Raw genomic sequence first — 56,686 nt, 5'->3', positions numbered from 1 at the left:
GTGAAGCGCCTATGCAGACGTCAGCGGAATTTGTGCACACCTATGGTGCAATCGTCGACGCGCTCACGGCGACGCTCATGAATGCAGAGGCGGGGTTAAACTGGCTGAGCGCAGAACCGCCAGACCTTGAAGACGCCCGGCGGGCCCTCAATGCCATCGCTAATGACAGTAAGCGAGCAGGCGAAATCGTCGTTCGACTTCGAGCGCCATGAAAAGACCCTTCACTGCGATGTCCACTTTGGCCCCGCCGCTAAGGGCAAAGCAGACATCAAACGCGCGGTGATCCGCGGCGTCCCTCTTTAAAGAGTACACGCCCTAGTCCACGTCTTGCGATCGGCAGCCAGATGAACAGCGCACTATCCGAGACAGTTGCCCTTCACCCAGGCCGTCGCGTGGGGTTGACTGCCGCACCCTACGGTTGCTACCAATGGTTTCGATATAAGAGAATGGAGTCTCCCGTGTCGAAATCAGACAATTCCTCCGGCGGGTCGCAAACGGTCGACCGCGCCCTGGTCGTGCTCAAGATCATCGCGTCAGGGAATCGGCCCGTCCTGCTCGAAGAAGTGGCGGCACGTGCTGGTCTACACAAGAGCATTGCCTATCGGCTGCTTCGCTCGCTCGAGAACGCCGGCTTTATCGGCCGTGACCAATCCGTGGGAGGGTATGTTGTCGCCGCAACCTTTCTGTCGCTAAGCGTGCTTTGCGTATCGAGGCTCGACATACGAGGTCGGGCTCGCCCCATGATGGAAAAAATAGCATCCGATCACGGCGAGACGGTATCGCTCCATGTGAGAGTTGGCGAGTCCCGGGTCTGTGTCGACGTGGTCGAGGGGACATACGCGGTTCGTCGGGTCATTCCGATTGGAGAAACGCTGCCGCTTTTCGCCGGTGAGACCGGACGCGCGTTGATGTCCGAACTGTCCGGCCCGGAATTGGATCCCTTGCTGCGAGCCGCGGTCCAAGCGGATCTGGATCCAGTCAAGCTGAAGGCCGACATCGTCCGGACCAGGCAGCAGGGTTATTTCATCGGGATCGGCGTCAGAACGCCGGACGTCGGTTCGATTTCTGTTCCCGTCTATGGATCGGTCGGCATTCTTGGGGCCGTCACGATCTCTGGCCCTGCGAGCCGCTGGGGACGCTCGGCGATGAGGGCTGCTTTGTCCTCGATCCTTTCGAGTGTCGAGAGTGTCACAACCGCACTCGGTGGAATTCCCGCATCAAAACGCGCGAGCGAAACCTGACGGGCATTCAAGCCCAAACAACGAGCAAGCCCAAACAACGAGGAAGAGAAATGATTACACGTATTCCGGCTACCATGTATCGCGGCGGCACTTCGAAAGGGCCGTTGTTCTTGGCGTCGGACCTCCCGAACGATCCCGGTGGCCTCCTCGATAGTATCATGCTCGCAGCGATGGGATCACCGCATCCCCGTCAGATCGATGGGATCGGCGGTGCGGAGTCGCTGACCAGCAAAATTGCTATTGTATCGAAGTCGGCGCGCCCGGACGCAGATGTTGACTACTTTTTTGTTCAGGTGAATCCAAATAGCTCGATCGTCGACTACGCTTCAAACTGCGGAAACATGTTGAGTGCGGTCGGTCCTTTTGCAATTGAAAAAGGCTTGGTCAAAGCGAATCATCCGACGACATCCGTTCGGATCTACAACACGAATACGGAATCGCTGATTGTCGTGGAGCTGCAGACGCCGCGGGGTGAGGTGACGTACGAGGGTGGTGCTGCGATCGACGGCGTGACGGGAACGGCGGCTCCCGTACGGTGCAACTTCGCGAAGACGATCGGTAGCAAGACCAAGAAGCTCCTTCCGACAGATAAAATTCGCGAAGTGATCGACGATGTTGAGGTCACCTTAATCGACGTTGCCGTCCCGTTGATGATCGTGCCCGCCAACGCTGTCGGCAAGCGCGGGAATGAAAGCAAGGCTGAGCTCGACGCCGATAAAAAATTGATTTCGCGCCTGGAATCCATGCGTAACGAAGCTGGGCGGCGAATGGGGTTGGGAGATACGTCCAAGCTGGTCATCCCCAAACCGATTCTTGTTTCTCAACCGACCAAGGGCGGTGTGATCGCATCGCGCGATTTCGTGCCCTACAATTGCCACGCAACGCATTCCGTGACTGGCGCCATGGCACTGTCCACCGCCTGTGTCCTCGCGGGCACGGTTGCTGCAGATTACGCGGTGCTGCCTTCCTCGCCCGTCAAGAATATCGTCATCGAGCACCCGAGCGGTGTAATCGAAGTGGAGACCGAGTCCACGGGGACTGAGCCGGCTAATTTCGAACTCAAGCAAGCCTCCCTGATCAGAACGTGTCGCAAGCTGTTCGAGGGATGGGTTTGCATTCCAAGCCGCGTCTGGGATGGCCGCGCCGGTCTCGAACAAGCGCGGCGTGCAACTGCATAACCAAAGAATCTGCGGGGCGACGGCCAGCGGCGGCTCTGGCTGTCGGTTGAAACGAGAGCGGTAGCTGGGATTACTAGTTCGCTAGCTTCTCTCGAATCGCCGTTCAAGGCCGCGATATGAAAATCCGGGGTCGGTTCCCCGAGTGAGAATAGAGGTAATCTTGTCAAGAGAAGTATCTTTTCGGTCGTTGTCGGCATCCGACACACTAAGCTTGCGCAAACGGGTTCTGCATCCAGAGCGATCGGTGCAGGAACTAGCGTATCCCGCCGACGACAGTGCCGAAGCTTTGCATGTCGGAGCGTTGATCGGGGACAACGTCATTGGGGTAGGGAGCGTATGGCCCTCTCCACTCCCGCAATCCATCTACCAGGACGCCTGGAGGATCGTGGGCATGGCAGTCGATCCAGAATACCATGGCAAGGGAGTCGGATCCGGGATCCTGAACGGGCTTCTGGCTCATGCGGCTTCGAGCAAGTCAAGCCTGGCATGGTGCAACTCCCGCGTTGCTGCCGTTCCGTTCTACGCAAACGGCGGATTCGCGACTACGGGATCAGACGACCTGATGGGGCGTGATCGCATCCGGATGACTTGCCGGATTGATAAGGTGAACAACTCCAAGCTGCTTCCAGTCGAGATCGACGGCATTCTTCGTTACGACACGTCCTCACGTCTCAGTCGAATCGTGGCCTTCAACAACATGGTCCACCTCGGCGGTCTCCTGCCGAATAGGTCGGACGTTTCCGTTGCCGATCAGACCAGAGAGATACTGGAGAAGATCGATGCCCTTCTCAAGAAGGCTGGCAGCAGCAAGTCGCGTCTCCTCTCGGCCATGGTTTGGTTGAAGGATATCGCGGCGGCGCCGGAGATGAATTCTGTTTGGGAAGCGTGGGTCCCTAGAGGTGCCGCACCGGCACGAGCATGCGTCCAGTCGGTCCCCGGTGCGAAGGAGTTCTCGGTCGAAATCGCGATAGTGGCTGCGCAAATCGGGTCCAGCTAAGGCGCTCTGACATGATGGTTGATCGGTCGGTCAGTTCGATGTGGCGTTATGATGTTCTCTCTTCGGTAGGAAGAGAAGGACGGATAACGATGGAAGAGGGATGGACTCCTCTTCTAGATGCGCCACGCACCGCGGCACGGATCGGATGCCGCCGGCTCCTCATCAAGGATGAAAGTCAGAATCCGACGGGGTCATTCAAGGACCGTAGCGCGTCCTACACCATCAGCCACCTTCGGCAAGAGGGGGCAGTAGGGGTCGTCCTTAACAGTACCGGCAATGCGAGTGCGGCTTTCGCAGCTTACGCGGCACGTGCCAGCTTGCCATGCGTGTGCGTGGTTCCGCGCGATGTGCTCTATGCCAACGTTCTGCAAATCCAGCTTGCAGGAGCTGAGCTGGTATTGCTCGACGATTGGACCGATGCGTCCAGGTTGTCGGACGAAATCGCTCAGGTCAGGGGCTTTCAGAATGTATCGGCTAGCCGCACCCCTCACAGGATCATCGGAAAGATGACGATAGGTTATGAAATCGTCGAACAGCTCGACGGACGATTTCCCGACTACGTGGTCTGCCCGACTGGGGGGGGAACCGCACTACTCGCACTAAAGCGGGCATTCGAGGGTATCAAGCTACGCGGAGAGGTGGATGGTGATGTACCGCGTCTTGTTATTAGCCAGTATGAGGGTTGCTCCCCGCTAGTGGAGGCATTTCGATCGGGGCTTAGCAACGTCAAGCCATGGCCCCGGATTGATACGCCGCGTGGTGGAATGCGCACACCAGCTCCCACGATGGCTCCGGCGGTACTGGACGCGATCTCACAAGGCGGCGCTTATGCCATCAACCCAATGCAGGCTAGGAAAGCTGTGCGTGAGATGAGTTCAACCGACGGCGTGTGCCTTGGACTTGAAGCAGGAACGGCTCTTGCCGCCGTCGAACTCGGACTGAAATGGGAAGAGATTGCAGCGGACGCTTGCATCGTAATCATAAACTCGGCCAGCGTTTTAAAATCGGAGTTGGCCGCACCAGACGTTTTCGACCGTACGTCTCTGCAGTGGGAGGAGTAACATGAGAATCAACAGCCTGTCCCTTGGACTAGCTCTCGCCTTCGCTGCTTGTACTGGCGGCGGAGCTTTTGCCGAGGATCTTACCGGCACCTTGAAGAAGATCAAGGACAACGGGGTCATAACGCTTGGAACACGGGAGTCGTCCAAGCCATTCTCCTATATCGACAAGGAGAACAAGACCGTGGGGTTCACGGTAGATCTTTGCAACCGCGTCGTTGACGTTATCCGCAATAAGATCTCCGCCCCTGATCTCAAGATCAAGTACCTGACCACGGCGCCTGCGGCGCGCATCCCGCTCCTCGCGAACGGGACGCTCGACATGGAATGCAGCACGACTTCGATCACGCTGTCTCGAATGCACCAGGTCGCGTTCTCGTCCCCAACCTTCGTTGTGGGCGCGCGAATTCTCACCAAGGTGACATCGGGCGTGTCGAATTGGGAAGACCTGAAGGGCAAGATAATCGGGGTGGCGCAAGGTACGAACGGCGAGAAGACGGTGAAGTCTCTCGTCGAAACGCCGGCGTACAAGGGTACGAAAGTCATCACTTTCGCGGACCATGCAGCGGGCTTGTTGGCAGTCGAGAACGATCGCGTGGACGGCTATGTCACCGACGATATTGTATTGTACGGGATCAAGGCCGGAGCTCGCCAAGAGGCCGAGTTGAAAGTGACTGGTGATCCCCTGACTTTCGAAACCTACGCCATTGTCATTCGTCGAGACGATCCCGATTTCCGACTTGTCGTCGACACCGCGCTTTCCGAAATGTATCGGTCGGGCGAAATAGCAGCGATATACAAGAAGTGGTTCGAGCCGCTCGGTGTTCCCATGAGTGAGGCGAACGTCTTTCTGTATAAGATCGCCGGGTTCATGCCGTAGCCATGAGCTATCGATGGAACTGGGGTATAATTTTCGAGCAGCCGTATCTTTCATGGTTGCTGCAGGGGCTTGGCGTCACCGTCGCACTGTCGTGTCTAGCGTGGGCCATTGCGCTCCCGCTGGGCACATTGGTCGGCTCGCTTCGGACGGGGCCATATCGTGCCATCCGTTTGCTTTGCGCCTGGTACGTCCAGGCGTTTCGCAACGTCCCCCTCATTGTGCAGATGTTTCTATGGTTCTTCGTCTTTCCAGAGGTTGTCCCGAAGGCCGTTGGCTTCTTTCTAAAGCGTCAATTGCCTATCCCGGAGTTCACGATGGGATGCCTCTGTCTTGCCCTCTACACCTCGGCACGAATAGCGGAGATCATACGGTCCGGATTGGAAGCGGCGGGAAATGGGCCGAGGAATGCGGCCCTGGCGTCTGGAATGACCTACTACCAGGCCTATCGCTACGTGCTGTTGCCGATGTCGTTCCGATTGACGATGCCGCCCTTGACCTCCGAGTTTCTGGCAATCTTCAAGAACTCGTCGGTTGCTTTGACGATCGGTGTGCTTGAACTGACCGCTCAGTCGCATCAGGTGGAAAGCTTCACGTTCCAGGGCTTCGAGGCGTTTACGGCCGCGACCGTCCTGTATGCGCTGATCTCGTGGGCCTGTTTGGGCATCGCCGGGGCCGTGAACCGGCAGCTGTCAAACGCCGGCGGCCTGGGAACGGAGGTGGCGATCAAATGAGCTCGTTCGATCTGTCAGTGATTACCCAGAACATTCCTTGGCTCTGGGCCGGTATGCAGCTGACCATCCTGCTGACTTTGCTGGCAGTAGCTGGAGGAATCATCGTTGGCGTTATTCTGGCGTTATGCCGGCTGAGCCCGTGGTGGGCTCTTTCGGCAGCAGCAAAACTGTACGTCAACCTCTTCCGTTCGATCCCCCTCGTTCTCGCGGTGTTCTGGTTCTATTTTCTGGTGCCAATCGTGACCGGACATCCGGTAGGCCCCTTCTACTCGGTCCTGATCGCCTTTGTGTTCTTCGAAGGGGCCTATTTCGCGGAGATAGTTCGATCCGGCATTCAGGGCGTAAGGCGCGGTCAGCTTTCGGCCGCGCTCTCAACGGGGTTATCCCACGTTCAGGCGCTCCGATATGTCGTGATGCCGCAAGCAATACGAAATATGTATCCCGTGCTTGTCACGCGATCGATCATCATCTTCCAGGATACGTCGCTTGCCTTTGTAGTCGGCCTTACCGATTTTCTGACATCTGCCAACATCGTGGCCAATCGCGAGGGTCGGCCAGTGGAGATCTACTGCTTTGTTGCGGTGGTCTATTTCCTTCTCTGTTACGCAGCCGAGGCAGGCCTCAATCTCTCGAAACGAAGGGTTGCCCGATGATAAAGATCGACGGCGTCTGTAAATGGTACGGATCGCATCAAGTTCTAACCGAGTGTAGCGCTTCGATCGCAAGGGGTGAAGTCGTCGTGGTGTGTGGTCCGTCGGGCTCGGGCAAGAGCACGCTGATCAAATGCATCAACGGCCTCGAGAGCTTCCAGAGGGGCGATATCGTTGTTGATCAGGAATCGATCAAATCGCCGAAGACCAAGATCTACAAGCTTAGATCTCGCGTAGGGATGGTGTTTCAGAGCTTCGAACTTTATCCTCACCTGACTTGCATCGAGAACATCACCCTTGCGCCTCAGAAAGTTCTGAAGCGGAGCCGTGACGAGAGCATTGATCGTGCCAAGACGTTGTTAAAGCAGGTCGGCCTCTCGGCGCACGGCGCAAAATACCCTTCCCAGCTTTCTGGAGGGCAACAACAGCGGGTCGCAATTGCCAGGTCGTTGGCCATGGATCCGCTTGTCATGCTGTTCGACGAGCCGACGTCTGCGCTCGACCCTGAAATGATCAACGAAGTCCTGGATGTGATGGTCGACTTGGCCCGATCAGGTATGACGATGGTCGTCGTCACCCATGAGATGGGATTCGCCCAACGTGTGGGCACCCGTGTTCTGTTCATGGACGCTGGAGTGATCGTCGAAGATAGAGCCTGCTCTGAGTTTTTTGACAGGCCAGAGTCTGACAGAGCTCGAGCGTTTCTCTCCAGCATAGTGAGGCGCTAATCATCCTCAGCGCAATGGAGCATCAAGCATGTGATCGGTCGACAGCCGTTCGATAGATACCTTCATTCTGACGATTCGCGGCGCACCAGCGTTGGCCTGACAGCCGCTAGGGCGTCTGACTGACGGAGTCCACCGAGTGAGCATTGGTGACGGTCTTCCGTGAGATAGGCAGAATTTGTCTCGATGAAGTATTCGATGATGCAGGAAAGCCGGGTGCTCGTCCGCCCCTGGACTCGTGGACGTTCACCTCGATTGCAACCAGTCTCGGAGCCCGACACCATCGTATATCTAGACCGCGTTGGATCGTAGATGGATGCTGATGCGCGTGCATGTCGCGCGAGTGCCCTTGGCATTTACTTGTCTAAAGAGTCACTAGGTATCAATTTTGCCACTTTGACCTAGGCAGCGGCATTCTACATAGTTGGCGCGCGTGCCGATGCAGTGCAGGCAAGAAAACTGGGTGCGTCACTGTATTGCGGTATCCCGTGTCGTAGGAGCTTGCGGTACGCGATCTCAACCTTCCGCGTGGCTGATCACTGATTTTGGAATTGCGCAAATGAACGGAAGCCAGAGCTCATCAGTATCGGACGTCGCTTCGTTTGGCCCTTTCCGCCTTTTCGTCACAAGGCGGTTGCTCAAGAAGGGTAACGATCGTTGTAACCTAGGCAGCCGAGCCCTCGACATCCTGATGCTGCTGGTCGAACGGGCTGGTGAGACCGTCACACGAAATGAATTGATAAGCCGCGTCTGGCCCAACACCACTGTTGAGACCGCAAACTTGCGTGTTCATATCGCTGGGCTGCGCAAGGCACTTGAGGATGGACTAGGCGACACTCGCTACATCGCCAACGTTGCCGGTCATGGTTACTGCTTTGTTGCTCCCGTGAGCTGGTCGACGACCTCGGCTGTCGCAACCGTTCCGGCACAACACAGCAATCTGCCGACTCGCCTGGCGAGAATGATCGGCCGCGATGACACGGTCCGCGAGCTATTGGCCCAATTAATTACGTCGCGATTCGTGACGATCGTTGGTTCTGGCGGAATGGGTAAGACGACCACCGCAGTCACGGTCGCCCACTCCATACAGAGCAACTTCGAGGGGCAGGTCTATTTTGTGGATTTGACCGGACTCAACGATGGCAATCTGCTGCCGACAGCAATCGCGTCTGTCCTCGGTTTGGCGGTGCAGGCAAGCTACCCTGTCTCGAGCTTGCTCGCTTTTCTTCGCGACAGGAAGACGCTTATTGTGCTCGACAACTGTGAGCACATGATCGAAGCGGCTGCCATGCTGGCCGAGGGTGTCATCGGCGATACTTCGGAAACCCACATTCTTGCGACCAGCCGAGAGGCGCTACGTGCCGAGGGCGAACACGTGCACCTTCTCCGTGCGCTTGATCATCCTTCACGAGACGAAGGAATCACTGCCGCAGATGCGCTGGCATTTCCTGCAGTTCAGCTCTTCATGGAACGCGCCGCAGCAAGTGGCAATCGCTTCGAACTCAACGATGACGATGCGCCTGTGGTTGCCGGGATATGTCGCCGACTTGATGGCATTCCGCTTGCAATCGAACTTGTTGCAAGCCGAGTAGGTTTTCATGGTGTTCGCGGGACTGCAGACTTACTCGACAATCGCTTCAATCTGCTTTGGCATGGCCGGCGAATGGCACTGCCCCGACATCAAACTCTGAACGCGTTGCTGGACTGGAGTTTCAATCTCTTGTCGGAGCAAGATAGGCGCACTCTATGTAAGCTGGCCATCTTTGTTGGCGTTTTCACCCTTGACGCGGCACGTTTCGTTGCCGTCGACTCAGAGGCAGACCGAGCAAATCTTGCCGGTTCGATCGATAGCCTGGCGGCCAAATCTATGGTGTCAGCGTCTCTTATAGACGGGACAACGTATTACAGACTTATGGGGACCACGCGCGCATACGCCATTGGCAAGCTTTCGGAGCGCGCGGGATTCGGCGATATCGCCGCACGCCATGCGATCTATTTTGCCCAATGTCTGGGAAATGACACGGTCGTCCAGTCGACGTGTGGCGGCCACGACCTCTCCGGATACACCCGCTATCTCGGAGATATCCGCGCAGGGCTCGAATGGGCGTTTTCAGATCACGGCAAACCAGAGATCGGCGTTGAGCTTGCCGCGGCGGCCGCTCCGCTGTTTGTGGGACTTTCTTTGCTGGGTGAATGTCAGAAGTGGTGTGAGCAGGCTCTCGCCGTGATGGGCGCGCCTCATCGCGCTACAAGGCACGAGATGGCTCTCCAGGAAGCGAGAGCGATATCATCCATGTTTTCAACGGGAAACGGCGATCAGGTTCGCGGCGCGATCGAACGAGCGTTGACCTTGGCGCGTGAACTGGGAGACCGAGACAATCAGCTGCGGCTGCTCTTCGGCTTGAACATGTTTTTGACCCGGGTTGGAGATTTTAGCGGCGCGCTTTCCGTCGCAAAAGAAGGAGCCGAGCTTGCAGACGCCGCGGAGGCTCCGATCGGCCGCCTTGTGGCGGACTGGACGCTCGGCGTATCTTATCATCTGTCGGGTGATCAGGCGGCGGCGCAACGCTATTGCGAGGCTGGAATAATCAGAGCCGCAGAACTGGGACGCCACAGCATCACCTGTTTCGGATACGATCAGCGTATTCGCGCACTTGTTGCCCTCGCGCGCGCGCTCTGGCTGCGGGGATTCTCAGATCAGTCGAAGCGAATTGCCAACCAGGCCATTGATGAGAGCGCGGACTGCGATAATCCGATTTCGGTCTGCATCTCCCTGATCTACACGACGTCCATATTTCTATGGTGCGGAGATCTAGTCAGAGCGGACGACCTTGTTACACAGCTCAGCATCTATGCCGAGCGGTACTCATTGGAACCTTACAATGCGGTCGGAGTTGCATTCAAAGGAGAGCTCACTACTCGCCGTGGAGACCAAACGGAAGGACTCTCCTTGCTACGGACTGCCCTGCAGACATTGCACTCCGAACGTCACACGATTCTGGCGACGCGCTTTGCGGGTGTGCTGGCCACGGGGTTACGCAATCTCGGGAAAAACCACGAAGCTATGGCTACCATCAACGGAGCTCTTAAGCAGGCGGCTCAAAGTGGTGCAACCTTCGACCTGCCGGAGCTTCTGCGGATCAAGGGCCAGATACTTGCAGAAGCACCAGCCGCGCGAATTGAAGCCATTGGCTGCCTCAATCGGTCGCTGGCGATCGCGCGCGAGCAGTCCGCACTGGCTTGGGAACTAAGGTCAGCGGGCACGCTTGCACAATTGCAACGCAATACCGATGAAGGGGACCGCGCACGCAAGCAGCTCGCCGCTATCTACGGCCAGTTCACGGAGGGTTTTGAAACGCCAGATCTGCAAAACGCACGAGGGCTTCTCAGCGAATTGGAGTAATCGCGATTTGGCGAGCCGGTGGATTTTCCTACCGGTAGCTCGCCGCCAGCGACGATGCGGACTTCTCTCCTCTGGGCGGCAACCGGTGGGACGGCGGCCTTGCTCAGAGGACATCGCTCGTCTCCGTACTGTGAACCGACTTTCCCGCCCGTTGTCGCAAATAGTCGTGCACGACTTTGCCAAAGCCGAGGGTGAGATCAGCGCGAAGGTGGATTGCCGAAACGACCTCCAGCACAGGTAGGTCGGCGAGCGGCGCCAGAGCGTGAGGCGTCAGTGATAGGGCAGCCGGTCCGGTCCAGGCCCCTTTCAAAATGACGTCCTCGAGGCGATATTCGACGAGCTCGCAAATCCGTGGGCTACCGTCTACATGGGGGATAATCTTCAGTAGGAAGTTAGGCTCTTCGAGCGATGCCTTGGCCTGCTTCAGGTCGAACTCGCGGTGCTTGTATCCCATCGTCCCTGTCGCGACCCGGAGCGGTCCGTAATCGAGAGTACCAACGAGTGTGTCGATCTCGGTTCGTAGCGTCGGGTTCGCCAATTTCTTCGGAAAACCCCAGAGCTCGCGCCCTGCGGCGATTGGCCCCTCGTCGTTGAGGAACATGCAATGGCTGTAGCCACCCTCGCGGCCACGAAAGGTGACGGGAATCACCTGGCCGGTTTCGGTATAGTCGCCGAATCCATTCGAATCGGGCATGCGGATGACCTCGAATTTAACGAGCGGTTGACGCTCATTAAATTCGAGGGGCTCCGGTACCACCGCTCGCAGCTTAGCCGGATCGGTACGATAGGTGATTATCAGATATTCACGATTGATGAAGCGATATGGACCTGGCGGATAAGCCGGGCTCGTCACCGGCATTGCGAAGGCCCGCTCAAGCAGTTCCTTTTCCCGCATTCTCGATGCTCCCTAGCTTTGCTATTCCCGACCGTCGCGCGCGAGATCGAAGGTGAAAACGCCGTCACGATTGCTTGGGCGAGCCAGCACCTCCGGATGCCGGAGCGTGCGTACCGCATCGTGATAACCGGCGCACCAATGGTCCTCCATTGAGAGGCGAGAAAACTCGTAGTCTTTTGAGTGCCCCTCGTAGTTCTTCGCCCGATAGATCAGATGAACGATGTTGTATGCCTTATGACAGGCGGCGTCCTTCAGGATCGTGACTTCGTCTTCATCGCGCAACTCTTCCGGAAGCTTGCTTAATAGACCTGCGAGCGCCCAGCGAATCTGCTGCATTCGTTTGAACTGGTCCGTGTTTGCCCGGGTTCGGCTCGAATACTGAATCTCCTTTTGACGTGTGGCGACCTCTGCCAGGTTGCGGGGCAGGTCGCCGCGGGCGCTCCAGAGATCGACCTGGAAAGCGAGTGTATCTTGGCGGGGTCCGTAGTCGGTGACCCATTGCAGCGGCGTATTCGAGATGAGGCCGCCGTCCCAGTAATATTCACCTTCGATTCGAGCCGCTGGAAAGCCGGGCGGAAGCGAGCCGCTCGCGACCACGTGGTCGGGACCGATGGTGTGCGTCGTATTGTCGAAATAGACGAAATTGCCGGTACGAGCATTAACCGCACCGACGCTCAGCCGCGTCTCACCGGAGTTGATCCGGTCGAAATCCACGAGACGCTCAAGCGTGCTCTTGAGCAGTTTCGTGTCGTAAAGGCTCGTCGCCTCGGGGGTACCGTCCGCATGCAGCCAGGGCGGCGGATGGCGCGGGGCGAAAAAGTTGGCCGCGCCCTGGCACAGAGCGATGGCCGCGCTCATCTGGTTGAAGAGTCCGCGCGCGAAATCGCCTCTCGTCCAGGGGATTCCCATTGTCGCGGCCCAGCTGAGCAGCGGATTGGCGGTGATCTCCCGCCAGAAGGCACGGAGCTTGTCGACCCGCTCGCCGGGAGCATTTCCGGCAATGATCGCAGAGTTGAACGCACCGATCGAAATCCCGGCAAGCCAATCAGGATGCAGGTCGGCCTCGGCGAGCGCTTCATAAACGCCGGCCTGATAGGAGCCGAGTGCCCCGCCACCTTGCAAAAGCAGAGCAATGCACTCGAAAGGTGGACGCTTCGAAAGTCGACGCGACTTGGCACGATGTTCGATCTGTACATTCGCCGATTCTTTGGTTCCGTGCATTATCGTCTCCGGAGCAGCGATGGTAGATAAGGTCGTCGGACGTTCACATGGACCGCGCTGGCACATTGGCAAACAGCGGACCGAATCCTTCGGAGACGGTCAGGTGAGCAATAACCGCGTCACGCAGCTTTGGGTAAGGCATTCCAGCGATCATGGCGGTCTGAATTACAGCCATGACCTCGCCAGCCTCCGAGCCAATCATTGAAAAGCCGAGAATGCGATCGTCCTCTGCGCTGACGAGCACCTTCATGAAGCCGGCAGTCTCATCGGTTGCCGCCGTGCGCAGCACATTGCTCATCGGCAGCTTGGCGATGCGTACAGGCATATCCAGCCGCTCGGCTTCGCGCTCAGACAGGCCAACATGGGCAAGCGGTGGATCAGTGAACATCACATAAGGGATGAGCCGATCATCGGTCCTGCGGGCGCCTCCCGCCATGTTGTCCCTGACGATCCTGAAGTCATCGACCGAGGCATGCGTGAACTGCGGACTACCGCAGCACTCCCCGATCGCCCAGACACCGGGAGCTGTCGTTTCCAGACGTTCGTTAACGCGAATGAAACCCCGAGCATCGAGTTCGACTCCAGGCTCGTCGAGTCCGATAGCCGCCGTGTTAGCAACACGGCCCGTTGCTACAAGCAATTCGCTGCCTTCGATCTTCCGATCGCCGCTTGGCGTGCGCACGGTCACTGCAACCGCATCGCCAGAAAGTCCGTCGACGCTAACCGGCTTGGCGTTCAGCAGCACTCCCACCGCTTCGCGGCTCAGAATCCCACGAATCTCCTCGGAAACGTCTGCATCCTCCCGTCCCATGAGCTGGGGGCCCGGCTCGATAACCGTAACTTGGCTGCCAAACCGGCGGTACGCCTGCGCCATCTCGACACCGACATAGCCGCCTCCAAGCACGATCAGGTGCGACGGCAAATAGTCGAGCTCGAGCGCTTCGATGTGAGTGAGTGGACGGGCTGCTTTGAGGCCGGGGATATCCGGGACGGCCGCGCGGGAGCCAACATTGATAACAATGCTGTCACCTTCCAGCAGGCGAGTGCCACCGTCATTCAGCGCGACTTGGATCGCCTTCGGGCCCACGAAGCGGCCGGTACCCATGAGAAGTTCGACGCCGCTTTGCTTGTAGGCGTTCAAGTGGAATGCGATCTCGCGATCAATCATGTCCTCCTTGCGGCCGTGCACCCTGCCCATGTTCGTTTTGACGGTATCAGTTTGTGTACCAAACTGGGCTGCGTTGCGAACAAGATGAGCGATCCGCGCACTCCACAGCTCGTTCTTCGAGGGAAGGCAGGCAACCGCCGGACATGACCCGCCAATCCAACGACGTTCCACCACGGCGACCTTCTTACCAAAACGACCAAGATGCCACGCAAGCAGCTTTCCGCCCTGGCCACTGCCGAGAACGACAACGTCGAATTGTTCCGTCTGAGACATAGATAGTCCTCTCGAAGTTGTTTCAAAGGTCATCAGGATCAAGGAAGCTGATGCGCCGTTTCTCCTCTCCCAAAGTCCGAAGCGCGGTTGTGCCCCCAGGGCACTCCTTCTACCTGCGGATAGTCGCGCACTCCTCGCAGCTGGACGAGTTTAATCTTGTAAGTCGATGTTAAACGTTGGTCCCGAGAGGCCCCAGGTGATGCCTCGCACAGCAACTAAATGCGGACGACCAAACGAATAGCCTCGTGAGACGCATCGTCATTCGCGACGATTTCGCAAGCTCGCACTTGAGCTCCCAAAGCATGAAAGCGAGCGCTAGCGGCATTCTCCGTCTCGATTGGAACAAATAGAATCATACCCGGCTAACTGAGTTCTCCAGCTTGCCGTCGAGTCGGAAAAAGTTCCGAGCTATGTAGTTGCTGCTCGAAACGTGCTGCCACTGAGTGGCGATCGTACCTGCACAAAAGTGTCGCTAGCCGGCGTCGTCCTACGACACCTGCAGCGAGCGCGTTGACGCTGGATCGTCGCGCCGCAGAGCTGAATAATAGGGAATAAGCGGGGTTTGCGCGAGAATAGGCTAATGACCCATGTTGCGGACAGCGCGCATCCATGGGCGTAGATAAGAGGGAGGCCAGTACCGACTTTGTGCCGACCTATCGCATTCGAAGCACCGCCAACGCGGACAGGTTAAGAAACCGCAGATGTTCGTGATTTCATACGATGTCCTCAACATCCAGCATGAACATGTAGCCGAAGCCGTGAACCGTGCGGATGATCTCGGGCATCTCGGGCGTAGGCCTCAATTTTCGCCGCAGACGCATGATCCGTGTATCGATCGAGCGGTCTGATGAATCTTCATCGACGTTGGCGGCGTGGAGGAGATGTTCGCGGCTCAACACCACTAGCGGTGCGTGGAGAAAAGCAGCCAAAAGCGTGTGCTCACCCTTGCTCAGCCGCACACACGAATCGCCCGACACGACAGCCAGCTGGCGGGTAGATGGATCGAGTTGCCAGTCACCGAACCGGCAATGCCGCGGTTCCGGCAAGCCCGGTGAGGGATCGCGCTCATGCTGACGGACGCGTCGTCTAAGAAGGGCACGAATACGAGCCAGAAACTCTCCCAGCCCGAACGGCTTGGCGATGCAATCATCAGCACCGAGCTCCAACGTTGCCACGCGTAGCGCCTCGCCGGAATACGATGGCACGGTCGCGAGAAGAGGAGAGTTGAACCGGGACCGGATATTGGACAGCAATGTAAGGGTTGCGTTCGGATTGGTAGACAGATCAAGGGTCACGAGGTCACAATCGAATTCGGTAAGATAAGGTATGATATCGGAAGGCTTGTCCGTGGACATCACCACCCCGATCCGTTGCATCTTGAGATACTCTGTTGCTCTCCGTCGATCCTGTGGATCTTGATCGACGATGAGGACCCGAAGCCGAGGAGCGTGATAGTTCTGCATTGGTCGACTGGCTGCAGGCATTGCGAAGTTTGACGTGAGATGTCGGTCAGATTGTAGCGCTTGGGTTCGCAGCCTCACAAGTGAACCTCATCTCGACATTCGGGAGGAGGTGTCCGGACCGGGCTGTGGGATGGAACATTGTTGCGTACTTTCGGTGCATATGAGTGTTCGCGGCGGGCGCTTTAGAATCAGTCACTTGTCCAAGTCGTGATACCAGTGTGAGTTGGCGACGAGGAGGCGTCGATAGCTTTCGAGTTACGCTTGAAACGCAACCGTCAATGCCGATGCCGAGAAGATGACGATCTCGCGATTAAACCCCTTTCCATTCGCCTCGAAGCAGACGAAGCGATTGCAGCAGGTATTCGCTACACGCCTCAGACGTCCATCTCGAGCAATTGGCCTCTGCACTGATGTTATGCGCAGGCCAGCAACATTGCTCCCCGCGACTCTGAACAGAGCCCACGCTTTACTTCGCTGCCATCCGCCGTAACCAAGGACGAAGGTGATCGGCCATCACGCGCTTGTCAATGTCGTGACCTTTTTGCACGACATGTACCGAGCTCAAGTCAAGACCAAAGGCAGAAGCAAGTGCCTGATTGTGGATTTCCGACGAGAGTGGATCGTCCTCACCGCGTATGAATCTCGCGCGGCCCGGCGACAGCTTCGGCGGCGCCGGCGGAGGCAACTCTTCCAAGTCGGCTATTTGCGCTTTTCTTATCCGGATGGATGTAGGCAGCGTTGGGCTCGTGATCGTAACCGATGCGCCCCGTTCGAAGTCTGCGGCGTCCTCCGCGTTGACCTGAGCTGTAACAAATGCTTGAAGCGCCACAGGTAGAACGGATGAAATGCCAAATACACCAACCGTGTCGCGCCCATGCTCCGCCAAGGCGCTCGCAAGATAGGGCATAAGTCCGGCGCCCAGAGACGATCCGACGAGTGCTACGTCCCGCCTGCTTTTCGCCAAACATACCGCGATGGCATCGTGAAGCAATCGCGTGACGCTCACGTCCTTGAAAAGTCCGCTTGACGCGGTCGCCGGCGTCGTTCCATGGGCCGAATAGTTGAATCGGACGCAGCCAAGCCCCGTCTCTACGCACAGATCGGCGACTACCCCGGATCGCGAACCAGCTTCCAACTGATCGGCAAGCAGTCCGCCCAGCATGATAATCGTCGGCAGTGAGGGGTCCTGAGCCTGACGGGCAGACACTTTCAAAAATCCGCCGCCGTGTGGCAGGTCTTCGATTGGCGCGAATGAAGGATCTCTCATCATATGTTGCAACTCGTCTGCCTAGCGCTTGCTCGTAGGTCCCGGCAATCGAGAAGCCGGCGGCATCCTTATCCCGCAGAACCGTTCACCCATGCCTCTGGTCAAATTCCTGACGCGGTTGTTCCCTAAAGGCACACGTATCACCCCGGATAGTCGCGCGGTCTTGGCAACTCGGCCAGTTTTGCTGTCAAATGGCGCAAAAACTTGGGTCGCGAGGAGCTGGCATATCGAGTTCGGATACAACGTTGTTCTCGGAAGACCAAATCAGAGAGCCCCAGTGTGATCTCCGCTTCATCGAGAGTCGAGACAGTTCCGAAACCTCACATTCGTAACCTCACATTTGAGCCTCCAAAGCATAAAGGCGAGTGCCTGCAGCATTCTCTGTTTTGGCCCGCACCCACATGATGGCGCTCATCCGTCATTCAAAGAAGCAGGTCACGAAAATGAAGCAGTTTGATCGCTCTGGCCCGTGTGCGCCGATCCACATGCTCTTGCCTCTGATCGGCTCGGCAATTGCCTTCCTCTCAATGATCTCAGCACTTACCGTCGTGGCCAGTGGGATAACCTAGGCGTGCGCTTGCTCGTCCATTTCTGCCCAAGACCGTTCTGGATTCGGGTTCGGATGCAACGCAACGTCGATTTGGAGCCAAGCGGTGGGTCAACGTCTGGAACCGTTTCTGACCGAAATCCGTCGGTGACGACCATAACTATAAGCAGGATGAGCCGTACGCCGGGATTCGAGAGGATCGTGGATATATGCACATTCTGATCGCCGCAATCGCGGCCGGCGTCACCGGCTTCGCGAACCAGCGCGGAAGCACATGTACCGTGGCTGCTTTGGAAGAAGTTGTTGTTAAAGGGCGTTTCAAGCGGCTGATTGCGCTGTTTGAAGCATCGCTCTGGGCCGCCATGAGCTTTGTTTTGTTGAGTGAGGCACACCTTCTACACGTCGTTCCCCCAGCCTACTCTGTCGGCATCGGGGCAGTGGCAGGGGGCGTGTTGTTCGGCATCGGAGCTTTGGTGAACGGCGCTTGCATTTTTGGCACTGTCGCGCGCATAGGTTCAGGAGAGCTGCGCTATTTGGCCACGCCGCTTGGGTTCTATCTAGGTGGTCTTGCGAGTGCGTGTATTCCAGCACGAGTGCCATTGGACAGTCGATCTCCGCTGATCGCGGCCGCAACGGGGATTGCCATCCTGATCGTTCCACTGATCGTCGCGCGGCTCTACATGCATTTCCGGAACATGCGGCGGACGGGGAGTACTTTGCGCAAGTACCTCTCGTTACCACATGTCGCAACGACCATCATCGGCGTCACGTTCGTGATAGCGTTGGCCTCCCAGCAAGACTGGACCTATTCGGACGCCCTGACCGACTTAGCGCGTGGCATTACATCCGGCGAGGGCCTGAAGGCCATACTAGCCTTTGCGCTTCTTTTGGGCGCTATACTAGGCGGTATCACGGCCGGTCGTTTCAAAATCGTCACGCCCGACCTAGCGAGTTTCCTTCGCTGCCTCGCAGGGGGTGCACTCATGGGTGCCGGGGCGCTGCTGATTCCTGGCGGCAACACCGGATTGGCTCTGGTCGGCTTGCCCTTGCTTCGCCCATACGCCTGGCTGGCCTTCTTATCCATTTGCATTACGATCTACAGCGCCCTTCGTCTGAGTGCTCTCCGCAAAGAACTACTCACGCAAACGCCCTAATATGGCGATCGCCGACCGTCTGTCCGCCGGCACCAATTGCACGCAACGAGGTCACTTTGACGCGTTGTGAAACCGCCTATTCGGATCACCGATCCTCCTCGGGATCCGCCATAGGGGTCCGATCGCAAGTACCATATCTCGTCTCACTCGCTCGAACAGATCGGTACCGGCAGAATGGATCGTCCAATGACGATGAATCGAGATTGCCTGTTAGGAAGCCGACGCGTGACGAGTCGCGAGGAAATTCTCGCACGTCGAACTCAGGCAAATGGCGGACCTTTATCTAGTTTGTGACGATTTTTCTGAAAGACGTCGTCTTGGTTCGTAACCCCGATCACACTCGCCAGTGTAGTGAGCAGCGGAAACTCCGCGTCTGCCGTCAATCCGAGCGGCGTACTATGAGACGAATGAGCATTAATTCGGCTTTACAGAGCATTTGACACATCGTCCCACCTCAATACGGTTGAGCGTCAATATGACGGAGTTTCCAATGTCTCTTCTTTCGGCTTCTTGCGCTGCCGTTGTGCCCGGATTGGCAGAAAGGTCAGCGTACATGCTGGAGGCGTTTCGCGATCCTGACCGCGTTCGCATTCTTTCATCCGTGCGCCGATATCTTGGAAAAACCACTGAACTGCACTCAGGCTTCGGTCTGACTGGCAGCGGTCGGACCTATGCGGCCAGGGAAGGGGGCCGGCCGGCATCCAGCGGCATCAGCAACGACAGAAAATCGAAAGCCGATATCGTCGTTGGTACGACCGGACGAAGCGGCGACGCCATGGTTCGGTGACGCGAAGCCAGCGACATTTTCCGGCACAGTGAACGGCCTCCACTTTCGGTCCGGAGAACGGACTTATCGCTCTTGACATGACATGGTCCGCATACCTCCTCTGACAAGTGAAGGCGCGCTCCATGAGCCAGGTCGTGCTCGTCGGAATGTTGAGGTCCAACGTAGACACTGCCGCTTAGGCGAGCTTCGATTCTACCGAATGGGTTGATCGCTGTATCAGCCGCAAACTGTCGAGGTTTTTCGGCTTTAAGGGTATGCAGCAATGTCGAGGCGCTCAACAGACCGTGATAATCATTCGCTTCACGTCCTTGTCGTCGATCAGGATCCACATGACCGCCGGACAGTGATCGAATATCTCAAGACGCAAGGGATGAGGGCGATGTCCGTCGATAAGCCCTCCGAAATCAGGCATCATCTCAACAACGACGTTTACGACCTCGTGACGCTTGATCTTTCCATGGATCGGAGCAATGGCCTTTCATTGGTATCCGAGATCAGGTCTTGCTTCCATTTGCCCTTGATCGCTACCGCGCCTTCGCATGTTGGCGAGAGCCTGCGTGTCGCGGCATTGGAACTGGGTGCTGATGACTGCATTGCCAAGCCGTTTGGGTTGCTGGAGCTGGCGGCACGCATTCGGGCAGTTCTTCGGCGACGCGACCGTCTGTACGCAGATTCTGGCTCGCGTAGCCAATCAAAGTCCCGGCGTTGCCTGTTTGGCGGCTGGCAACTCGATCGTCGAGCCCGGCGCTTGGGCGTCCCTGACGGATCTTGCGTGCCGCTGACCAAGACCGAATATGCACTTTTGACCGCCTTTCTCGACGAGCCCATGATCGAGTTGTCCCGCGAACATCTGCTCCGGGCGACCCGCCTCCATGAGGATCTGAACGACCGCACGATCGATGTGCAGATCTTGCGCCTACGACAGAAATTAAGGCCTACGCCCGAGGTGCCGGAGATTATCCGCACTATTCGTGGTGTCGGCTACATGTTCATGCTAGCCGTTGAGAATATCGGATGAAATCATCGACTTCCGCCGACAAATTTCGTCGTTCTCCCGGTGTGATCGCGGGACGCTCATGCCATTAGGTTCAATGCGAACGATCGTGCCAAGTGTCCGCCCGTGAATGCTTTGATGACGGACCAGATGTCGGTAAAGGGAATGAGGCGAGCCCACGTTCAAGACACGAACGATGCGGTTGCGCGGGAGGCTTGTCGGTGCGGCTTTAGGCGCCAGCGGACGGCGGCCGGTGTCGTCGCCGCAAAAGCAACCGAGAGGCCTTTGCCTGCTTAACAGTTACCAATGCAATCAATCCTCGTCGCGTTGTGTGATCGAATTGAAATATTGCGTTGCTAGAAGTTGTCGTGGCTCGTTCCACGAACACCACGGCGATGCCGCCGCCGGTTATGAGGCATACAATTCACACCACCAGAGTACGGGATCATCTGATGAACCTGCTGTATTCAATCCGAAGAGATCGTTTCAATGGGGACTCTCATGGGCGGGGAGCTTGCCGACGTCTCGATGGTTGACGCGCATCGACACGCCCGTACTCGCGTTGGCCAAGTCGTAATCTCGGGATTATCACCGGATCGGACGGGCTCTATCTAACAGTTCGCGATCGAGGATCGCGCTCGGGAAGAGACACAGAGCGCCTCTGCTTTTCCTCGATCTGTTGATAGAGGTCGTTACTCCGTCAGTTGGCCTATCCGCATCATTGGGGCCAAGCTGCTTTGGTCCAATCCAATCCCGAATTCAACCTGAACCCCCGACCGAAGTTAGAGCAAGCATCGGCTGTGCCAGCGGTTATACCGTTGAGAGCACGCAACCCTCATCCCTTAACGTTGCAGCAGAGCTGCAAGAGAGGACATTGGAGAGACATATGAACCATCTGTTGCGATTTGTAACCACGTCCCGCGTCCGAGGTCTCCCAGCCCATCTTCGCCCACGATCGGGTGGCAGGTTAGGGATCGCCGTTCTGGGCATATTTGGGTCTCTTCTCTCGCTCGGTGCATCGACAAACGGTGCCACTATCTTGACGGCCGATGGCATCAGGGCAGCGACCTCGACCGTGGACAGTCAGTTCATCAAGAAAAACACGGCAACATCAAACGACTGGCCGACCATCGGTCTCGACTACGCTGAAACGAGGTTCAGCAAGCTCGATCAGATCAACAAGGCGAATGTAAAGAATCTCGGACTGGTCTGGAGCTACGATCTCGAATCGTCGCGCGGTGTCGAAGCAACACCGGTCGTTGTCGACGGCATCATGTACCAGAGCGGGCCCTGGAGCATCGTGTATGCGATCGATGCGCGCACCGGCAAGAAGCTCTGGACCTTCGATCCGCAGGTCGATCGCTCAAAGGGCTATAAGGGCTGCTGCGACGTCGTCAATCGCGGCGTCGCGATCTACAAGGGCAAGGTCTTTGTCGGCGCCTATGACGGCCGGCTGATCGCGCTTGATGCCGCGACCGGCCAGAAAGTGTGGGAGAAGGACACGCTGATCGACCACGATCACTCCTACACCATCACCGGTGCGCCCCGCGCCTTCAACGGCAAGGTCGTGATCGGCCAGGGCGGCGCCGAATATGGTGCGCGCGGCTATGTCACTGCCTACGATACCGAGACCGGCAACCAGGTCTGGCGCTGGTTCACCGTGCCCGGCGATCCCTCAAAGCCGTTTGAAGATTCCTCGATGGAAGCCGCGGCCAAGACGTGGGATCCCGCCGGCAAATACTGGCTCAATGGCGGCGGCGGCACGCCGTGGGATACGATCACCTACGATCCCGAACTGAACATGGTCTATATCGGCACCGGCAACGGTGCGCCGTGGAATCGCAAGATCCGCAGCCCGTCCGGCGGCGATAATCTTTATCTCGCCTCGTTGGTCGCGCTGAACGCCGATACTGGCAAATATATCTGGCACTATCAGGAAACGCCTGGCGATCACTGGGACTACACCTCGACCCAGCCGATGATCCTGGCCGACATCACCATCGATGGCGCGCTGCGCAAGGTGATCCTGCATGCGCCGAAGAACGGCTTCTTCTTCGTCATCGACCGCACCAACGGCAAGTTCATTTCGGCAAAGAACTTCGTCGATGTGAACTGGGCGACCGGCTACGACGCCAATGGTCGGCCAATCGAGGTGCCGGCGGCCCGCGGCGACGAGGCTTACGACGCGGTACCGGGCCCTTATGGCGGGCACAACTGGCACCCGATGTCGTTCAACCCGCAGACCGGCCTCGTCTACCTGCCGGCGCAGAGCGCACCGTTGAATCTCACGCCGGAAAAGAGCTTCCAGCAGAATGCTGCAACGCCCGGCAAGTACGGCAGCGTCACCGGCTGGAATGTTGGCTTCGTCCTGAACGGCTCGAAGGCTCCTACTTTCGGCCGGCTGCTCGCCTGGGATCCGGTGAAGCAGAAGGAAGCCTGGCGGGTCGATTACGCGTCGCCGTGGAATGGCGGCACCCTGACGACGGCGGGCAATCTGGTGTTTCAGGGCACCGCTGACGGCCGGTTCGTGGCTTATGATGCGACCACGGGGCAGACATTGTGGGAGATGCCGACAGGCACGGGTGTCGTTGCCGCTGCCGCGACCTACATGATCGACAAGGTGCAGTACGTGTCAGTTGCAGTCGGCTGGGGCGGCTCCCTCGGCATGTGGGTGCGCGCGGCTGAATTCCGGAATACTGGCAGGGTCTATACGTTCGCGCTCAATGGTAAGGCGAAGATGCCGGAGTTCGTTAAGTATCAAGATCAAGGCTTGGTGCGGGGCGTGAAGTACGAGGCAAAGGACATCGATAAGGGTGTGGCGCTCTACTTTTCGGCATGTGCGACATGCCACGGCGTGCCAGGTGCTGGCCGCGGTGGTAACATTACAAACCTGGGTTATGCCCCGGCCGAAGAGATCGCCAATTTGAAGAACATCGTCTTTGCCGGACCGTTCCGCAACCAAGGAATGCCTGACTTCACTGGAAAGCTGAATGACGAAGACGTTGCGGAGATCCAAGCCTTCATTCAAGGTGCCGCGGACGCTGCGAGGCAGAACAAGTAGCTGTCCTTGAACATACTGCTCGGAAGTACGCGCGGCCCGCATACAGTGGGCCGCGCACCGGTTCGGATTTCTGCTAATTCATGGTCTTTATGCTCGCAGGCGCGGCCAACTGGGAATTGTCGAAGACGAGGCCGATGTTGGATATTACGCGAAACGCAGGGCGGGGCCGATGCCGAGGACTTTCGTCTGGTCCCATCATTCAAAACGATCGCTCGTCTCACGACAATTGAGAGTAATGGGCTGCTCTCGAGGGCCGAGACGGCCATCGCGGCGAGGCGACTAGCAAAATCTTGCGGACATTGACTGCAGCCACGTCGCAGGCGCTCCTTGCGACTTGGAACCGACGGCCTCGACTCCAATGGGCTTCATCTCTCGGATCTGGGTCAGTGACTTTATATCGATTTCTGTTGAGATGCTTAAGCATGGTTGTGGAATTCACGAACATTCAAAGTCACGTAACGAGGTCGTACATTCACTTGGAGATCGTTCTCGACCTTAGGAGTATCTCGATGTCTTTCTTTGACTTCTGCTACGGATGATGCGTGCCATACCCGCGGTTGGAACTGCGGCAAACCCGAGATGCATCATCCCGTACACCCAATAGCAATTAAGGCTGCTGGCGGCTCTTTCGATCTCGTCCGCTCAAGTACTGATCGCGGCCACTGGCTTCAAGACTTGGAAAGGATCTCAGCACGTGAACAACTCGGGCGCAGTGAATTCGCTGTCGTTGTCTCGAAGGAGTATGCTTGCCGCGCTGAGTGGGATCGGAACTATGCCGTTCCTCGGACGACAAGGCCGGACTGAATCCCGGGATGATCCACCGCCATTCCAGACCATGCGATATCAATTCACGCTGATCCGTCCATCTTCGGAGCTGTCGCCGGTCGTTCTGAGCGATTTGAGTGGCAAGGCGACATCATTGGCAGCCATTCCCGGCAAGGTCATGCTGATCAACCTGTGGGCCACTTGGTGCGAGGCATGCCGAATCGACCTACCGATGCTTGAGCGACTTCATGTCGTGATGGGCGACCGAGTCGAAGTTACGGCGGTATCGATGGATACAAACGACCGCGGGAAGGTGAGGGCTTATCTGAATAATCTTTCAATTCATCACTTGGCGATCCTTCTCGATCCCCAAGGACGGCTCGCAAATAGCTCGACAGAACATCCGGCACAGCTCACGACTTACGGTTTCCCGATTACCTACCTAATTGATGCGGCGGGTCGAGTTCAGGGTTATATCGCTGGTGCGGCCGACTGGCTGGCGGATGATGCGCAGCGGCTTCTCGAATATTATTCCTCCAGCTAGAGCATGATCCGAAAAGCGTGCAGCGGTTTTCCGAAAAGATCATGCTCAATCGAACACCCAAAGCGCGATGACGATTCAACAAAATCTCATCGCGCTTTCAGGGCTACGTTAGCTTTGCCCCGTCAGCGACCAAGCTCATGCGGCGGCGCAATATGCCGCGAAGAACCACTTCCGGACTTATGCGCTGCAGCAATTGCATCCGAATTCATCAGCGTGGGTGGCCAGTGTCCAAGGGTGGGGATGCCAAGTCATTTGTGCTGTCGTCGAGTCCGGCGAGAACACGAGCATCCTCAGCATAAGCAGGTGGCAGTTGAGGGGTCGCCGGGTCATTGAACCGTGTTGCCTCGGGCTTGGTGGCCAGCACTGTGTTATACGGGTTGCCGAACACAAACACCTTCGAAGTGCGCCAAATGATCCATTCCAGTTCGACGAATGTGCGCATCTTCAGCCGGTACTTCCACAACAGCAGGTGTTGAATGAAGTTCCAGGTGACGCCCCAGGCCCAGAATGGTAGGCGTCGATAACGAATAGGGTAGAAGCCGAGTTGGCGCATCTTGTAGACGAGAAGATTGGCGCCGACAAAATTGTAGCGCCAGTTTTCGAAGAAGGCGGTGACGCTCAGATAGTCCTCTTCACGGCGACAATGATCAAGCGACCCCGGTGAGCGGATTAACAGGCGACCTCCCGGCTTGAGCATTCGCCAGCATCGCGCGAGCCAAGCATCCAAGTCTTTGGTGTAGCCTATCGACTCGAGCGAATAGATAGCATCAAAACTTTCACTCGGGAGGTCGAGGCTGTCGAAGTCTGTGACGATCACTTGTCCACGCCCCCCAAGTTTCGCAAATTTCCTCCGGCAGATGTCCGCTTGCACGGTTGAATTGGTAACGCAAACAATTTCGATGTTGCGCCGATTGGCGAGGTATTCAGCCGCCGCGCCGGATCCGCACCCCAGATCCAACAGTCGCATCCCGTCCTTCAGCTTCAGAAGAAGGTATTCGGCTTCGTAAGGCCACGAAAACGGCGCTCTGGGGAACACACACGTGCTGTAGTTCGCTTGCTCGTCGCGATACGCGCCGAACACGTCATCATATGTACGTTTCTCATCGTCGTGCTTGAGAAAGTCGTTCGCCTGCGGAGTCCAATCGACCAGTTGGCGCTGTTCGAATTGATTCAGCTGATGGCCGATCTTGCTTGCGTCCTTCGGTTGAGTCACCAGGAGAAAAAGTATGTAATGAAGAAAGCCGTATGCTACGATCAAGGCAATGATGATCGCCGCTACCAACTGAAACATCAGGATAATGTCCAAGCTCGCTCCCTGAACGCTGAGACGTTCTGAACGCGGCGGCATTCTCACCCCGATTAGGGGCCGCGTCCCGACAGCACTATGTGTTACGATCGTACGATTTTATGTGCCTCTTGTGGAGCCCTACGGAGAAGCGGATAGCGGAGCCCGATGGCGGCTAGAAGACAAGGATTTCTGGCGTCCAGGGAGCCGGCGGGCTTGCGCCAGCTCGAGGACCGCTATGAGTCATGTGTGGACGACGCCCGCATTGCAAGAAGAATCTGACGTAGCGGCCGGCGGTCGGGTGCAAGTCATGTGTCCGGCCTGTTTGCGCGGTGCCACGACCGCTGGCCCTGATGTAGTCCGCGGATCGGGTCATCTGCATTGTTCGCGTGCATCAGCATGGGGACGTGCACCATCGGAAATCACAGGCAATCGATGGGGAGGTTCATGGGGGACCAGCAACACTCATGCACTTGTGGATGGCAATGGTCTGCCCGTACGGCTGGCACTGAGCCCCGGGTGAGGCGCATGACAACCGGCCTGCAGGCAAGCTGCTGTCTTGTCTGAGATCCGGGTCAACGCTTGCCGACCGAGGCTACGACCGATTGGATCAGAGAGCTTGCGATGAGGAATGGTGCATGGGCGAACATCCCGCCAAAAGGCAATCGCAATGATGCGATCCGTTCAGCCCCTATCTCTACCGTGCCCGCAACCGGGTCGAATTCAGCCGCATCAAGCAATGCCGCCGGGGCGCGACTCGCTACGACAAGTTTGCAATGAACTACCTTGCTTTCGTCCAGCATCCATCCGGCCTTGGCTGGCCGGGCGCTAATGAGTTCACGCCGCTAGCTCATGAGTTTCGCCATTCCGTCAATTGGTGTTGGAAGGATGAGGCCGATGCGACGACGTTGATGCTCGGATATTGCCTTGGATAGAGGCTCCCCTGAGATGACCGAGCATGTGTTTGATATGCCGGAACATTAGCAGTTGCCCATCCGAGTTGTACCTAACTCCATCGGAGTAGCTCATTCCGAGCCCCGAGACGGAGTATCGCAATGAAAACTATTATGCGCATTGTAGCGATGGGAATTGCAGTGGCTGCCCTCGCAGGCCAAGCACACGCACAGGTCAACGGCGCAGACGGCTGGTTGGCCCTCCAAGAGCCTGGCATGTATGCGTTCTCACATCCAAGAAGTAACCCGGGGACTGGAATCGGTACGTCCGGTGGATATCGCTCTTCGACGGAATCGTACGCCGGAATGGTAACGACTGGTTCGAAACCCGCTCCAAAGCGTGTGGCACGGCGAGTAAATCAACAGCCCAAGTTGGGCCAATAGCCAGTCTGGTGAAACGGTAGCGATCACTCGCGGCGACGTTTGGCGGTCGCATTTGGCCACAAATTCGATCAGCAGATGCAGCCACAAGCCCCTATCAGCGTCTGCCGTCGCGGATACGGCTGATGAAGTTGTCCATTCGGCCTGCGATGACTACGCGTTTCAAGCATCCATGGTGGACCGGAGGCCGAATGGGTCGGTGTTAGACGGATGATTGCCTTGGAGTTGGCTATGGCGCTGATGGCTCACCTCGACCAAGACGGCGGCCGCAACCATTGCATGCTTGGGTCAATGGTCCCTTGCGCAGCTTTGGCGAAGAAGACGTTCATGGACGCGAGCCCGCAAGCGGCTCATTTGCGAATCATGACACGCGCTTCGCGGTCGGAGGTGTCACTATGAAATCTTAGTGTTTATGTGTCTCGCGGCAGCTTTGCTGTTCGGTGCTCGCGCACGCCATTATTCTGCAACGTGAGCGTTCTCTAAAATTGTCTCGGGCTACTTTAGTGCTCGACCAACTGAGCGAGGGAGGCGGTTCTGCCAAGGGAACCTGCATGTGACGCTCGTACCTCGAGATATTGATTGCCCCAGGTCCAAAGCATGCGGACAACGGGTTCAAGAGAGCGACCGAGCTTCGTCAAGGAATATTCTACACGTGGCGGGACCTCCGCATATATCTCGCGATGGATCAGGTTGCTTGCCTCGAGTTCACGGAGCTGCCGCGCGAGCATGCGTTGAGTGATTCGGCGGGAGAGGCGCCGCCTGAGTTCGTTAAAGCGGATCGTATCATCGAGAAGATGATAGAGGATCACTGCCTTCCACTTGCCGTCGATCAGATCAAGCGTCGCCTCAACCGGACACCCGGCCGCACAATCATACGTCTTGCCGTGGAGCTTTTTCATAGTTCACTCCGTGATATCAGAGCACAGATTTGTGCGTAATTTTCTGGGGTTAGAATAGCGCGCAATGTGCCCGGCGAAAAGATCGACGTGGGATGGTGAGCGCTGAATAAGCGGGGCGAGCCGGCAAGGGAAACCCCTTGCAATAACCCTGCGAGCCGCCGCCGGCATCGACCGGCATCGATCCATTCTAAGGGCCTGACGTACGAGCAGCGCGCTGACGTCGCCGACAACATTGGAACCTGTTCCAATGCCCAATGGCATAGATGGGAACCCTCTGTGACGCTCCGGGCCTCCGGTCCGACGAATCCTGCCTGCAGCGCGCTACGCTCGCGCGGCAATTCCACAGAGGCTGGGACGGTCGGCCAGCAATCTTGTGACCGATACATGACGCAGGCAGAGCCAACGAAATTCGGCCGGAGAAGGGAGGCGATGCACCCTCACCGGCCTGGATAGAGGTGAGGCGAAATATCGTCAAGTCACCGCGACGGCATCGGCTGCCGGATAGTCGGTGTAGCCGCGTGCGCCGCCTCCGTAGAAGGTCGAGCGGTCGTAGCGGTTGAGCGGCAAGCCGCGCCGCAGCCGCTCGGGCAGATCCGGATTGGAGATGAAATGGCGGCCAAAAGCGACCAGGTCGGCGTCGCCAAATGCAACGATGGCTTCCGCTGAAGCTGGGGCGAATCCGCCGGCCGCAATCAAGGTCCGGGAGAACTTCGACCGCAAATGCAGTGCTGCGAGCGGCGGCCGGCCATGCGAGGTCTCTTCGGTGCCTTTGATGCGTGGCTCGACAACGTGAAGGTATGCGATACCCAGGCGGTCGAGCTGCGCGGTCACGTAGCCGAACGTCGCCGCCGGGTCGCTGTCCGACATGGATCCGTAGGTGCCGCTTGGTGCGATTCGCACGCCGACGCGATCGGCTCCCCAGACGGAGACGGCGGCCTGTGTCACTTCCAGCAGGAAGCGGGCGCGGTTTTCGATGGGGCCGCCGTATTCGTCGGTCCTCTTGTTCGTCCCGTCCTGCAGGAACTGGTCGGGCAGATAGCCGTTCGCGCCATGGATTTCGACGCCATCGAAGCCCGCCTGCAGCGCCCGCTGGGCGCCGGAGCGAAACTCTTCGATGATGCCAGGGATCTCATGCAGTTCGAGAGCGCGCGGCATTGAGAAGGGCGCTTCACCCCGTTTGGTGTAAGCGTAGCCCTCGGCCGCAATCGCAGAGGGCGCGACCGGCGCTTCGCCGTTCGGCTGCAGGTCGACATGCGACTGCCGTCCTACGTGCCACAATTGCTGGAAGATGCGGCCGCCCTTGGCATGGACCGCCTCGGTGACGCGCTGCCATCCTGGGATCTGAGCGTCCGAGTAGATACCAGGCGCACCGGCATAACCGTTGCCGCGGGTCGAGACTGGCGTTGCTTCGGAGATGATCAGGCCCCCCATCGATGCGCGCTGGGTGTAGTAATCGACCATCAGGTCGCTCGGGATATCGCCGGGATCGGAGCGCATTCGCGTCAATGGTGCCATCACGATGCGATGGGACAATCGATAGGGGCCGACTTGGGTCGGTGTGAACAGCTTAGACATGGGTAGGTTCCTTTCGAGCGTTCGGTTGGAGGGGAGAGCGGCCGATGGTGCTACGCACTCCTGGGCCACCTCACGCGCCGTCACACCTTGACAGCAGTTGCCCGCTGAAGGACCGGGATCATGTCTTCTGGCTCCGGTCGGCGGGTGTAGTCAGGGTTCACTTCGGAATAGAGGATCACACCGTCCTGTCCGATCACGTAGCGGGCCGGCATCGGCAGACTCCAGCTCGGATCGTCGTTGAACGTCGGGAGGTCGTTCTTCAGCTGCGAGTAGAGTTCGACCAGATAGTTGGGCAGGTTAAAGCGCAATCCGAAGGCCTCGCCGACCTTACCCTTCACATCCGACAGGATCGGGAACGAGAGCTTGTTCTGGCGTACCGACTTGCGGCTGTTCGGGGCTGTCTGCGGCGAGATCGCGACCAGGGAAGCGCCGTACCGGTCGAACTCCGGCTTGGTGGCCTCGAGCGACCGCAGCTCCATGTTGCAGTAGGGGCACCAGACGCCACGGTAGAAGCTGAGCACCAGCGGACCACGCCTCAGGAGGTCGGCTGAGTTGATCACGTTACCTTCCGGATCTTTCAGCGAGAAGGACGGCGCGAGATCGCCCGCCTTCTTGGCCTGCCGGGCAGCCCCTGACGCGATCAGTTCTGCGGTGGCGCGGTGCATTGTCTCGATCACCGAGCGAGGAACACTATAGGGCGGCCTTCCGGCTTCGAAATCGGCCTTGAAAGCATCGAGTTTGGCTTGAAGCGACATGACGGTTCTCCTCTAGCGTCTGCGTGGAGGACGGCGGGGCCGCCCGTTTGGTTAACTCACGCATAGGAAGCTAAAGGAGACCGCGATGGGGGGTAGCGGGCACGCTGGACTAGAGCTTATTCCGCCCCGGAATGATCGCTACGCAGCGGGTCAGCACCCCCTGCAGATGATCAGCTTACGATCGAGTTCCTTGTCAGCCTGCTGTTGCTGGCGCTCCCAGGCCGACACGGCCGCGGGCTCGGGAACGTCGGCCTGGTGCGGTTGGTGATGGCCGACCGGGGCAAGCCAGGGCAGCTGTGCGGTCAGTACTGCGGGCGAACGATATGCGGGAGCGCTGTTTGACAGGTGGGGAAAGACGCTGACGGCATCATGTTGATAGGCAGCGTGCGCCGGCGAGAGCATTCCGATGAGGACAACACCTGCCCTGGCCGTGTTGATTCCGCGCTTCAGGATCGAGATACGGGACATGGCGACTCTCCTTCAAGGAGGAGGCTCGGGATGAGCAACTCCGTTGCTTGTCACCGTACTCATTCGCCTGAGATGCTGAATGCCGTTTGAGATCGAATACATGCTCATTCGTCTCGCGAGTGCAGCGAGATGCGCTCATGACCCCCAATCGCAGTCGACCGGCTCGGCTAGGCGTCAAATGTTCGTTCGAAGAAATCCACAAACGCCCGTGCCTTTGTCGTCGCGGCGCGCCCGGTCGGAAACACGGCCCACAGCTCGAGCGCAGGAAGACTCCACTCCTTCAGGACGGCGCGGACGGCGCCCGATCGCAGTTCGGGGCTGAACATCCATTCCGAGGCGATGGCGATTCCCGCGTTGGCGAGCACGGCTGCTCTCATGCCTTCCGCAGCTGTCACCCGCAACCGGCTCTGAATGGTCAATGCCAGCTCGGTGCTTTCGCGCTGGAACGACCAAACGCTGCCTTCCCGGAGATAGACGATGGCCTGATGCTTGCTCAGTTCGCTTGGCGTAGACGGAGTGCCCGCGCGGTCGAAGTAGGCAGGTGTGCCCAGCACGAAACGCTTGCATTTCGCGATCCGGCGAGCAGTCAGCGCGGAGTCCATCATCCTTCCCATCCTCAGAGCCACATCGATCCCCTCCTGGACCAAGTCGATCTGACGATCGTCGAGAACCACCTCCAGTTCCAGTTCCGGATGCTGCGCCAGGAATTTCGGCAAGATTGGAATGAGATGGATGCGAGCGAATGTGACAGCAGCGCAGACGCGCAGACGGCCCTTAAGGCCAGCTCCCGCTCCTCGCGCCGCAAGCTCGGCTTCGGCGGCTTCCTCCAGTGCCCGTCTGGCGCGCTCGAGATAACCGAGCCCAGCTTCAGTCGGGGCGAGCCCGCGGGTCGAGCGCGTCAGCAGCTTGACCCCGAGGTACTCCTCGAGCTGGGCGACCGATTTGGAGACGGCCGGCTGCCCAACCCGAAGCTGCCGCGCCGCTCCGGAGAAGGAGCCAGTTTCAACAACCCGCACGAATGTCTCCATCGAAGCCAGACGATCCATCCTATTCTCCGCAGGAATGAGCGATATCGCTTCCCCCTATCTGCCATGCCACGTTGGAATTGGCCATCTCTGTAGGCGTCAGTGTCGCCGGGGAGAAAAGCGATGAACACCTACGAAAAGCGGACCGCAATGCTGGTCCAAACTGCCACCCCCAATGCTGGTCGGATGGCTCGCGCGAAAGCCATCGCGTTCGAGGCGGCCCAGGCGCTGTCCGGAACGGCGAGGGAAGGGCTAATGGCCTATGCGATGACAGGTAGCGCCGTGGCAGGCATCGTCATCATTGCTGCGCCGCATCTTGAGGTGCTGCTGCGTTGCATTTTCCATGGACGTGGATAGGCGGGGCGGCCCACCCGTGGACCACCGGCTGGATTGACACGGCCTCGCTGGGCATTGAAACAAGGGCGGCAGGCGCAAGGAGGCCTCGAATGCAGCGACTGACCGAATCTTCTCATTCTGCGCTTCGTCCGCGCAGCGTTCGTACCGAATTGCCGGGCCAGATCGTTCTGGTGCTCCAGGGAGGCGGGGCACTGGGGTCCTACCAGGCCGGCGTCTATCAGGCACTGCAGGAAGCAGGGATCGAGCCGGACTGGATCATCGGGACCTCGATCGGCGCCATCAACGCGAGTCTCATTGCCGGAAACGAGCCGGAGCACCGATTCGAGCGGCTGCACGCGTTCTGGAACCGCGTGCAACGCGTCCCGCACTGGGGCTTTCGGGGCACGTTCCCGGGACTGGACGGACGCTGGTCGCAATGGAGCACGCTGACCCAGGGCATTCCCGGCTTTTTCACGCCGAACCCGCTTGCTCATGCCGGTGAAGCTTTTCCGCTGGGTGCCGACCGCGCCGGCTATTATTCGACCACCCCGCTCGAGCACACCCTTGCCGAGCTGGTGAACTTCGACCTTATCAATCAGGGAAGGCCGCGTCTGACGGTGGGCGCGGCGCATGTGCGAACCAGCCAGATGCGCTATTTCGACACCCGTGACGGCAGGCTCGACGTCAGGCATATCATGGCGTCGGGGGCCCTTCCGCCCGCCTTTCCGCCCGTGCGCATCGACGGCGAACTCTACTGGGACGGCGGCATTCTTTCCAATACGCCCACCGAGGCGGTGTTCGACGACAATCCGAGAAAGGACTCGGTGATCTTCTCGGTCCATCTTTGGAATCCGGTGGGGGCGGAGCCGACGACGATGGCCGATGTCTTCAACCGCCACAAGGACGTGCAGTATTCCAGCCGCATCGCGAGCCAGATCGCGCGCCATCAGCAAACGCATCGTCTGCGTCATGTCATCAACGAACTCGTATCACGGCTGCCTGAAAGCGAGCGCAACAAGCGGGAGGTCGCGGAATTGCTAGGCTATGGCTGCCAGACCCGCATGCATGTGGTCCAACTGCTCGCGCCGCAGTTGGACCACGAGGATCACACCAAGGATATCGATTTCAGTCAGGCCGGAATCAAGCGGCGTTGGGACGCAGGCTACGCGCACACCAAGGCCGTGCTCGCTCGCAAGCCTTGGGCCGGCCAGTTCGACCCGTTATCGGGTGTCATCCTTCACGAGGCCAAGGACTTGACGGCGCTCGCGGCCGAATGAGCGGCCGCGCGCCATCACGCGCTTGCTGCCATGCTCAATTGGTACAGCCGGCCGGTGGCATCCAGGTCCTCGGCGCGCCATTCGCCGCCGACGCCTGCGATCATCCAGCTCAGCAACGCCCAAAGATCAGCGTCGACTTCCGCACCGTTCAGCGGCTCCAGCGCGTCGGGCAGGGCGTAGACCTCGATCCCGTCGGGAAAAGGTTCTCCGCTGCGGCCGATGAAGACGAGCGCGTAGACCATTCCCGAGGGAGCCTGCACGTAGCCGGGACGGGACAGCCCGTTCGCAGCGAGGGCGAACTGTTTGACGAAGAATTCTCGAAATTCCGGGTAGTGCCCGACGCGGTCTTCCGCGAGCACAAGCACTCTTCTCTTGTTTTCAAGCGTCGGATTTTCGATGACGTGAATCGCTGTCATGGCTGCTTTCCCCCGATGCGGTCCAGGAAACGGTTGATCTTGGTGGCGATCTCCTCGCCGGAGTCCTCCTGCAAGAAGTGCCGGCCCGTCACCAGTTCGGGTCCTTCGGCGTGTGGCAAGAGCTCTTTGAAGCGCGTCGCGAACGTCCTGTAATCGAAGACCTCGTCTTCCCGCCCCCACACCAGCAGCGTTGGGAATTTCGACTTCCTCAGTTCGCGTTCGAGCCATTCGAAGCGGGCCAGGCCGCGCGCGCCTCCGTCAAGCGGTATCCAACGCGGCCAGGTCCAGGTGAGTAGACGCGATCCCGGATCCGGCAGTATGCCCTCATAGACGCTCTGGGCCTCGGCCTTGAATTTCTTGCGGTCGACGACGGAAAGATACATCCCGCGACCTGCAAGCGCATTGTGACGTCCGAGAAGATAGGGCCCGACGAGGGGCGCATGCATCATACGCCATGGGAAGATCCGTTTGTGGAATTCGGCTGGAGGCAGCGGCCACGCCCACGTGCTCATGATGACCAGGGCGCGGACGCGGTCCGGATTCGATAGGGCAAAACCGAGGCCGGTCGGTCCGCCCCAATCATGACAGACCATGGTCGCGTTGCGCACATCGAGCTGCCGCAGGAGGCCGGTCAGATTGGCGATGTGTCCGTCGAGTGTGTGGGCCTGTTCGCGGACGGGCTTCTCGGACAGGCCGAAACCGATCATGTCCGGAACGATCACGCGCCTGCCGGCGGCGGTCAGCGGCTTGATGAATTTCCGGTAGAGAAATCCCCAAGCCGGGTTGCCGTGCAGGAGAACGACCGGATCGCCGGCGCCCTCGTCGATGTAGTGCATGCGCCAGCCGTTGACGCGCTCGAATTTCGGCTCGTACGGCCATTGCTCGTGCGTGAAACACTGCACCGATCCCGATGTGCCCATCCTTTTCCTCCCTATCCAAAGAAAATCACGGCCTGGCCGTTGAGTCCCGGCAGCCTGACCACGGGGCCCAGAGATTCGCCTGTCGCGAAATCGAACGCGACGACTTCGTCCTGGGCCACGCAAAACAGCTTTCGGTCCGGCCCGAAGCGTAGGCCGCGCGGCCTCCTGAATTGAGTCCCGCGATCCGGGGCAAGGACGCGAACGAGATGGCCATCGGTCCGATCGTATTCGCGGATGGTCGATACTGCATCCGGACTTCCGAACGGATGCTCACTGCTAACGACCACGTTTCCGGTCGGTGCGATCGTAAGGTCGAGCGGGCTGAGCTCCGAATCTTCGACCTTCCAAGAGTCGTTGATCTTTCGTTCCGGACCGAACGCGAGAATGGTGTTGTCGCCTTCGCCGCCGGGGCCAATGCCGGACGCGAGAAAGAATGTGCCGTCTTGTCCGAACGCGAACCCACGTGGGAACGGCACCACCGCCGGCGGAAGCACAGTCTCGCCTGTCCCCTCGAGCGTCGGCGCGAACGCCATGATCGCTCGTGCAGCGCGCAATCCGACATAGTATCGGCCATCGGGTCCAAAGTTGCCGCCACCCGGGTTCAGCCCGGGGATTTCGCCGGTCTCGCGCACTACCTGGCCCTTGCTGTTGATCGCCAGAACGCGGTTCGAGCCGCTGTTGAGGTACAGCAAAGTGCCGTCGACGCCGACGCCGCGAGGATCGACGATCCGAGCGTCTTCGCTGAAAGGTCCGAGCAGTTCTCCATCCCCATCGAACGCCAGGAGCTTGCCATAACCCGAACCGTTCGCGCCCGAGGCGCTTGTCACGAGGAGAACCATTGGAGTTCCTGTCGGTGCGGCCGTTACGACGCTAAGCCCCGCGGTCGTATGATAGGCGATCGATACCCGCCAGCTTCGATTTGAGCATAGCAATTATTCCGGACTGGAATGGTGCGCGCGTCTCGAATGAGCAATACGGCCTTACCCATCATTCGATTGTCAGTCGTATTCTTAAGGGGAATGAATCCTATCACCTCGACATCTCTGCCGATGCGAGAGGGAATCGAGCAGGGTCCGGAAGTCAGTTCGATACTTCTCAAACGGGAGAATGCAAATGATCAACGGCTTCACACTTCATGACGCGTCCACTGCAGCACCGGCTTCGGCCGACATTCTTAACGGCGTTCAAAAAGCCTGGGGCTTCGTGCCAAATCTCCATCGCGTACTGGCTGAGAGTCCCGCCGCCCTCGAGGCCTACAACACCCTATGGGATATCGCCGAGAAGACCGGCTTCGCGCCTCAGGAGCGCAACATCGCGTATCTCGCAATCATCTACGAAAACGAGTGTACCTATTGCATGGCGGGCCACACCAATCTGTCGCGAATGGCAAAGGTCGACGACGATACGATCGCGGCCGTACGCGAGGGGCGACCGATCGCAGATCCCAAGCTCGAGGCGCTACGCCAGTTCGCGGCGAAAATCACGCGGCAGCGCGGCTTCGTAAGCGAGGCCGATGTCGCCGCCTTCAGGGCGGCCGGATACGACAATCGCGCGGTGCTCGACCTGCTCGTACTTGGCGCCACGAAGCTTATCTCCAATTACACGAACCATCTCGCGCAGACGCCGAACGACTCCTTCATGAAGGGTGCCGAATGGACCGCCCCTGGCAAGCTGAGGCCGGCAGCCTGATCTCCGATCGCGGCCGCCCCCCGGGCGGGGGCGGCACTCGCAGCCGTCGCTATGACGGGCGCCAGGATAGGAAGACGTCCCGGGGGCGGTCGCGGGCTTCGGCAGCAGCGTGAAAATCCGATGCCTTTCTATGAGCTTGGGACTTCGAACGGTTACCCGTAATGGCGCGGCCGCATCAGGTTCCGCCGATTGGAGGTGTCAAATACCAGGGCCGGGCCCTCTCAGCAGCGAGTTTCAACATAATTTTACGCCCTGGCAACGAGGCGCTTGTTCGGCCTTGCATCGCTTTCTTTAAATAAGCGACGATTAACACCTGCTACAAACCCGGTAGTTGTATCTCAACATGGCCGAGATGAGTTAATGCAAGCCCAGAGGAGAAGACGATACGCAAGATGCGCTTTGCCATGTTCGCTGGGACAGCTGCAGTGGCAATTGGCCATTGTCCCACCATCGATCTGGTTGCTCGACGCGGCTCAGCGAACTGAAGCAGGTCGTGAAACGGCAATAACTTAGTTTATCAAAAAAAGCCGCCCATGTTGGGCGGCCCGCAGACCCTTTGAGCAAGCCTCAAGTACGAGTCCAGCATCTCAAAAATTTGCTGACGTAAATACCCGTCCCGACGCCGGAGACATTCGCGCGCTTCCATGGCACGAGGAGGCGGGATGGCAAGCATGACTTGCGGCCCGCGCCACCTTGCGCGTTGGTGAATTTCCGCTTTTGGCTGTGGCTCTCGGCACTTCTGGGCTCTTCAAAACGGTGGCTCTCGGCACTTCTGGGCTCTTCAAATAAGGACTGCGTTGGCAACTACCAGCAAGTCCCGAAGTCGTAGCCTGGCATTCAGCCATGGTATCAAAGTCGCAGCGCTGAGCCTGGCCACTGGGGGTTATGAGGCAGTACTCCAAAAACGGATAGCGTTCGCATTGTTTCGACGAAGCCTTGCATTGCGCCATGCTGCTGTACTCGCAGTTTCGAACGCGGCCGTTGGTTAAAAAGCGGCAATACTCATACGGATGCACGGCCTCGGCTGGCGAGGTAGCTGCCAATGGGGAGCGTTCTGGCTGAGCAGCCCGGAGGCCCTCGGGAGGCATGGCTAGCAATGCGAGTGCGACTAATCCGGCCCCTTTGCAGTTTAACCGCGGAGCCGGCATCAGGCCTGCGGCGCTCTCCATCTTGTTCCTTACTGCGGTAAGCAAATTTCGTATCGGGGTCGAATCGATCGGCACCGACGTGGCGAAGCAACGGCGTCGTGACGACAAGATCGAAGACTCTTTCAGCTGGTTCATATGCTGTCCTTTCGCTTGGAGTGCTGTTTGAGTGCTGTCCTTTCATTTCGAGGTCAGCCTCGCCCAATCGCCTCAAGCGTGCGAGTTCAACGATGCAAGGTTTTGTTAATCTGCTGTAGGGATGCGAATCGAGCGTGGTGTAAATCAGTTATGATCGATCGCGGCTTCGCCGCATCATGCTGCTGGAGCTGACGAGATCAGCATTGCAGTGACCCCCAGCCCAATCCTCGCATGCACATCACGGTTTGATCGTTGTGCATCCAGAAACCAGAGCACCCTGCTCACGCCGCAGGCGTCCATCGAAGTCGGCGGACCTCTGTCGGTTTTTCTTCTTCGTCCATCTGGCAATTGGCACAAGTCCATATCGCATTGGTGAGCGTGACGAAGATCATTGCGGTATCGACCACGTCCTGCGTCGGTCTCGAAGCGTTTGCACCGGACCGGTGTCGGACCAATAGCCAGCAACCAATAATTGTGGGCCCGTTTCTGGCTTGAAAGCACACGCCCATGGCGGCGATGGCGGGCTTCGTCGCCTCATTCTTCGAAAATGCCTGCCGTTCAAAAAGTAACAGGACCCGCCATAAAGATTTGCCCCCGGCCCTTGTTAGGGTCGGGGGCTTTTTGTCTTTGAGCTCAGCATGCGAGCCTGATTGTTGCATTCGCCTTCGAACTGAGATCAGCGAGTAATTTGCGCCGATGATTGTGCGCTGGATCATCCAACATAGCCACCAGCAATGGAAATGTTCTCATGACAGTACATGCCACGGCGGAGCAGAGGGCGAAATGCGTGCGCCTCTATTCCCAGGGCGCGCTGCAAAAGCAGCTCGCCGTTGTATTCGGGCGGCCGGAGCCAACGATCCGGCAATGGATCAGAAAGGCTGGCGCGCAGCGTGGCCACAAGTTTCGGGGCCATCATCTCAGGGTAATGCAAATGGTGGGCCCGGCAGGACTCGAACCTGCAACCAGACCGTTATGAGCGGCCGGCTCTAACCATTGAGCTACAGGCCCCCGGGGTGGGCCCGGTGGTGGCGCTCCGTTTACAGGCTCGGCCGCCGCGGTGCAATGCCAAGAGGGACCGCCGGGCCCCGGGGCAAATTCGACCCGTTTGCCCCGGTTCGGTCCGTCCCGCGCTTATTCGGAGCCGGCGCCGAAGCCGGCTATTTGAGGAGTTCGCAGACCGTGTCCCGTTCCCGACCAGGCCCGGCGGGATAACGGATGGCGATCTTGTGCCACCATTCCCTGAGCGCTTCGCGCTCGCAGCCGAGTTTCACGCACATGCCGTCGGCGAATTTGATCCAGTCCGCGAAACGCTGGCTTGAGACCGCAATGACGACGGGAATATCAGCGTCGAGCGCGCGCTCGATCAGGTAGCCGAGGCCCTTGCCCTCGCGCTCCCGCTTGCCGAACCGGTTGATGATCAACAGGTCGGCACCCGCGGCGAGCGCCTCGGCGACCCGTTCGCCGACATTCCGGAGCCGGTCGAGATCAAGTTTGCAACCGGTGGCGGCCGGGTTGAAATCCTGCGCCAGCGATAATTTCTCGCCGCTGTGGATCAGCACCGCCGACAGGCTCGAATCGGCACATTGGCCGGCCTGCACCAGGCCGACAACCCGAAAGCCGCGCGCATTCAGATCCCCAGCGAAATCGCGCAGGATCGAATCGGGGTCCTGATCAGCATCATAGACCAGGGCTGCAAGGTCGCATTGTGCGTCGAACATGGCCCATCTCGTTCTTGTGAGAAGGCGATCGCGGCGATATGCGCCGCCGCGACCGCGCGTGTCGGTCAGGCCGGGGGCCCGTTGATGATCTGCAGCTGGGTGAACTCGGCAAGCCCTTCCTCGGCGAACTCCGTGCCGATGCCCGACTGCTTGGCGCCGCCGAACGGAATGTGCGGGGCCATGTCGAGATGCTTGTTGATCCAGACCGTGCCGGCCTCGATCTTGCTTGCGACCTCATGCGCCCGCTTGGTGTCGGACGACCACACCGAAGCGCCGAGGCCGTAGGTGGTGGCGTTGGCGCGGCGGATCACGTCATCGCCATCGGAATATTTGATCACCGGCAGCACCGGGCCGAACTGCTCCTCGTCCACCAGGCGGGAGCCTTCCTTGATGTCGCGCACGATGGTCGGCTCGATGAAATAGCCGGGCCGGTCCATCGCCGCACCGCCGGCGATGACATTGCCGTTCTTGCGCGCATCTTCCAGGAAGGCCTTGACCTTCTCGTACTGCATCTTGTTCTGCAGCGGCCCGAGCTTGGTGCCCTGCTTGGAGCCGTCGTCGACCACGGTGTTCTTGGCGATCGCAACCAGCTCGTTGCAGATCTCGTCATAGACGGATTCGTGCACATAGAGCCGCTTGATGGCGAGGCAGACTTGTCCTGAGTTCTGGAACGCCCCTTCGAAGATGCCGGGCGCGACCTTCTTGGGATCGACGTCGTCGAGCACGATGCCGGCGTCGTTGCCGCCAAGCTCGAGCGTGATGCGCTTGAGCGTTTGCGCGGCGCTCGCCATCACTTTCTGGCCGGTCGCGGTCGAGCCCGTGAACGATATCTTGCGGATGTCGGGATGCTTGGTCATATGGTCGCCGAGATCGTTGGCGTCGGTGATGACGTTGAGCACGCCGTTCGGCAGGATGTCCTTGACCAGCTTGGCAAACAGCAGCGTCGACAGCGGCGTGGTCGGGGCCGGCTTCACCACCAGCGTGTTGCCCGCGAGCAGCGCCGACGGCAGCTTGAAGCTCAGGATCAGGAGCGGATAGTTCCAGGGAATGATGGCGCCGACGACACCAAGCGGACGGCGATAGGCTTCGACGCGACGATCGCCGGACGCCTCGATCACCCGCATCGGCAGTTCGAGCGAGCTGAGATAGCGGAAGAAGGCGGCCATGCCCAGCACTTCGCCGGTGGCGTCAGCGAGCGGCTTGCCCTGCTCCGAGGTGAGCAGGCGTGCGAGCTCGGACGAATTGGTTTCGATGACGTCGGCCATCTTGGTCACGAGCTTGCGGCGTTCCTCGATCGGCGTCGCCGCCCAGGCCGGGAAGGCTGCCTTGGCCGCGGCGACCGCCGTGTCAAGCTGGCTCTTGGAGGCGCGCGGACACTGCGCCAGAACTTCCTCGGTTGCGGGGTTGAGAACCGGCATGGTCTGGTCGCCGGGCACCATCTTGCCGTCGATGAGAAGGCTGTATTCGCTCATTTGGCTTTGCTCCCTTGAGAACGGGCCGTTGAGACCTCGTTATATCTGAGTACATATCACGCGAAAACACCGGCTGACCACGCCGATCCGTTGGAACAGTTCAAAAAAGCGGGCTGGACGCAGCCCCTCAGATCGATATATCGTGATGAATATAACGTGGAAATTTGCGCGGAGCCGGCAATGGAGATCGACGCCCAGGCGCTCACGACATGCGGGGTTGCCGACGACGGCGACGCCATCTCGCTCGGCTTCGTCGATGCCGCGGGAAATCCCGCGACCATCCGCCTCTCGCTGAAGCAGGTCGGCGCGCTGGTCATCACCTTGCCGACGCTGCTGCAAAAGGCGCTGCAGACCCGCTATGGCGACGAGAGCCTGCGGTACGCCTATCCGCTGGCGTCGTGGACCGTGGAGCAATCGACGGACCAGACCCAGCGCATGGTGACCCTGCAGACCGAGGACGGCTTCAGCGTATGCTTCGCCGTTCCCCGCGAGCAGCAAAGCGAGCTCGGCGAGGCGCTGATGGCGCAGTCCGGACCAGACCAGACATTACGGATGAACTAGCATCCTCGGATGTGCCACGACGCAACCGATAGGAGGACGCAGAGGGCTCCCGCAGGCGAGGACGTCGTGCTCTGGTGGCCAACGGGATCAGGCCTTGCGCGAGCGTCCGATATCGGTCCGCAGCGCCTGCAGATCCTTCCGGACGGCGCGCGCGGCGTCGCGCTCGATCTTGCGGTAGCGCGCAACCAGCGAGGTGCCGAAGGAGGTCAGCATCGCGCCGCCGCCATTCCTGCCGCCGGTCTGGCGCGCAACTGCAGCATGGCCGCAGATGCGGTTGATTTCCTCGACCAGGTCCCAGGCTCGCTTGTAGGACATGTCCATCGCCCGTCCCGCGGCCGAGATGGAGCCGAAGTCCCTGATGTGCTCCAGCAATTGAATCTTGCCCGGCCCGATCCGCTCCTCGGCATCAAGATCGATGCGAAGGCTTAGATGTGGGGTCGATCTGGCACCCGGTTTTGACATGGAAGATGTTTCGCTCCTGCGATCGGAAGGCAGATTGCCACCGAAGCGTTTTTCGAACAAGATGAAGGCCTTGGATATCCTGTCCTGGTCATGCATCCGGTGCGCGAGGCGGTCCCGCTGGGGCATGCTGCGTGCCAATCCTCGCTGGTCCGCTTTGCGAAGCGGCCTCGTGTCGCCACATTTCGTCGGGATGATCCAGAAAAATAAATCCGGGCCTGCGTTCGAATCAACGGGCCTCGGGGAGTGTTGCGATGTCAACCAACGCTTCGCACAGGGGTAGGGAAGCTGGCGGGTCCTTTCGGCGACGCGCTTTGCATCGCGGACCAGCGACACCGCCATCATCGTCAAATCGTTGCAAGCAATATCCAGATTGTAGGAGCGCGGCACGAGATCGATCGTATCGGTGACCGATCACGCGCGGCGGTCCGCAATGCAGTGACCGTACATAAAAAAGCGAATCGGAGGAGACCCTATGAAGACGAAGCCGAGTTCTTTTACCTTGCCTATTGTCTTTGCGGCGACGCTTGCCGCGTCGTCCGCTTTTGCCCAGTCGGTGGATACGGCTCGTATCGAGGCCGGCGGCCAGAATGACTGGCTGACCTATCACGGCTCCTACAAGTCCTATCACTACTCTCCGCTGGCCCAGATCAACACCGGCAATGTCGGCAATTTGGGCGTGGCCTGGATCCATATCCCGGGCCGCTCCACGCGCGGCCTGCAATCGATGCCGCTGGTGGCCGACGGTGTGCTCTACTACACCGGCTCCTACAGCCGCACGTTTGCGCTGAACGGCGCCACCGGCGAGGTGATCTGGTCCTACTTCCCGGAGCTCGACGAAGCGCTGATCGCGCGGCAGACACACTCGCCCTATAACCGCGGCGTGGCGATCGGCGAGGGCAAGGTCTATGTCGGCACGATGGACGGCCGGCTGATTGCGCTTGACATGAAGAGCGGCAAGGTCATGTGGGACACCAAGCTGGTGGATTCCCAGAAGCTCACGGTTGGCTTCACCGGCGCGCCGCTTTATGCCAAGGGCACCGTGGTGATCGGCTCGCAGGGCGGCGAATGGCCCGGACGCGGACCGATCTTCGGCGTCGATGCAGCAACCGGCAAAAAGAAGTGGGAGTTCCTCACGGTCGCCGGCACAGACGATGCCATGAAGAGCTGGGGCAATGACGCCTGGCGCACCGGCGGCGGCGGCGGCTGGATGCCTGGCACCTACGACAACGAGACCAACACCATCTGGTGGGGTACCGCCAACCCGGCGCCGCTCTATGACTGGTCGGGCGCGGACTACAAGACGCAGGGCGCGCGCCCCGGCGACAATCTCTACACCAGCTCCGTGATTGGTCTCGACGTCGAGACCGGCAAGCTGAAATTCTACCATCAGGAGCTGCCACACGATGCCTGGGACTTCGACAGCGCAGTCGGCGAGTTCGTGATGCTCGATCGCGACGGCCAGAAATACGTCGTGCATCCCAACAAGAGCGGATACATCTTCGTCTATGATCGCAATGCGGGCGTGAAGAACGTCTGGCGGATCACCGAGAACAGCAACTTCGTCAAGAACATCGATGCCAAGACCGGCGAGCTGATCGGCCGCAGGGACTTCTCCGCAGGTAAGGTCTCCGAACCGCTATGTCCGCATATTTCCGGCGGCGTCAGCTGGAACGCGGGCTCCTACGATCCGAAGACGGGCCTGTATTACAAGCTCGGCCAGGAATGGTGCATGACGCTCGAGGTCATGAAGACGACCCCGATCGTTGCGCCCCAGGCCCAGCTCAACATTGGCGCCGACTTCAAGATCGCGCCGCCCCCGGGCGGAGAGATCTATGGTCATCTCGATGCGCGCGACCCCATCACCGGCGCCAAGAAGTGGGAGGTACGTTTCCCAGAGCCGCCGCTTGCTAGCGTGCTGTCGACCGGCGGCAATCTCGTGTTCGTGCCCGACTCGCGCGGCATCCTTCATGCCTATGATGCCGATTCCGGGACCGAGTTGTGGAACCATTCGGACGGCACCGGCCACCAGGGCGGCATCGTCAGCTACGCGGTCAACGGCAAGCAATACATCGCGGTGGTTGCGGGCTTCGGCGGCATGGCGTCGGATGACTACGCGCCGACCTTCGGCGGCGTCTACAAGAGCATGCCGCGCGACGACGGCGCGCTCATCGTCTACAGCCTGAAATAGGCGTTTTCATCGATCTGCCGGGGAGCGGGCTTTAAGCCCGCTCCCTGCGCGTTCGAATGCGGCGATTGCGGCCCTTTCAAAAATGAATCCGCGAAAATGAACCTGCGAAGATTGAATCTGACCTCGATGAAACCAAATCCCGGCATGCTGCTTCCGGCGCTGCTGGCCATGTCGTTGGGCTCGGCGATGCCGGCTCTGGCGCAGTCCGCAAACACCACGCCTGACAATGCGTCATTGGACGTCCCGCAATTGTTCGCGACGACCTGCGGCTGGTGCCACTCCGACGGCGGACGCGCGGCCGGCAAGGGGCCGCAACTGATGAACACGCAACGAAACGACGACTTCATTCGCAACCGCATCAAGAACGGCAAGGAAGGCGCGATGCCTGCGTTCGGCTCGCTGTTCAACGATGCGCAGATCGACCAGATCATCAAATATATCCGGGATCTCAAGCCGCACGAGGGTTGAGCCCCGTGGAGCTGCGACTGTCCCTTCAGGAGACATGCAATGAAGGCCATTCTCCCGCTGCTGGCTGCTGCGGCCATCGGACTGGCAGGTCAGGCAGAGGCGCGATCGCTCGACGCGATCCGTGAGTCTGGCGCGCTCGGTCTGTGCGCCCACCCCAATTCGCTGCCGTTTGCGAGCAAGGCCGGCGACCCTCCCGGTTTCCAGGTCGAACTGGGGCAGGCGCTGGCCCGCGAGCTCGGCGTTTCGCTGCGGCTCGACTGGATCATTACCCAGTATCAGCTGCGCAGCGCCGGCTGCGACATCGTGCTGGATGTCATCGCCGACCGCGAGGCGCAGGGCGAAACCAATTTGCGGATTTCAAAGCCTTATTATCGCACGGGCGTAGCTCTCGCCGTCCCCGCGACAAGCAAGCTCACCTCGTTCAGCAGCCTCGACGAGCACACCAAGGTCGGCGTGCAGGTCGGATCCACAGCGGCCATGATCATCGGCCAACGGCATGTGCCGACATCGACATTCGGCTTCGAGGTCGACAGCCTCGATGCACTGACCAACCACGAGATCGACGCGGCTGCGGTCACGCCGACGATGGCGAGCTATTTCAACCTGACCCATCCGGACAAGGCGGTTCGTATCCTCGACCGCGACGAGAGCGAGGCCGATCTCAACTGGAACGTCGCCGTCGGCATGGTCCGTCCCGACGATGCGTTGCGTGCCGCAATCGATGCTGCGCTTTCCAAGCTGCGTGACGATGGCACGGTCGAGCAAATCTACCGGCGCTATGGCGTCACGCTGCAGGCGCCGAAATAGCTGCGCTGCAGCGACGCGCAACCGTGTCGAGGTCGCCGGCCAGCTTGGCTTCGAACCGCTTCACGATGGACTGTTCGACAAAGCTCCAGGCTGAGCAGGCCAGCCGCGCCTCCGCATTCAACGTGGCTGAGGCTGTCCGGAGAGCAGATATCGCTGGCATCCGGCCGTGCCGATCGAGGAGATGCCAGAAGCCCTTCACGACGTCGTGAATGCCGACAAGGCGCGCTCTGTCGGCGGCTCCAATATGAACGCTTGGCAGTCTGCCAAGGCGATCTATACATCGCGCACGGACGGTTGGACCGAGTTCGTGAGCATGCAGGACCACCTCAACCCGGGCGCAGGTCGCGCTGGCCTGGGTGCTGCAGAAAGAGGGCGTGACCTCGCCGATCGTCGGCGCAAAGGTGGAGCACCTGATCGACACGGTCGCGATAAGTTGAAATCACAGATATAAGTGATCCGCACATGATCCTGTTCGTTCTGGCCTATCTGGGTGGTGTCCTCACCATCGTCAGCCCGTGCATCCTGCCGGTCATTCCCTTTGTTCTGGCGCGCGCCGATCGTCCGTTCATGCGCAATGGGCTGCCAATGCTGGTCGGCATGACGCTGGCTTTTGCCGTCGTCGCGAGCTTCGCTTCGGTCGCCGGCGGCTGGGTCGTCTCAGCCAATCAATATGGGCGGGTGGCGGCGCTGGTCCTGCTTGCGCTGTTCGGGCTGACCTTGCTTTTACCCGGGTTGGCCGATCGATTGATGCGGCCGCTGGTTGCCGTTGGCGCGCGGCTGTCGCAATCGGCGGAGCACGCGGGAGAGGAGACGCTTCTGGCACCGCTGGTGCTCGGTATTGCCACCGGCTTTCTCTGGGCGCCATGCGCCGGTCCCGTGCTCGGCCTGATCCTGACCGGTGCCGCCCTGAAGGGCGCAAACGTCGGGACGGCGCTGTTGCTTCTGACCTATGCCGCAGGTGCGGCGACCTCACTGGCGCTGGCGCTTCTGCTCGGCGGGCGCGTCTTTGCCGCAATGAAGAAATCGATCGGCGCGGGCGAGTGGATTCGCCGCGGTCTCGGAGCTGCCGTGCTGGTCGCTGTCGTCGCGATCGCGCTTGGTCTCGATACTGGCTTCCTGACCAACGTGTCGCTCGGCAGCACGACTGCGTTGGAGCAGAGCCTGCTCGACAAGCTTCGTCCCCATCAAAAGGCGGAGGCGGCCGAGCCATCGGGGCAGGCTGAGGCCCATTTGCCCGTCGAGGACATCTCGCCCTCGCTTGCCGGCGCCCAGGAATGGTTGAACTCGCCGCCGCTGAGCTTGGGGGCGCTGAAGGGAAAGGTAGTCCTTGTCGATTTCTGGACCTATTCCTGCATCAACTGCCTGCGTTCGATTCCCTATGTCCGCGCCTGGGCCGAGAAATATCGCGACCACGGCCTGGTCGTAATCGGGGTCCACGCGCCGGAATTCGCCTTTGAGCGCAATGTCGACAATGTGAAGAACGCCATCGCAACGCTCAATATCGGCTATCCCGTCGCCATCGACAACGACTACAAGATCTGGCGCTCGTTCGAGAACGAGTATTGGCCGGCGCATTATTTCATCGACGGCAACGGCAAGGTTCGTCATCACCATTTTGGTGAAGGCGACTATGCGGAATCCGAGCGGGTCATCCAGAGGATGCTGACTGACGCCGGCAACAAGAACGTGCCGACCGGAATTGTCGCCGTGAATGCATCGGGCGCGGAAGCCGCTTCCCACAAGGACGACGTCAATTCGCCAGAGACCTATATCGGCTACGACCGGGGCGACAGGTTCGTATCGCCTGGTGGTGTGGCACAGGACCAAAGCCACATTTATGCGGCTGGAGAACCACAGCTCAACGACTGGTCACTGACTGGCAAATGGACGGTCGGAGAAGAGCGGGCGCAGCTCGACGAGAAGGGCGGCAGCATCGTCTATCGCTTCCATGCGCGCGACCTGCATCTCGTGCTCGGCCCATCGACGGAGGGAAACAACATCCGCTTCCGGATCACGATCGACGGCAAGGCACCGGGCGATGCGCACGGCATGGATGCCGATGCCGAAGGCAATGGCCTGGTGACGACGCAGCGCCTGTATCAGCTCGTGCGTTCTCCGGGAGCAGTCAGGGATCACACATTTGAAATCCGCTTTCTTGATCCGGGCGTGCAGGCCTATGCATTCACTTTCGGCTGAACGGGTCACGACGTCAGCTTCGCTTCAAAGCGCAAGCCGGACGGACTGATCCGGCGGAGCCAGTCGCCGAACACGCGATCTGCGCGAGGTGCCAGGCCATTCCTGTGCTGCTGTGTGGCCGCTCTCAGACCCGCAATCGAGACCTGCGCGGCGGCGAGCTCGACCGTATGGCCGACATACCACTCCTCGAGCTGCCTTGGGTCTGCCTCCAGATGGAATTGAAGCCCAAGCGCATTGCGCCCGTACGCGAACGCCTGGTTCTCGTAATTCCGGTTCGAGGCCAATCTCTTGGCCTCGCGGGGCAGATCGAACGTATCTCCATGCCAATGCAGGACAACAGCGTCATCACCTTGAAACGCTCCCAGGCAGGATGTTCTGCCTTCATCGGTCAGATCGATCGTATCCCAGCCGATCTCCTTTATCGGGCCCTTGAACACACGGCTGCCGAGCGCCTTGGCCATGAGCTGGCTGCCAAGGCAAATGCCGAGCGTCGGAAGATCGCGTGACAGCCTGTATTCGATCAATGCGAGTTCGGAGCTCAGGAAAGGATAGTCGTCCGTCTCGTAGACTCCGATCGGCCCGCCGAGAACGATCAGCAGCTCGGCGTTTCTGATCGAGCGGTGCGTGAGATCGTCGACCGCCGCTTCGCAAAACGAGACGCTCCACCCTTCGCGATCCATGATGGGCGCAAGAAGTCCCAGATCTTCGAATGCCACGTGGCGCAGAGCGACGGCGGATCGTTGGAAGAGGTTCACTGCACATAACCTGTGTGGGGAGGGTCGTGACTGACGCGCGCAATCCGTTCTCACGTCGTGAGCGCCTCCGGGTTCGCCATTCGCCGTCATTCCGATCGTTATATTCAAAGTTATATAGTGCATTTCGGGGAATACCGTCCAGCCTTCGATATCCGGGGGCCGCCGGGCTCTCGGTCAATTGAGGCTTCACCGCCCCCTTGAAATGGAGCCGTCGGACGTGCTGTTCTCCGCGCGTCGGAAGGAACGCTATTCAATCGGAGAGAGCCCAATGAAATACCCGAACGTCCAGTTGTTCATCGACGGAAAATGGCGTCCCGCCGCTTCCGGAAAGACCATTCCGGTGCTCAATCCGGCGACCGAGGAGGCGGTCGGAACCGTGGCCCATGCCGAGAAGGCTGACCTCGACGAGGCGCTGGCGGCGGCCGACAAGGGGTTCAAGGCCTGGCGCGTGGTCTCGGCTTACGAGCGCTCCAAGGTCATGCGCAAGGCCGCCGAGCTGATGCGCGAACGGGCCGACATGATCGCAACCATCATGACCATGGAGCAGGGCAAGGTCCTGGCCGAGGCCAGGATGGAGACGATGGCGGCCGCCGACATTATCGAGTGGTTCGCCGAGGAGGGCCGGCGAGCCTATGGCCGCCTGATCCCTGCGCGCGCGCCGGGCGTCTACCAGATGGCGTTCAAGGAGCCGGTCGGGCCGGTGGCCGCGTTCACCCCCTGGAATTTCCCGATCAACCAGGTCGTGCGCAAGATGAGCGCGGCGCTGGCTTCGGGCTGCTCGATCATCGTGAAAGCGCCGGAAGAAACGCCGGCCTCTCCCGCCGAACTGATCCGGGCGTTTGCCGATGCCGGCGTGCCGGCCGGCGTGATCAACCTGGTCTACGGCGTGCCATCGGAAATCTCCGAATATCTGATCCCGCACCCGACCATCCGCAAAATCTCCTTCACCGGCTCGACCAAGGTCGGCAAGGATCTCGCGGCCTTGGCGGGGCAGCATATGAAGCGCGTCACCATGGAGCTCGGCGGTCATGCGCCGGTGATCGTGTTCGACGACGCCGACATCGAATCCGCGGCCAAGATCATGGTCGCCGCCAAATATCGCAACGCCGGTCAGGTCTGCATCTCGCCGACACGGTTTTTGGTGCAGGAAGGCGTCTATGACAAGTTCATCCAGCAGTTCGTCGACGGTGCCAAGTCGATCAAGGTCGGCAACGGTCTCGACGCCGAGTCAAAGATGGGCGCGCTCGCCAACGACCGGCGTGTCACGGCGATCGAAACCATGGTGCAGGATGCGGTCGGCAAAGGGGCGAAGGTCGCGACCGGCGGCAACCGCGTCGGCAACAAGGGCTACTTCTTCGAGCCGACCGTCGTCACCGACGTGCCGAAATCGGCGCGCGCGATGAGCGAGGAGCCCTTCGCGCCGCTGGCGCTGATCTCGCCGTTCTCGAAGTTCGATGACGCTGCCGAGGAAGCCAACCGGCTGCCGTTCGGTCTCGCCTCCTACGCCTTCACCAGATCCGCCAAGACGGCGAGCGCGATCGGGGCGGTGGTCGAGGCCGGCATGATGTCGATCAACAGCTTCGCATTGGCGCTGCCAGAAGTGCCGTTCGGCGGCATCAAGGATTCCGGTTACGGGTCGGAGGGCGGCTCCGAGGCACTCGAAGCCTATCTCAATACCAAGTTCATTACGCAGACCGGAGTCTAGAGCACGATCCGGAAAAGTGTGTAGCGGTTTTCCGGAAAGATCATGCTCAATCAAAGACCTAAAGCGCGCGATGACGATTCGACCAAATCTCGTCGCGCTTTAGGTCGGCAATCCCGGAGCATGCATCGTCCGGCCGGATGATGCATGCTCTGCAATGGACCGAGGGGCTAATTCGCGAACGTGGCGAGGCTTGAAAATCGGTCCACTGGCCGTGTTTCGCCGAGCTTGCTCTGCACATTCCGGCGGATCAAGATGCAACGCAAGCTTCCCTGGCATCAGTGATCGCCGTGCATCTTGTCCAGGAATGCCTTTACGCCGCTGACCTCGCCCATGTCGGACGGAGTGTAGCCCGGCAGCGTTGCGACGGCGGTTCGGAACGCGTTGCTCCTGATGATCTCGAGGATGCGTCGCATCGCCTCGGTCTCCAGGAACGCGCGCTTGCAGACGAAGACATAATCTTCGGTGAGCAACCGGATGAAATCGAGGCCGAATTGCCGCGCGGCCGCCTCGACGCCAAAGCTGACATCCGCCATCCCGCTAGCGACATAGGCGGCCACGGCAGCATGGGTGAACTCGATTTGCTGGGCGCCGTTGATCCGGCTCTCGTCGATCTCGTGCAGAGCAAGCAGCTGGTCGAACAACAATCGCGTGCCGGAATCGTGATCGCGATTGACAAAGCGCGCCTTGCGATCGATCACGTCCTGCAGCGATTTGATGCGAAGCGGATTTCCGCTTTTCACCATGAGGCCCATCTCGCGGGTGACAAAATTGATGACGCGATCCTCCCGCGGATCGAGCCATTCCCTGCAGGCCTTGATGCCTTGCGCGCGCAGTTCGCCGTGCGGCAGATGCACGCCTGAGAGGTCGCAGGCGCCTTGCGCGAGCGAGGCCAGTGAATGCTGGTTGCTGACATAACGCAGGTCGACGCCGATGCCGGGCTCGCGATCGAGGAATTCGCGAAGCTTCGAGACAGCAAAGCCGTGACTGGCATGAACCCGGATCACCGACGGGCGTTGCTGCAGGAACGGCTTGATCTCGGTTGCCAGCTCCTGCGCGAGATTTTCGAGCTGAGGCCCGAGCCGCGCCCGCATGCGCTCACCGGCCCAGACCAGTTTCTCTCCGAACGGCGTGAGCCGCGAGCCCTTGCCCCGCTGGGTCTCGACCAGCGGCACGCCGAAAAATGCCGACCATTGCTCGATCAGGTTCCAGACATGCCGGTAGGAGAGATGTACGTCGTTCGCGGCGCTCGCGATCTTTCCGGTTTTGCGGATCTCGTTGAGCACGCCCAGCATTACCACGACGTTCTGCGGGCTGCCTTCCTTGTGAAATCGCCAGACCGTCTCGATCTCGATGTTCAACATCGTGTGCACTCTTGTGAAATTGACTTCATATATAGGTGAGCCATCGGCACAGGATATCATATTTACTGCAGCAAATATCCTCCTACCTTGAGTAACAAGAGTTGGAGGAAATATGATGTCGATTGCATATGACTACTCGCGCGAGACGCCGGCAGCCGCGTTTCTGGCAAGACCCCAGCAACAGCTCCTGATCGATGGCCGGCGCGTGGCCTCGGCCTCGGGCCGAACCTTCAAGTCCCTCAATCCTGCGACCGAACAGGTCATTGCCAAGATCGCCGAAGGCAATGAGGCCGATGTCGACGCTGCGGTAGCTGCAGCTCGTCGCGCCTTCGAGGGGCCGTGGCGCACCATGCGCGCCGCCGAGCGCGGGCATATCCTGCTCAAATGGGCGGAGCTGTTGAAACAGCATGCGGACGAAATCGTCGAGATCGAGAGCCTGGATGCAGGCAAGCCCGTCGCCGCCGTGCTGCGGCAGGATTTCCCCGCCGCAATTGATACGCTGACCTACTATGCCGGCTGGGCCGACAAGATCAGCGGTGACGTCGTCTCGACCCGCGAGGATGCGCTGACCTACACGGTACGCGAGCCGGTCGGGGTGGTGGCTGCGATCGTGCCCTGGAATTTCCCGCTGATGATCGGCATGTGGAAGCTCGCGCCGGCGCTCGCATGCGGCTGCACGGTGGTGATGAAGCCGGCCGAGCTGACATCGCTGTCCGCGTTGCGCATCGGTGAACTCGCACTTGAAGCGGGCCTGCCGCCGGGCGTGCTCAACATCGTCACCGGCCCCGGACGCACCGTCGGCGAGGCGCTGGTCAACCATCCCGATGTCGACAAGGTGACCTTCACAGGATCGCCAGGCGTCGGTCGCGGCATCATGAAGGGCGCGGCGGGCAATTTCAAACGCGTCTCGCTCGAGCTCGGCGGCAAGTCCGCCAATGTCATTTTCGATGATGCCGATCTCGATACTGCTTCGAAGGCCGCGGCGGCCGGCATCTTCTTCAATGCCGGGCAGGTATGCTCGGCCGGCTCGCGCGTGCTGGTCCAGGAAGCAGTTTACGACGAGGTCGTCGAGCGGCTCACCGCGCGCGCCGGGGCGATCCGAATGGGTGATCCCGCCGATCGCGCCACCGCGCTTGGCCCGGTCATTTCCGAGAAGCAGATGAAGTCCATCCTCGACTATGTCGACATCGGCCGGAAGGAAGGCGCCTTGCTGACGACAGGCGGCGAGCGCGTCGGCAATCGAGGCTATTTCATCAGCCCGGCGGTCTTCGCCAATGTCAGGCATGAGATGCGGATCTCGCAGGAGGAAATCTTCGGGCCCGTGGTCAGCGTCATCAAGTTCAAGGACGAGGCCGATGCGTTGAGGATCGCCAACGGAACGGCCTACAGCCTCGCCGCCGGCGTCTGGAGCCGCGACATGGGGCGCGTTCAGCGTTTTGCGAAGAAGGCAAGGGCCGGCACGGTCTGGATCAACACCTATGGCTATACGGATGTGCGGCTGCCATGGGGCGGCGAGCGCGACTCCGGCCTCGGCCGCGAGCATGGCACCGCGGCGATCGAGAATTTCACCGAGCCGAAGGCGGTCTGGATGAACCTGAATGTCTAGGCTGCGCGGCAAGCTTCAAAACCATATGACGCGAACCGCAGGGTTCGCGTCATATTCGTTTTTGTCTCGAGCGGACGGCACGACCACTCGTTATTTCGGCAACGCCACCGGCTTGAGCGCGAACGCGCCGGGGTCCTTTTTCTTGTTGTCGCCGATCAGGTAGGACAATTTGCCTTCCGCGACCCAGCCGGTGTCGCCGATCTCCGTCACCGAGACCGGCTCGGCGAGGCCGTCCTTGATCACGTCGATCTCGGCCTGATCGCCCTTGACTGTCACCTTATCGAGCCGGCCGGCGCCCTCGATCAGCAGGAAGCCATCACCATGTGCACGCATCGCGTCCGCATGATCCAGCGCGCGCGACGGCTTCAGCTCGGTGACTTGACCCGCCTTGCCGTCCTTGACCGCGATCCGGAACAGCTTTGCCGGAATGTAGGTCGTGACATAGAGATCGCCGTCGGAGCCGACTGCGATGCCGTCGAGGCCGACGCCGTCTTTTGCCGGCGCCAGCAGCGCGTCGGTGGCCCAGACGTCGAGCGCGGTCGCGCCGGGCTTGAGACTGTACACATAGGGGGCAAAGGAGTCGGTGATATAGGCGGTGCCGTCGCCGCCGACCGCGATATCGTTGCAGAGCGACTTCGCATCCTTGAGCGGGAAGCTTCCTTTCGCCGCACCGGTCTTGAGATCGAAGGTCTTCAGCGATGCGCCCTTGCCGTCGCCCGGTCCCTCGACGCCCATGGCGCTGAGGTCGTTGGAGCAGACATAGAGGGTGCCGCTCTTCTCGTCGGCGAGCACGCCGAGCACCGAGCGGCTACCGCCGTCGCCCGGCTTGATGAAGGTCTCGGCCTTGCCGCCTGGCGCTGCCTTCACGACACCACCGTGATTGAAGCTGCCGGCATAGAGCGTGCCGTCGCTGGTCGATGTCAGGCTCTCCGGAAAGCTGTTGTCGGCAAGTGCGACCGGCGCTGTCTCGGCATGTGCGGCCACGCCGCAGGCGATGCCGAGCATGAGAGCCAGTGATGTCGCGCCCGCAGCACGCGCGCGACGGTTTTTGAGCAAGTCTCCCTGTATCAGCGGGCGCAATGCGGCGCTGTCTTGTTTTTTCATGGTCGAGGTTCCTGGTGGAGGGGGGATGCATGAGGCGCTGCCTCAGCGGCTGTCAGCCGGCCAGGGGTTTCAAAGCGTCTTGCAGGCGCGAGGCCGAATGTTCGTCGGTCGGGCTTGCCGCATACGATATATACGATAGAATATAGCGCAAGAGAAGCGTGTAAACTGGAAGCGTGTAACCGGAAGCATGTCACCGGAAGCACGCGAACGAAAGCCGCAGGCCGGAACTGAAGAGTCAACGAAGATGACCCGCCACAGAAATCTCGCCGGCGCTGTCGCCGAACCGCCGGCATCGGAGCGGCTGCTGAGATGCCAATGCTGCGACGGTATCATCGCGGACATATCGGATCAGGCCACCGCAGTCGGCCTTGACCTCAAGCTCGGTATTGTCTCCGACGAATGTGCGCTGATCTGCAACGACTGCACCGCGAAGCTGATCGAGGCACAAGCGTCGCAGCGCGAGTCGCAGCGGAAGTCGAGATGAATGCTGCCGGCGCCAGTCAGCGCGTCGGCAGGTCCTTCCGGCTTGCAAGCGCGGCGATGATGAGCACGGCGCCCAGCACGATCAGTCCGCCGCCGATGACTGACCAGAGATCCTCAAACGTCACCGCCTGACGTACGCCAAGCTTGAGAACGGCGCCGCCGGCCGCGATCCCTCCGCTGAGGAGGACGACCCTTGAAAGTTTCTTCACGGCTTCCGACAGGGCTCCTCAAGGGGGCGGCGACGGCACGCCCGCAGTCCCGGGCGGCGCATTGGTCACTATCCTTGGAGGCAAAGTGATGGCAACGACGTTCATCTAAGGCGGTAAGATCACCATCGTCCCCCTCAATCCACCGATACGCCCGCGAAGTCCACCACCTTGCGCCATTTCCCGGTCTCGTCCGCCATGAACTTGCCGAACTCGGCAGAACTCATCGGCTTCGGCAGGCCGCCGAGATCGGAGAGCCGCGCGACCAGCTTCGGGTCCTTGAGCGCCTCGTTGACCGCCCTGTTGAGGGTGTCGATGATATCGGGCGGCGTCCCCTTGGGCGCGACCATGCCGTAGAAGCCCAGCGCCTCGAAGCCGGGCACGGTCTCGGCGATTGCGGGCACGTTGTTGACGCCCGGCCAGCGTTCCCTGGAGGTGACGCCGAGCGCGCGCACGCTGCCGCCGCGGGCCTGCTCCAGCGCACCGGGCAAATTGTCGAAGATCAGCTGCACCTTGTTGGAGATGATGTCGGGATAGGCCATGGCCGAGCCGCGATAGGGCACGTGCAGCATGTCGCATTTGGTCATCGCCTTGAACAATTCCGCGGACAGGTGCACCGAGGTGCCGTTGCCGGAGGAGGCAAAGGAGATCTTGCCGGGGTTGGTCTTGCAGTAGTCAATGAACTCGGCCACGGTCTTGACCGGCATCGCATTCGCCACCACGAACATGTTGGGCAACTGCATGAAGCTTGCGACCGGAGCGGTGTCGTTCAGGAAGTCGAACGGCAGGTGCTTGTAGAGCGACGTCGAGATTGCATTGTTGGCGCCGACGAACAGCACGGTGTAGCCGTCCGGCGGTGCGCTGATCACGGCGGCGGCTGCGATATTGCCGCCGGAGCCGGTGCGGTTCTCCACGATGAACTGCTGGCCGAGGCGGTCCGACAGCCACTGCGCCATGATGCGCGCCACGGTATCGACAGGGCCGCCGGCGGCAAAGCCGTTGATGAAATGCACGGGGCGGCTGGGATAGGTGTCGGCAGCGCGGGCCGGCGCGTAAGGGTGGACTCAACCGGTCGGTGCAACACTCTAATCTTTTAGCAAAAGATGGAGTGTGGGCATGAAGCGGCGACGTAGCATCTATTATTCTGCGGTTCAGCGGTCTGAGATCTGGGATCGCTGGCAGGCTGGCGAGTCCATGAGGTCCATCGGACGTCGATTTGACCGGGCATCGTCGTCAGTTTTTTCCGTGATTTCGCCAACGGGTGGCATTCGTCCACCGGTTCGGCACCGCGCCAAGCAGGCGCTTACGCTCTCTGAACGAGAGGAGATTT

General features: G+C 59.7%; 51 protein-coding genes, 1 tRNA gene and 2 pseudogenes (1 of these 54 cut by a window edge). 29 read left to right on the top strand and 25 right to left on the bottom strand.

Annotated elements, in window-relative coordinates; all coding sequences use genetic code 11:
- The 10 genes from A3AI_RS0136690 to A3AI_RS0136645 form a co-directional block, all read left to right on the top strand.
- Positions 1-212, top strand: the 3' portion of a protein-coding gene (locus A3AI_RS0136690) for a hypothetical protein (protein WP_156928112.1). 40 nt of this gene lie to the left of the window's left edge; the window shows 212 of its 252 coding nt (coding positions 41-252); its start codon lies off the left edge, out of view; it ends in the stop codon at positions 210-212.
- A 246-nt stretch (positions 213-458) separates the two neighbouring features.
- Positions 459-1,241 (top strand): IclR family transcriptional regulator, encoded by a 783-nt coding sequence (locus A3AI_RS0136685; RefSeq protein WP_036050979.1) that lies wholly within the window; start codon positions 459-461, stop codon positions 1,239-1,241.
- Between the two features lie 50 nt (positions 1,242-1,291).
- On the top strand, positions 1,292-2,419 hold the full coding sequence (locus tag A3AI_RS0136680; RefSeq protein ID WP_210163681.1) for a 4-oxalomesaconate tautomerase: 1,128 nt from the start codon (positions 1,292-1,294) through the stop codon (positions 2,417-2,419).
- A gap of 142 nt (positions 2,420-2,561) precedes the next feature.
- Entirely contained in the window at positions 2,562-3,416 is an 855-nt protein-coding gene (locus A3AI_RS46745) for a GNAT family N-acetyltransferase (RefSeq protein WP_084801160.1), read from the top strand.
- 11 nt (positions 3,417-3,427) lie between these two features.
- Entirely contained in the window at positions 3,428-4,477 is a 1,050-nt protein-coding gene (locus A3AI_RS44215) for a pyridoxal-phosphate dependent enzyme (RefSeq protein WP_024520286.1), read from the top strand.
- 1 nt (position 4,478) lies between these two features.
- On the top strand, positions 4,479-5,354 hold the full coding sequence (locus A3AI_RS0136665; protein WP_024520285.1) for an amino acid ABC transporter substrate-binding protein: 876 nt from the start codon (positions 4,479-4,481) through the stop codon (positions 5,352-5,354).
- Positions 5,355-5,356: 2 nt separating this feature from the next.
- A complete protein-coding gene (locus A3AI_RS0136660; protein WP_024520284.1) occupies positions 5,357-6,085 on the top strand; it encodes an amino acid ABC transporter permease in 729 nt (242 codons plus the stop codon).
- Entirely contained in the window at positions 6,082-6,738 is a 657-nt protein-coding gene (locus A3AI_RS0136655; protein ID WP_024520283.1) for an amino acid ABC transporter permease, read from the top strand. The genes A3AI_RS0136660 and A3AI_RS0136655 overlap by 4 nt, the downstream gene beginning before the upstream one ends.
- Entirely contained in the window at positions 6,735-7,463 is a 729-nt protein-coding gene (locus tag A3AI_RS0136650; protein WP_024520282.1) for an amino acid ABC transporter ATP-binding protein, read from the top strand. Before A3AI_RS0136655 ends, A3AI_RS0136650 begins: the two co-directional genes overlap by 4 nt.
- Before the next feature lie 556 nt (positions 7,464-8,019).
- A complete protein-coding gene (locus A3AI_RS0136645) occupies positions 8,020-10,863 on the top strand; it encodes an ATP-binding protein (RefSeq protein WP_024520281.1) in 2,844 nt (947 codons plus the stop codon).
- A 103-nt stretch (positions 10,864-10,966) separates the two neighbouring features.
- Here A3AI_RS0136645 and A3AI_RS0136640 read toward each other — a convergent pair whose 3' ends face one another.
- The 5 genes from A3AI_RS0136640 to A3AI_RS0136620 form a co-directional block, all read right to left on the bottom strand.
- Entirely contained in the window at positions 10,967-11,758 is a 792-nt protein-coding gene (locus A3AI_RS0136640) for an acetoacetate decarboxylase (protein ID WP_024520280.1), read from the bottom strand.
- Positions 11,759-11,779: 21 nt separating this feature from the next.
- Positions 11,780-12,979, bottom strand: a complete 1,200-nt coding sequence (locus tag A3AI_RS0136635) for a DUF3734 domain-containing protein (RefSeq protein ID WP_024520279.1) — start codon at positions 12,977-12,979, stop codon at positions 11,780-11,782.
- Positions 12,980-13,022: 43 nt separating this feature from the next.
- On the bottom strand, positions 13,023-14,453 hold the full coding sequence (locus A3AI_RS0136630) for an FAD-dependent oxidoreductase (RefSeq protein ID WP_245287035.1): 1,431 nt from the start codon (positions 14,451-14,453) through the stop codon (positions 13,023-13,025).
- 680 nt (positions 14,454-15,133) lie between these two features.
- Positions 15,134-15,883, bottom strand: a complete 750-nt coding sequence (locus A3AI_RS0136625) for a winged helix-turn-helix domain-containing protein (RefSeq protein WP_024520277.1) — start codon at positions 15,881-15,883, stop codon at positions 15,134-15,136.
- 466 nt (positions 15,884-16,349) lie between these two features.
- Entirely contained in the window at positions 16,350-17,153 is an 804-nt protein-coding gene (locus tag A3AI_RS0136620) for an alpha/beta fold hydrolase family protein (RefSeq protein ID WP_036050976.1), read from the bottom strand.
- A 753-nt stretch (positions 17,154-17,906) separates the two neighbouring features.
- On the opposite strand from A3AI_RS0136620, the gene A3AI_RS0136610 reads away from it, so the two are divergent.
- The 5 genes from A3AI_RS0136610 (at position 17,907) to A3AI_RS0136580 (ending at position 25,002) form a co-directional block, all read left to right on the top strand.
- Positions 17,907-18,851, top strand: coding sequence for a YeeE/YedE thiosulfate transporter family protein (locus tag A3AI_RS0136610; protein ID WP_024520275.1), 945 nt, complete (start codon positions 17,907-17,909; stop codon positions 18,849-18,851).
- Between the two features lie 490 nt (positions 18,852-19,341).
- A complete protein-coding gene (locus A3AI_RS0136605; protein ID WP_156928110.1) occupies positions 19,342-19,638 on the top strand; it encodes a hypothetical protein in 297 nt (98 codons plus the stop codon).
- 262 nt (positions 19,639-19,900) lie between these two features.
- The gene (locus A3AI_RS0136595; RefSeq protein WP_036050974.1) at positions 19,901-20,656 is read left to right on the top strand and encodes a response regulator; all 756 of its coding nucleotides are present in this window, start codon (positions 19,901-19,903) and stop codon (positions 20,654-20,656) included.
- Positions 20,657-21,518: 862 nt separating this feature from the next.
- Positions 21,519-23,693, top strand: a complete 2,175-nt coding sequence (locus A3AI_RS0136590; protein ID WP_084801157.1) for a PQQ-dependent dehydrogenase, methanol/ethanol family — start codon at positions 21,519-21,521, stop codon at positions 23,691-23,693.
- A 772-nt stretch (positions 23,694-24,465) separates the two neighbouring features.
- Positions 24,466-25,002, top strand: a complete 537-nt coding sequence (locus A3AI_RS0136580) for a TlpA disulfide reductase family protein (protein WP_198030320.1) — start codon at positions 24,466-24,468, stop codon at positions 25,000-25,002.
- 208 nt (positions 25,003-25,210) lie between these two features.
- Here A3AI_RS0136580 and A3AI_RS45590 read toward each other — a convergent pair whose 3' ends face one another.
- Positions 25,211-26,308 (bottom strand): SAM-dependent methyltransferase, encoded by a 1,098-nt coding sequence (locus tag A3AI_RS45590; protein WP_024520270.1) that lies wholly within the window; start codon positions 26,306-26,308, stop codon positions 25,211-25,213.
- Between the two features lie 359 nt (positions 26,309-26,667).
- On the opposite strand from A3AI_RS45590, the pseudogene A3AI_RS50390 reads away from it, so the two are divergent.
- Positions 26,668-27,117: pseudogene (locus tag A3AI_RS50390) on the top strand (transposase); the annotation flags it as partial.
- Positions 27,118-28,121: 1,004 nt separating this feature from the next.
- Here A3AI_RS50390 and A3AI_RS0136560 read toward each other — a convergent pair.
- The 5 genes from A3AI_RS0136560 to A3AI_RS0136540 form a co-directional block, all read right to left on the bottom strand.
- Positions 28,122-28,520: a winged helix-turn-helix transcriptional regulator gene (locus tag A3AI_RS0136560; RefSeq protein ID WP_024520267.1), complete on the bottom strand. Its 399-nt coding sequence runs from the start codon at positions 28,518-28,520 to the stop codon at positions 28,122-28,124.
- Between the two features lie 471 nt (positions 28,521-28,991).
- The gene (locus A3AI_RS0136555) at positions 28,992-30,095 is read right to left on the bottom strand and encodes an alkene reductase (protein WP_024520266.1); all 1,104 of its coding nucleotides are present in this window, start codon (positions 30,093-30,095) and stop codon (positions 28,992-28,994) included.
- A gap of 80 nt (positions 30,096-30,175) precedes the next feature.
- Positions 30,176-30,850 (bottom strand): peroxiredoxin-like family protein, encoded by a 675-nt coding sequence (locus tag A3AI_RS0136550; protein WP_024520265.1) that lies wholly within the window; start codon positions 30,848-30,850, stop codon positions 30,176-30,178.
- Between the two features lie 150 nt (positions 30,851-31,000).
- On the bottom strand, positions 31,001-31,318 hold the full coding sequence (locus tag A3AI_RS0136545) for a hypothetical protein (RefSeq protein ID WP_024520264.1): 318 nt from the start codon (positions 31,316-31,318) through the stop codon (positions 31,001-31,003).
- 167 nt (positions 31,319-31,485) lie between these two features.
- Complete coding sequence (locus A3AI_RS0136540; RefSeq protein ID WP_024520263.1) at positions 31,486-32,364, bottom strand: LysR family transcriptional regulator; 879 nt, start codon at positions 32,362-32,364, stop codon at positions 31,486-31,488.
- Positions 32,365-32,466: 102 nt separating this feature from the next.
- On the opposite strand from A3AI_RS0136540, the gene A3AI_RS0136535 reads away from it, so the two are divergent.
- Together A3AI_RS0136535 and A3AI_RS0136530 are read left to right on the top strand one after the other, a co-directional pair.
- Entirely contained in the window at positions 32,467-32,700 is a 234-nt protein-coding gene (locus A3AI_RS0136535) for a hypothetical protein (protein ID WP_024520262.1), read from the top strand.
- An 89-nt stretch (positions 32,701-32,789) separates the two neighbouring features.
- Positions 32,790-33,956: a patatin-like phospholipase family protein gene (locus A3AI_RS0136530; protein WP_024520261.1), complete on the top strand. Its 1,167-nt coding sequence runs from the start codon at positions 32,790-32,792 to the stop codon at positions 33,954-33,956.
- Positions 33,957-33,970: 14 nt separating this feature from the next.
- Here A3AI_RS0136530 and A3AI_RS0136525 read toward each other — a convergent pair whose 3' ends face one another.
- From A3AI_RS0136525 to A3AI_RS0136515, 3 genes are read right to left on the bottom strand one after another with little or no spacing between them, the layout of a single operon-like run.
- Positions 33,971-34,372 carry a hypothetical protein gene (locus A3AI_RS0136525; protein ID WP_024520260.1) on the bottom strand — a complete coding sequence of 134 codons (402 nt, stop codon included), beginning with the start codon at positions 34,370-34,372 and terminating at the stop codon, positions 33,971-33,973.
- On the bottom strand, positions 34,369-35,292 hold the full coding sequence (locus A3AI_RS45585; RefSeq protein WP_024520259.1) for an alpha/beta fold hydrolase: 924 nt from the start codon (positions 35,290-35,292) through the stop codon (positions 34,369-34,371). Before A3AI_RS45585 ends, A3AI_RS0136525 begins: the two co-directional genes overlap by 4 nt.
- A gap of 11 nt (positions 35,293-35,303) precedes the next feature.
- Positions 35,304-36,131, bottom strand: a complete 828-nt coding sequence (locus A3AI_RS0136515; protein ID WP_024520258.1) for an NHL repeat-containing protein — start codon at positions 36,129-36,131, stop codon at positions 35,304-35,306.
- Positions 36,132-36,405: 274 nt separating this feature from the next.
- On the opposite strand from A3AI_RS0136515, the gene A3AI_RS0136510 reads away from it, so the two are divergent.
- Positions 36,406-36,981, top strand: coding sequence for a carboxymuconolactone decarboxylase family protein (locus A3AI_RS0136510; protein WP_024520257.1), 576 nt, complete (start codon positions 36,406-36,408; stop codon positions 36,979-36,981).
- A gap of 587 nt (positions 36,982-37,568) precedes the next feature.
- Here the strand turns inward: A3AI_RS0136510 and A3AI_RS50385 are convergent.
- Together A3AI_RS50385 and A3AI_RS0136500 are read right to left on the bottom strand one after the other, a co-directional pair.
- The gene (locus A3AI_RS50385; protein ID WP_502685786.1) at positions 37,569-37,931 is read right to left on the bottom strand and encodes a DUF3551 domain-containing protein; all 363 of its coding nucleotides are present in this window, start codon (positions 37,929-37,931) and stop codon (positions 37,569-37,571) included.
- A 614-nt stretch (positions 37,932-38,545) separates the two neighbouring features.
- A complete protein-coding gene (locus tag A3AI_RS0136500; RefSeq protein WP_024520255.1) occupies positions 38,546-38,980 on the bottom strand; it encodes a hypothetical protein in 435 nt (144 codons plus the stop codon).
- Positions 38,981-39,012: 32 nt separating this feature from the next.
- On the opposite strand from A3AI_RS0136500, the gene A3AI_RS50380 reads away from it, so the two are divergent.
- Positions 39,013-39,240, top strand: a complete 228-nt coding sequence (locus A3AI_RS50380) for a helix-turn-helix domain-containing protein (RefSeq protein ID WP_084801164.1) — start codon at positions 39,013-39,015, stop codon at positions 39,238-39,240.
- Here A3AI_RS50380 and A3AI_RS0136490 read toward each other — a convergent pair.
- From A3AI_RS0136490 to A3AI_RS0136480, 3 genes are all read right to left on the bottom strand, one after another.
- Positions 39,197-39,272: transfer RNA gene (locus tag A3AI_RS0136490), tRNA-Ile, on the bottom strand. The two genes, A3AI_RS50380 and A3AI_RS0136490, sit on opposite strands and share 44 nt — an antisense overlap.
- A gap of 149 nt (positions 39,273-39,421) precedes the next feature.
- Positions 39,422-39,982, bottom strand: a complete 561-nt coding sequence (locus tag A3AI_RS0136485; protein WP_024520253.1) for a DUF2478 domain-containing protein — start codon at positions 39,980-39,982, stop codon at positions 39,422-39,424.
- Between the two features lie 65 nt (positions 39,983-40,047).
- Positions 40,048-41,454 carry an aldehyde dehydrogenase family protein gene (locus A3AI_RS0136480; RefSeq protein ID WP_024520252.1) on the bottom strand — a complete coding sequence of 469 codons (1,407 nt, stop codon included), beginning with the start codon at positions 41,452-41,454 and terminating at the stop codon, positions 40,048-40,050.
- A gap of 180 nt (positions 41,455-41,634) precedes the next feature.
- Here A3AI_RS0136480 and A3AI_RS0136475 point away from each other — a divergent pair, with 180 nt between their 5' ends.
- Complete coding sequence (locus A3AI_RS0136475) at positions 41,635-42,015, top strand: hypothetical protein (protein ID WP_024520251.1); 381 nt, start codon at positions 41,635-41,637, stop codon at positions 42,013-42,015.
- A gap of 87 nt (positions 42,016-42,102) precedes the next feature.
- Here the strand turns inward: A3AI_RS0136475 and A3AI_RS0136470 are convergent, their stop codons facing one another.
- A complete protein-coding gene (locus A3AI_RS0136470; protein WP_024520250.1) occupies positions 42,103-42,477 on the bottom strand; it encodes a winged helix-turn-helix domain-containing protein in 375 nt (124 codons plus the stop codon).
- 472 nt (positions 42,478-42,949) lie between these two features.
- Between A3AI_RS0136470 and A3AI_RS0136465 the strand changes: the two genes are divergently transcribed.
- The 5 genes and pseudogenes from A3AI_RS0136465 to A3AI_RS0136445 all read left to right on the top strand — a co-directional run bounded on the left by A3AI_RS0136465 (position 42,950) and on the right by A3AI_RS0136445 (position 48,136).
- Entirely contained in the window at positions 42,950-44,665 is a 1,716-nt protein-coding gene (locus tag A3AI_RS0136465; RefSeq protein WP_024520249.1) for a pyrroloquinoline quinone-dependent dehydrogenase, read from the top strand.
- A gap of 96 nt (positions 44,666-44,761) precedes the next feature.
- Positions 44,762-45,133, top strand: a complete 372-nt coding sequence (locus A3AI_RS46730) for a c-type cytochrome (RefSeq protein WP_245287033.1) — start codon at positions 44,762-44,764, stop codon at positions 45,131-45,133.
- Positions 45,134-45,172: 39 nt separating this feature from the next.
- Positions 45,173-45,940 carry a substrate-binding periplasmic protein gene (locus tag A3AI_RS0136455; RefSeq protein ID WP_024520247.1) on the top strand — a complete coding sequence of 256 codons (768 nt, stop codon included), beginning with the start codon at positions 45,173-45,175 and terminating at the stop codon, positions 45,938-45,940.
- Positions 45,941-46,106: 166 nt separating this feature from the next.
- Positions 46,107-46,271, top strand: a pseudogene (locus A3AI_RS50375) (aldo/keto reductase); the annotation flags it as partial.
- A 131-nt stretch (positions 46,272-46,402) separates the two neighbouring features.
- Positions 46,403-48,136, top strand: a complete 1,734-nt coding sequence (locus tag A3AI_RS0136445) for a cytochrome c biogenesis protein DipZ (protein ID WP_024520245.1) — start codon at positions 46,403-46,405, stop codon at positions 48,134-48,136.
- A 5-nt stretch (positions 48,137-48,141) separates the two neighbouring features.
- Here the strand turns inward: A3AI_RS0136445 and A3AI_RS0136440 are convergent, their stop codons facing one another.
- A complete protein-coding gene (locus A3AI_RS0136440) occupies positions 48,142-48,891 on the bottom strand; it encodes a glutamine amidotransferase (protein WP_024520244.1) in 750 nt (249 codons plus the stop codon).
- Between the two features lie 268 nt (positions 48,892-49,159).
- On the opposite strand from A3AI_RS0136440, the gene A3AI_RS0136435 reads away from it, so the two are divergent.
- Positions 49,160-50,596, top strand: coding sequence for an NAD-dependent succinate-semialdehyde dehydrogenase (locus A3AI_RS0136435; protein WP_024520243.1), 1,437 nt, complete (start codon positions 49,160-49,162; stop codon positions 50,594-50,596).
- A gap of 275 nt (positions 50,597-50,871) precedes the next feature.
- Here the strand turns inward: A3AI_RS0136435 and A3AI_RS44200 are convergent, their stop codons facing one another.
- Positions 50,872-51,957: a substrate-binding domain-containing protein gene (locus tag A3AI_RS44200; RefSeq protein ID WP_036050963.1), complete on the bottom strand. Its 1,086-nt coding sequence runs from the start codon at positions 51,955-51,957 to the stop codon at positions 50,872-50,874.
- Between the two features lie 115 nt (positions 51,958-52,072).
- On the opposite strand from A3AI_RS44200, the gene A3AI_RS0136425 reads away from it, so the two are divergent.
- Positions 52,073-53,563 (top strand): aldehyde dehydrogenase family protein, encoded by a 1,491-nt coding sequence (locus A3AI_RS0136425; RefSeq protein WP_024520242.1) that lies wholly within the window; start codon positions 52,073-52,075, stop codon positions 53,561-53,563.
- A 90-nt stretch (positions 53,564-53,653) separates the two neighbouring features.
- On the opposite strand, the gene A3AI_RS0136420 is transcribed toward A3AI_RS0136425, so the two are convergent.
- A complete protein-coding gene (locus A3AI_RS0136420; RefSeq protein ID WP_036050960.1) occupies positions 53,654-54,667 on the bottom strand; it encodes an NHL repeat-containing protein in 1,014 nt (337 codons plus the stop codon).
- A gap of 244 nt (positions 54,668-54,911) precedes the next feature.
- Here A3AI_RS0136420 and A3AI_RS0136415 point away from each other — a divergent pair, with 244 nt between their 5' ends.
- Positions 54,912-55,151, top strand: a complete 240-nt coding sequence (locus A3AI_RS0136415) for a hypothetical protein (RefSeq protein ID WP_024520240.1) — start codon at positions 54,912-54,914, stop codon at positions 55,149-55,151.
- Positions 55,152-55,167: 16 nt separating this feature from the next.
- Here A3AI_RS0136415 and A3AI_RS0136410 read toward each other — a convergent pair whose 3' ends face one another.
- Positions 55,168-55,359 (bottom strand): hypothetical protein, encoded by a 192-nt coding sequence (locus tag A3AI_RS0136410; protein ID WP_024520239.1) that lies wholly within the window; start codon positions 55,357-55,359, stop codon positions 55,168-55,170.
- A 134-nt stretch (positions 55,360-55,493) separates the two neighbouring features.
- A complete protein-coding gene (locus A3AI_RS0136405; protein WP_024520238.1) occupies positions 55,494-56,369 on the bottom strand; it encodes a Bug family tripartite tricarboxylate transporter substrate binding protein in 876 nt (291 codons plus the stop codon).
- Positions 56,370-56,686: the final 317 nt, after the last annotated feature.

The organism is Bradyrhizobium sp. Tv2a-2, from assembly GCF_000472425.1.
Classification (GTDB): Bacteria; Pseudomonadota; Alphaproteobacteria; order Rhizobiales; family Xanthobacteraceae; genus Bradyrhizobium.
This window is presented reverse-complemented; position numbering and strand designations above follow the sequence as displayed.

Coding starts and splice junctions, on each gene's coding strand:
- A3AI_RS0136465 (WP_024520249.1), top strand. CDS start 42,950: ATGAAGACGAAGCCGAGTTCTTTTACCTTGCCTATTGTCTTTGCGGCG.
- A3AI_RS0136455 (WP_024520247.1), top strand. CDS start 45,173: ATGAAGGCCATTCTCCCGCTGCTGGCTGCTGCGGCCATCGGACTGGCA.
- A3AI_RS0136625 (WP_024520277.1), bottom strand. CDS start 15,883: ATGCAGAACTATCACGCTCCTCGGCTTCGGGTCCTCATCGTCGATCAA.
- A3AI_RS0136595 (WP_036050974.1), top strand. CDS start 19,901: ATGTCGAGGCGCTCAACAGACCGTGATAATCATTCGCTTCACGTCCTT.
- A3AI_RS0136540 (WP_024520263.1), bottom strand. CDS start 32,364: ATGGATCGTCTGGCTTCGATGGAGACATTCGTGCGGGTTGTTGAAACT.
- A3AI_RS0136530 (WP_024520261.1), top strand. CDS start 32,790: ATGCAGCGACTGACCGAATCTTCTCATTCTGCGCTTCGTCCGCGCAGC.
- A3AI_RS0136550 (WP_024520265.1), bottom strand. CDS start 30,850: ATGTCGCTTCAAGCCAAACTCGATGCTTTCAAGGCCGATTTCGAAGCC.
- A3AI_RS0136435 (WP_024520243.1), top strand. CDS start 49,160: ATGAAATACCCGAACGTCCAGTTGTTCATCGACGGAAAATGGCGTCCC.
- A3AI_RS0136655 (WP_024520283.1), top strand. CDS start 6,082: ATGAGCTCGTTCGATCTGTCAGTGATTACCCAGAACATTCCTTGGCTC.
- A3AI_RS0136620 (WP_036050976.1), bottom strand. CDS start 17,153: ATGATGAGAGATCCTTCATTCGCGCCAATCGAAGACCTGCCACACGGC.
- A3AI_RS0136515 (WP_024520258.1), bottom strand. CDS start 36,131: ATGGTTCTCCTCGTGACAAGCGCCTCGGGCGCGAACGGTTCGGGTTAT.
- A3AI_RS0136640 (WP_024520280.1), bottom strand. CDS start 11,758: ATGCGGGAAAAGGAACTGCTTGAGCGGGCCTTCGCAATGCCGGTGACG.
- A3AI_RS50380 (WP_084801164.1), top strand. CDS start 39,013: ATGACAGTACATGCCACGGCGGAGCAGAGGGCGAAATGCGTGCGCCTC.
- A3AI_RS0136535 (WP_024520262.1), top strand. CDS start 32,467: ATGAACACCTACGAAAAGCGGACCGCAATGCTGGTCCAAACTGCCACC.
- A3AI_RS44200 (WP_036050963.1), bottom strand. CDS start 51,957: ATGTTGAACATCGAGATCGAGACGGTCTGGCGATTTCACAAGGAAGGC.
- A3AI_RS0136485 (WP_024520253.1), bottom strand. CDS start 39,982: ATGTTCGACGCACAATGCGACCTTGCAGCCCTGGTCTATGATGCTGAT.
- A3AI_RS0136445 (WP_024520245.1), top strand. CDS start 46,403: ATGATCCTGTTCGTTCTGGCCTATCTGGGTGGTGTCCTCACCATCGTC.
- A3AI_RS0136470 (WP_024520250.1), bottom strand. CDS start 42,477: ATGTCAAAACCGGGTGCCAGATCGACCCCACATCTAAGCCTTCGCATC.
- A3AI_RS0136680 (WP_210163681.1), top strand. CDS start 1,292: ATGATTACACGTATTCCGGCTACCATGTATCGCGGCGGCACTTCGAAA.
- A3AI_RS0136525 (WP_024520260.1), bottom strand. CDS start 34,372: ATGACAGCGATTCACGTCATCGAAAATCCGACGCTTGAAAACAAGAGA.
- A3AI_RS0136420 (WP_036050960.1), bottom strand. CDS start 54,667: ATGAAAAAACAAGACAGCGCCGCATTGCGCCCGCTGATACAGGGAGAC.
- A3AI_RS46730 (WP_245287033.1), top strand. CDS start 44,762: ATGAACCTGCGAAGATTGAATCTGACCTCGATGAAACCAAATCCCGGC.
- A3AI_RS0136645 (WP_024520281.1), top strand. CDS start 8,020: ATGAACGGAAGCCAGAGCTCATCAGTATCGGACGTCGCTTCGTTTGGC.
- A3AI_RS0136545 (WP_024520264.1), bottom strand. CDS start 31,318: ATGTCCCGTATCTCGATCCTGAAGCGCGGAATCAACACGGCCAGGGCA.
- A3AI_RS0136425 (WP_024520242.1), top strand. CDS start 52,073: ATGTCGATTGCATATGACTACTCGCGCGAGACGCCGGCAGCCGCGTTT.
- A3AI_RS0136555 (WP_024520266.1), bottom strand. CDS start 30,095: ATGTCTAAGCTGTTCACACCGACCCAAGTCGGCCCCTATCGATTGTCC.
- A3AI_RS0136560 (WP_024520267.1), bottom strand. CDS start 28,520: ATGAAAAAGCTCCACGGCAAGACGTATGATTGTGCGGCCGGGTGTCCG.
- A3AI_RS0136510 (WP_024520257.1), top strand. CDS start 36,406: ATGATCAACGGCTTCACACTTCATGACGCGTCCACTGCAGCACCGGCT.
- A3AI_RS0136630 (WP_245287035.1), bottom strand. CDS start 14,453: ATGACCTTTGAAACAACTTCGAGAGGACTATCTATGTCTCAGACGGAA.
- A3AI_RS0136650 (WP_024520282.1), top strand. CDS start 6,735: ATGATAAAGATCGACGGCGTCTGTAAATGGTACGGATCGCATCAAGTT.
- A3AI_RS0136415 (WP_024520240.1), top strand. CDS start 54,912: ATGACCCGCCACAGAAATCTCGCCGGCGCTGTCGCCGAACCGCCGGCA.
- A3AI_RS0136610 (WP_024520275.1), top strand. CDS start 17,907: ATGCACATTCTGATCGCCGCAATCGCGGCCGGCGTCACCGGCTTCGCG.
- A3AI_RS0136665 (WP_024520285.1), top strand. CDS start 4,479: ATGAGAATCAACAGCCTGTCCCTTGGACTAGCTCTCGCCTTCGCTGCT.
- A3AI_RS0136475 (WP_024520251.1), top strand. CDS start 41,635: ATGGAGATCGACGCCCAGGCGCTCACGACATGCGGGGTTGCCGACGAC.
- A3AI_RS0136500 (WP_024520255.1), bottom strand. CDS start 38,980: ATGATCCAGCGCACAATCATCGGCGCAAATTACTCGCTGATCTCAGTT.
- A3AI_RS45585 (WP_024520259.1), bottom strand. CDS start 35,292: ATGGGCACATCGGGATCGGTGCAGTGTTTCACGCACGAGCAATGGCCG.
- A3AI_RS0136660 (WP_024520284.1), top strand. CDS start 5,357: ATGAGCTATCGATGGAACTGGGGTATAATTTTCGAGCAGCCGTATCTT.
- A3AI_RS0136605 (WP_156928110.1), top strand. CDS start 19,342: ATGTCTCTTCTTTCGGCTTCTTGCGCTGCCGTTGTGCCCGGATTGGCA.
- A3AI_RS0136580 (WP_198030320.1), top strand. CDS start 24,466: ATGCCGTTCCTCGGACGACAAGGCCGGACTGAATCCCGGGATGATCCA.
- A3AI_RS50385 (WP_502685786.1), bottom strand. CDS start 37,931: ATGGCGCAATGCAAGGCTTCGTCGAAACAATGCGAACGCTATCCGTTT.
- A3AI_RS44215 (WP_024520286.1), top strand. CDS start 3,428: ATGATGGTTGATCGGTCGGTCAGTTCGATGTGGCGTTATGATGTTCTC.
- A3AI_RS0136590 (WP_084801157.1), top strand. CDS start 21,519: ATGAACCATCTGTTGCGATTTGTAACCACGTCCCGCGTCCGAGGTCTC.
- A3AI_RS0136480 (WP_024520252.1), bottom strand. CDS start 41,454: ATGAGCGAATACAGCCTTCTCATCGACGGCAAGATGGTGCCCGGCGAC.
- A3AI_RS0136635 (WP_024520279.1), bottom strand. CDS start 12,979: ATGCACGGAACCAAAGAATCGGCGAATGTACAGATCGAACATCGTGCC.